Consider the following 57,671-nt stretch of genomic DNA (forward strand, 5'->3'; position numbering starts at 1 on the left):
AAGCGGGGAAATTCTCTTCAAAGTCGTCAGTTCCGAGATCGCTTTTCAGCGTGGCAACTGGCAATCCGGCTATGCCACCCTATTAGGCGTTGCGCAACAAACGCGCGACCCGCGCCTGGCACGCCGCGCTGCCGAAATGGCGCTGAGCGGCAAACAGGGCGGCGATGCGTTGGTCGCCATTCGCTTGTGGCATGAACTTGCCCCGGATTCGGAAGAGGCAACCCAGTACTATCTCGGCTTCATTATGCTGAGCAATAACCTGGCAGAAGCACAGCCGATTTTTGAGCAACGTATTCAACAAGCCCCACCACAAACGCGCGGACTGATGATGCTTCAGACGCAACGACTACTGAGCCGCGCCCAAGACAAAGCTGCTGCCATGACGATGCTCGAAGCGGTCGTCGCGCCCTATCTGACTATGTCGGAAGCGCATCTGGCGTTAGCCCAGGCGGCTTTTTCCAATGCCAACAGTCAACGCGCCACTGAAGAAGCGAATCTGGCCTTAAAGCTAAAACCTGACTCCGAGCTCGCCATCCTGACCGTTGCACAAGTCTCGCCAGATAAAGCATCGGCCCAAAAAGCGTTAACCGATTTTCTAAAAACACACCCGAAAGCGCGTGAAGTACGGATTGCCTATGCCCGTATTTTGGTAGAAGACAAAGCATACGATCAAGCCCGCAGCCAGTTTGAAATTTTGCTCAAGACCGACCAAAAGGATTTGACCACTCTGTTGGCGCTGGGCTTACTCAACGCACAAATCGGCGACACCAAAATGGCCGAAAAATATCTGATTAACTACGTCGATGAATTGGCCGCACACCCCGACGAAAATCGCGACAATACTCAAGCGCTACAGCTTCTGGCCCAAATAGCGGCCGAGCGCAATGATATCGACGGCGCACTCAAATGGCTGGCCAAAGTCGGTCCTGGCGAAGCCTATCTTGAAACCCAACTTCGCCGTGCGCTATTAATCTCCAAGCGCGGCAATATCGATGCGGCCAGACAGGTTCTCGCCCAGATCGAAACCAATGGTGAAGCCGAAGAAGTACAAGTTACGCAAGTCGATGCCCAATTCCTGCGCGAGGCAAACCGGAGTATCGAAGCCTTTAGAGTGCTGGAAGCCGCACTCAAACATTATCCAAACAATCCTGATTTGTTGTACGACTATGCGATGGTGGCCGAAACACTCAACAACATCCCGGTCATGGAATCATCTCTGCGCAAACTCATCGCTCTGGCGCCCAATAGCCAGCAAGCCTACAACGCGCTCGGTTACTCATTGGCCGACCGCAACGTCCGACTGCCAGAGGCGTTGGTGCTCATCACCAAAGCGCTAACGTTAGCCCCTCAGGATCCTTTCATTTTGGATAGCATGGGCTGGGTGCAATTTCGACTAGGCAATCTGACCGACGCAGAAACGCAACTGCGCGCAGCGTATAGCGTCTTGCCTGATGTTGAAATCGGCGTTCATCTGGGCGAAGTTTTGTGGATGAAGGGCAAAAAAGAAGAAGCACAAAAACTATGGCGTGAAGTGCGTGCAAAAGACCCCAAAAATGCCTCATTAAACAGCACGCTGGCACGCTTGCATGTGAGTCTGTGATGATGTCGCTGACATGGTTTGCGCGTGGATCACGCGTCGTTCAACGCGCCACGCTAACAGCAATGGGCGGCACAGTCATCACCGTCACTTTAGCCATCAGCGGCTGCTCAACCCTGAGTGCACCATCGACGCCGAATATCGCCGCAGTGAGTAGCCCACGCCAATATCATCAGTCGATTGACTTGAGCGGACGCTTATCGGTACGCTACGAACAGAACGGCAAAGAACAAGCCGTCCACGGTAGCTTCACCTGGTCCCAAACCAGCGATCATACGGTTGTCACGGTACTGTCTCCCCTAGGGCAAACCTTGGCGACCATTGATATCACGCCACAGCAATCAACTCTCCATCAAGCTGGTCAGCCATTGCGCACCGCAGCCGATGTCGATCTGCTCACAGCACAAGCGCTGGGGTGGCCGCTCCCGATTGCTGGCTTGCGCGACTGGCTGCAAGGTTTCGGCTCAGACGCCAGCGGTAAGCCGTTCAACGTCAGTCCGGCCAGCGATAACAGCACAACCAACGTGACGACAGCGGACCAATGGCGCATCCAATACGTCAGCTGGCAAACCGGCTCCCAAGACAGCTATCCAAAACGCATCGATCTCACGCGCAACACCGAACAAGCGGGTCAAGTCGCTATCCGTATCGTGGTCGATAGCGCACAGCCGCGCTGATCGTTTTTCTATTCATTCCACCATGACGCGAATCCTCAAGAACTGCCTCGCTCCCGCCAAATTGAATCTTTTTTTGCACGTCAACGGGCGGCGAGCGGATGGCTATCATTTATTACAAACCGTATTTCAGTTGCTCGACTACGGTGACATCCTGGACTTCGAAACCCGTGACGACGGCGTCATCCATCGGGTGTCAGACATTCCGGGCGTACCGCCAGAGATCGACCTGATCGTGCGTGCGGCCAAGCTACTCCAAGCCGCTGCGTATCAACAATCCGGAAAAAAAATCCCCGGTGCCAACATCACGATTAACAAAATATTGCCGATGGGCGGTGGCTTAGGCGGCGGATCGTCTGACGCGGCCACTACCTTAATGGCGCTAAACCGGCTATGGGATACGGGCTTTGATCGCACAGCATTAATGACCATCGGCTTGCAGTTAGGCGCAGACGTACCCTTTTTTATCTTTGGTCAAAATGCCTTCGCCGAAGGTATCGGCGAGGCGCTGCAAGCCGTTGAAACACCCGATTGCTGGTACGTCGTCATCGAACCTGGTGTTCAAATTCCGACATCGTTAATATTTTCATCAGAAGAATTGACACGCGAGACAAAATTAGTCAAAATAGCGGACTTTTCAGGGCATCAAGAATCTTGCTTCGGAAAGAATGATTTACAGATCGTCGCCACAACATTGTTTCCCGAAGTAGCCGTTGTCATTGATTGGTTACAAAGACACGGGGAAGCAAGAATGACCGGCTCCGGTGCATGCGTTTTCTCAGCGTTCGCGCAAGAGAAACAAGCAGATGAAGTACTGAAGTTAGTGCCTCAGCATTGGAAAGCATGGAAAGCTAAAGGAATTAGCTACCATCCTTTAAAAGATTTGCTATAATCTGCACCCAAATTCGTTGGTCATGAAGTTAAACAACGCACTGACATAGTGTATTGATCATGAGCAACAACAAGTTGCGTAGGGGAGTCGCCAAGTTGGTTAAGGCACTGGATTTTGATTCCAGCATTCGAAGGTTCGAGTCCTTCCTCCCCTGCCATTAGTTCTGAGTTATCCAGTGATAACACCAAATAAGTAACATCAAAGCAGTAAAAGACCAGCGTAATACGTGGCAGCAACTTTAGCCCGTAGCAACGCGAAAAACACGACGAAACAAAAAAATAAGCCGCCAAAGCCAGACTGTCCCAGTCAGGCATTGTCGGCTTTTCAACTTTCTAACGACTGTACTCAGGAATCTTCATGGCACTCGAAAACCTTATGGTTTTTACCGGTAACGCAAATCCGGAACTCGCTATTGGAGTCGCCAAACAGCTCGGCATTCCGCTTGGCAAAGCTAACGTCACCAAATTTTCCGATGGTGAAATAGCCGTTGAGATCAACGAGAATGTACGCGGAAAAGATGTTTTCGTTCTGCAATCAACTTGCGCGCCAACCAACGACAGCCTGATGGAAATCATGCTGATGGTCGATGCACTCAAACGTGCATCTGCTGGTCGTATTACTGCGGCAATTCCCTATTTTGGCTACGCAAGACAAGATCGCCGCCCACGCTCAGCGCGCGTTGCGATTTCTGCCAAAGTGGTTGCCAACATGCTGCAAGAAGCCGGCGTTGAACGTGTCTTGATCATGGATCTGCATGCAGACCAGATTCAGGGCTTTTTTGATATCCCGGTTGATAACATTTACGCGTCGCCCATTTTGCTAGGCGACCTGGTTAGCAAAAACTATGACGATCTGCTCGTTGTTTCTCCAGATGTCGGCGGCGTAGTACGCGCCCGTGCTCTGGCTAAACGGCTCAATTGCGATCTGGCCATTATCGACAAACGCCGCCCAAAAGCGAACGTGTCGGAAGTCATGAACATCATTGGTGAAGTTGAAGGCCGTAACTGCGTGATCATGGATGATATGGTCGATACCGCGGGCACGCTTACAAAAGCGGCAGAAGTATTGAAAGAACGTGGCGCCAAGAAGGTCGTCGCGTATTGTACGCACCCGGTATTATCCGGCCCGGCCCTTGAGCGCATTGCCAACTCGCCGTTAGACGAACTGGTGGTAGTTGACACCATTCCGCTGACTGCCGAAGCAAGGGCCTGCAGTAAAATCCGTCAGTTGTCATGTGCGGAGTTGCTAGCTGAAACCTTTAAACGCATCAGCAAGGGCGATTCAGTTATGTCGCTATTTGCTGAGTCGTAATAACAATAGGACTTACGCAAAACCGCCCCAGCGGCGTTATTCCTCCTGGCCTTACGTTCGTAATGGCATCAAAGGAATGCCTTGCTGGGACAATTTTGCGTAAGTCCTAAACAAGAATGTAGAAGCTCTGACTGCGGATTCCCCCTTCAGAGGCATACTTAAATCTCCTGGTCGCGGGAGATTTTTACCGCAAGACGCAAGTCCTGCAAATAATGGAGTTTCAAAATGAAAGTTATCGCATTTGTACGCAAAGAGCTGGGGACCGGAGCGAGCCGCCGCCAGCGCATTGCAGGCCAGACACCTGGTATCGTCTACGGTGGTTCGGACGCGCCAGTCAATCTGTCGCTGGATCACAACGCGCTTTACCACGCGCTGAAAAAAGAAGCGTTTCACTCATCGATTCTGGATCTGGAAATCGACGGCGTGTCACAAAAAGTTCTGTTGCGCGACTTCCAAGTCCACGCATACAAACAATTGGTTCTACACGCTGACTTCCAGCGCGTAGATGCAACCAAAGCAATCCACGTAAAAGTGCCATTGCACTTTATCAACGCAGATGTTTCACCAGCAGTCAAATTGTCGGCCGGTATCATCAGCCACGTTATGACTGACCTGGAAATTTCATGCCTGGCAAAAGATCTGCCTGAGTTCGTTGAAGTTGATTTGGCCACTCTCGAAGTTGGTCACTCAATCCATTTGACCGACCTGAAAATGCCTGACGGCGTAACAGCTGTCAGCCAGGAAAATCTGACTGTCGCAACCGCTGCGATCCCAGCTGGTAAAGTCGAAGCTGAAGCGCCTGCTGCAGCGACGCCTGCTAAGTAATGCAATAAACGGCCAGCCTCTTGTGTGGCCCATAAAAAACCCGCCCCTCGTGGCGGGTTTTTTATTGTTGCCCCAGCAAAGATCCACGATACTGACTCACCACACAGCCTTACTCGGAATCCCATGTCTATTCGCCTCATCGTCGGCCTCGGCAATCCCGGCCCGGAATACGAACAAACGCGCCATAACGCTGGTTTCTGGCTAGTCGATAATCTGGCGCAAGATTTGGGCTGCAGCCTCCAGCGCAAAGCTGACTTCAAGGCATTGATCGGGAAAGCCAGAATGAGCACGCAAGAAGTCTGGCTACTAGAGCCTCAAGTCTTCATGAATCGCTCTGGTCAATCAGTCGGCCCATTCGCCCACTTTTATAAAATCGCAGCCGATGAAATCCTCGTCGTGCATGATGAACTAGACCTCCTCCCCGGCATCGCCAGACTCAAAAAAGGTGGCTCATCCGGCGGCCACAACGGCTTAAAAGACATCACCGCCGCCCTCGGCACACAAGACTACTGGCGCCTACGCATCGGCATCGGCCATCCGCGCACGCTCAATTTACAACAGGGCGTGGCTGATTTTGTCTTGCATCGCCCACGCAAGGAAGAGCAGCCACTACTCGATGAGGCGATTGCAGAGAGCCTGAAAGTGATTCCACTGCTTTGTGAGGGGCAGTTTTCTGAAGCGACGATGCGTTTGCATACGGCCAAATAATTCTGGCAATAACTATCGAAGCACCACACATCCATTGCCAGTGCTTAATGCGCGTTTTGATTTAGAAACAGAACAACTGGCTGCTTCCGGTAAAATACCGGGTTAATTCTATCTCTTGCAAAGTAAATATCATGAGTCTCAAATGCGGTATCGTCGGCCTACCTAACGTTGGCAAATCCACCCTTTTCAATGCACTGACCAAAGCAGGCATTCCGGCAGAAAACTATCCCTTCTGCACGATAGAGCCGAACGTCGGTATGGTCGAAGTACCGGACCCGCGCTTGTCTGCGCTGGCGCTGATCGTCAAACCGGAGCGCGTTTTACCAGCCACGGTCGAGTTTGTTGACATCGCCGGCTTGGTCGCTGGCGCATCCAAGGGTGAAGGTCTGGGTAACCAATTTCTGGCCCACATCCGCGAAACCGACGCCATCGTCAACGTGGTGCGCTGCTTTGAAGATGACAACGTCATCCACGTTGCTGGCAAAGTCAGCCCTTTGGACGATATCGAAGTGATCCAGACTGAGCTCGCATTAGCCGACATGGGTACGGTTGAGAAAGCGATTCATCGCGAAAATAAAAAAGCCCGCTCGGGCGACAAAGATGCGGCGAAATTGGTCGCCATTCTGGAGCGTTTGATGCCGGAGCTAGACCAGGCCAAGCCAGTACGCGCTTGCGGCCTTGATGCCGAAGAAATGGCCTTAATCAAGCCACTCTGTCTAATTACTGCAAAACCAGCGATGTACGTTGCCAACGTTTCGGATACAGGCTTCACCAACAATCCGTTGCTAGATCAATTGACGGCCTATGCCGCATCGCAAAATGCACCGATGGTGCCGATCTGCGCATCGATTGAGTCTGAAATTTCGGATTTGGACGAAGCCGACAAGCACGAATTTCTAGCCGATATGGGGATGGAAGAGCCGGGTCTGGATCGCTTGATCCGTGCTGCGTTCAAATTACTCGGCTTACAAACGTATTTCACGGCTGGCGTGAAAGAAGTACGCGCCTGGACTATCCATGTGGGCGATACCGGGCCACAAGCAGCTGGCGTGATCCATACCGATTTTGAGCGCGGCTTTATTCGTGCCCAGACGATCGCTTATGAGGATTTCATTACTTTTAAGGGCGAGTCTGGGGCTAAAGAAGCGGGCAAAATGCGTGCTGAGGGTAAAGAGTATGTGGTGAAGGATGGCGACGTTTTGAACTTTTTGTTTAATGTCTGATCCGAAACTGTCATTTTACGGCGCGTCATAAAACTTCAAAATCCTCGTATCTACGGGGATTTTTTTTATGGAGGGCGAATCAATCGTTTGCGAGCAACTGCGTATTCAACTTTTTATCAATACTCTCCGGAACGCCAGGAAAACCTCACCATCGTTCCAGCGATATCAATCACATCCCCATCGAGCAACGGTCGCGCCCCGCCACTCAGGGGCGTGCCGTTGATACTCGTATAAGTACTACCCTCAACATGCGTGAGCTCATAGCCGTTTGGTCGGCGCGTAATAATGGCGACCTGAACTCCCGGGCGGCCTATCGTCGTCAGTACTTTAGTCAAGGGCATCGTTTTATCCGGGCTTGGACCATCGATGATCGTAATGATCGCGTCGGACTGTGGAGTTGAAAGCATGTTTGGACGACTATCCTTAATGTCCGGATCTGTATCAACAAGGTAGGTCAACTGGTACTCAGTCATCTGAATCACATCTTTATGCTGCAAAAAATGTTTAGAGATCGGATGCCCGTTAACCTGCGTACCGTTCGTGCTGTTGAGATCTTCCAGGAAAGAGTCGCTACTGATGGTAACGATGACCGCGTGTTGGCCGCTAACAGCCGGGTGATCGATCACCATATCATTGTGAAGCCGACGACCAATAGTAGTGCGCTCCTTATGTAGCACCATTTCTTGAACAACATTACCGTCTTTGGTCAGGATGATCTTCGCCATTCCTATCTTTCTTGGTGCCAAGGCTAAGGAAAAATACGAAACGCCACCGCGCCCCGTACAGTCATCATAATGATGCGCTTATCTCTACTGTTTTTATTAATATTGCAGAAACATTATCCTGACCGCCACTGGCATTTGCCGCTTGTATCAGCGCATCACAAGCACTCTCCATATCGCCGTTTTCCTGCGCGATAATGCCAGCGATCTGGTGCGCCGATAGCCGGTCTGACAAACCATCAGAGCACAGCAGAAAAATATCTCCCGCTTGCAATGTGTGCTCATGCACTTCCACTGTGAGTTGATGCTCGGCACCCACAGCACGGGTGATCACGTTGCGATTCATGGCAAGCGCAGCTTGCTCTGGCCGCAACCGCCCAGCCTCAATTTGCTCTTGTAGCCATGAATGATCGCGGGTCAATTGCACCATTTCCCCATCCCGTCGTATCACATACGCACGCGAGTCACCTACATGGGCTGTGCTCACGCAATCCTGATGAAACCACGCCAGCACCACAGTTGTGCCCATACCGCGATATTCCGGCTCCCGCCGCGCAGCCTCAATAATCGCACTATTCGCCTTTCGAACCGCCTGCATTAAGCATAATCGGCGCACAGCAGGCTGATCGTCGGGATGGTGATAAATATTATCGCGCTGATATTGCTCTATAGAATCCTGGATAGTCGCCACGGCGATACTACTGGCGACCTCGCCGGCATTGTAACCACCCATGCCATCGGCCAGAATCGCAAGCTGCAACGCTGTACTGACGGCGATAGCGTCTTCATTCTCAGCGCGCACCATGCCAACGTCAGTCTTGGCAGAAAATTCAAATCGGAGATGGCTGGACATTCAATGGCTATCAAAAGGAGGTTGTATGAGCGAATGCGGGTGTAAATGTATTTTCGTCGGTTAGTGCAGGGACAGCAAGATAAACACGTTCCGGAATATTTGACTAAAACTACCCAGTATCGCGTGGCTACTTATTTTAGAACGACAAAAAAGGAGCCGAAGCTCCTTTTTCATTACCGAAGTACCTCTGCAAACATCGCAGAATTACAGCATTGCCTTCAACAAACGCGCCATCTCAGACGGATTCTTAGTCGTTGTAATACCGCAAGCTTCCATGATGTCGAGTTTTGCTTGCGCAGTATCGGCACCACCAGAAATCAACGCACCGGCATGGCCCATGCGTTTGCCTGCAGGTGCTGTCACGCCAGCGATAAAGTTGACGACTGGCTTCTTCATGTTGTCTCTGATCCAGTAAGCCGCATTCGCCTCATCCGGGCCACCAATTTCGCCGATCATGATGACCGCATCGGTATCAGGATCGTCGTTAAACATGCGCATGATATCGATGTGCTTAAGACCATTGATTGGATCGCCGCCGATACCCACTGCCGACGATTGACCCAGACCCAGTGCGGTCAATTGACCGACTGCTTCGTATGTCAATGTGCCGGAGCGTGATACTACGCCGATACGACCTTTTCTGTGGATGTGGCCTGGCATGATACCGATTTTGATTTCGTCCGGCGTAATCAGACCCGGGCAATTTGGTCCTAGCAGCAATGTTTTGCTGCCAGATTTAGCCATGCGGTCTTTCAGTGCCAACATATCGCGCACAGGAATACCTTCGGTGATGCAGATCGCCAGATCCAACTCAGCTTCAACCGCTTCCCAGATCGCTGCTGCCGCGCCTGCTGGCGGAACATAAATCACCGAAACGTTGGCACCGGTCGCTGCTTTGGCTTCGGCAACATTGGCGAAAATCGGAATGCCCTCAAAGTCTTCACCCGCTCTTTTTGGATTCACACCGGCAACAAAAGCTTCTTTGCCATTAGCGTAATCACGACAGCCACGGGTGTGGAATTGACCGGTTTTACCGGTAATGCCTTGGGTGACAACTTTTGTATCTTTGTTAATCAGGATCGACATATTTGTTCCTTGCCCTATTTTTGAGCGCTATGAATAGTAAGTACGGAGCTAAGTACTCAGCCCGCACGCCGCATTCACAACGATTATTGACCGTTAGCCGCAGCAACAACTTTCTGCGCAGCTTCTTCCATACTGTCGGCAGCGATGATAGGCAGGCCCGATTCAGCCAGCAATTTCTTGCCGATTTCTTCGTTCGTACCCTTCATGCGCACAACCAGTGGCACCTGCAATGACACCGCTTTAGATGCAGCGATGACGCCTTCGGCGATCACGTCACAACGCATAATGCCGCCAAAAATGTTGACCAGAATGGCTTTCAATTCTGGATTTTTCAACATGATCTTGAATGCTTCTGTGACTTTTTCTGCTGTAGCGCCGCCGCCTACGTCGAGGAAGTTGGCCGGCTCGCCGCCGAACAATTTGATGGTGTCCATTGTCGCCATCGCCAGACCAGCACCGTTGACCAGACAACCGATATTGCCGTCAAGCGAGATGTAGGCCAGATCAAATTTCGATGCTTCGATTTCCGCTGGGTCTTCTTCGTCCAGATCACGGTACGCCACGATTTCCGGTTGACGGAACAAGGCGTTAGGGTCGAAATTGAATTTCGCGTCCAGAGCGATAATTTTGCCCGAACCGGTAACGATCAATGGATTGATTTCGGCCAAAGAGCAATCGGTATCCCAATACGCTTTGTAAAGACCTTGCAACTGAACCCGAGCGTCCGCAATAGAACCGGCTGGTACGCCGATTTTTGCTGAGATGCTATCCGCATCAGCGTCCGTCAAGCCGGTCGATGGATCGATCACGACTTGATGAATTTTTTCAGGATGGCTTTCTGCAACTTCTTCGATGTCCATCCCACCTTCGCTTGACGCCATCAGCACCACGCGCTGGCTAACCCGATCGGTCACCATACTGACGTATAGCTCTTGCTTGATATCAGCACCTTCTTCGATCAACAAACGACGCACTTTTTGACCTTCCGGGCCAGTTTGATGCGTGATCAGTTGCATACCGAGAATGTCGTTTGCATATTCGCGTACTTGTTCCAGCGATTTAGCAACTTTTACGCCACCGCCTTTACCGCGACCGCCTGCGTGAATTTGTGCCTTCACAACCCACACTGAACCGCCGAGGGTCTCAGCAGCTTTAACCGCCTCATCGACACTCAGACACGGAATACCGCGTGGTGTTGTTACTCCGAATTTGCGGAGAATTTCTTTGCCCTGATACTCATGGATTTTCATGCGAGCTTCCCTTCTGATGCTGATTTAAATTAACTTGCTGGTTGGATTAAATAAAATGCACTTAGAAATAAATTGCAAAAAATCATTAACTGCACGCACTAACTAGCGTCAGTTTTAGGCGGGACAACAGCCCACCTCGGGTAATACTGAACAACGACAGGCCCATCGCTACGCAAGGCATGGCAACTATCGAGCTGAAATGGCTTTTTATCTTTCGCAATCAACTCGGTCTGATCACTATAGTCTGGCGTCTTAGAAAATGCCTGAATCGCCGCAGTCGGCAATATTTGCGCCAGTTCAGTCAAATGCGTGCAACCTAAAGCGCCACCAATACGTTGCTTCACCATGGCGCGGAAACCCTTCAAAAGATTCAAGCCAATCAATGTATTGTAGGCAGGCGCTATCGTATTGCAATATCCCGGATAAGGTACGGACTCTGAATCCGCTGCGACTTCGACGATGTTGTACTGATGATCCAGCGTTAACCGCAACCATAGGCTGTGCAGGGGCTGGCCGGCTGGCAATATGCCACGGGCAAGCAGAAGATCATTGGATTTGATATCGGTAATATGCGCGTCTAATTCCCATAAGCCATCTTCACGTATGAACGCGTCGATTTGTATGGTGCGCGTATGTTTCAACGCCCGGCGAGAAGTTGAGGGTAATAGAGACATTTTGATGGTCTGGTTTGCGTGTCGTTACCACAGTTTCTATGGTAACTGCCGCTCCTGCGGCCTGCAAAAAACCACAAAAGTGTAGCACAGCTAGGGGGAATAGGTGAGTTTGTGTGCGTTGCAACAATGGTACGACCCAACTTGTCTTTTATTTATCCATTTCCATACAGTATGGCTCAGTACGCCACCCTTGAGTGTTCAACCAAAATCCGATCCGGTATCACCCCCATCAAAATCAATATCCTCATCGCGGGCACCGTTAATGACGGCCTGCACTGCACGATGAGAAAATCCCCTCTGTAGCAAAAATCGCATTTGCTTGACACGTTCGCTCGCGTCGGCTGGCTGATGATCGAATTTTTTATGCCAGACTTCACGGGCACGGGCTACTTCGCCATCGGCAAGCTGGGTCTTAATCGTGCTGATGGCATCGGGATCGATACCGTGACTTTTTAATTCCATCAAGATGCGACTATTGCCGAAGCGACTGGCGCGGCGATGAATGAGAGACTCCGAAAACCGCTCTTGGGATAAAAATGTTGATGCTTCCAGCCAATCGAGCACCGTCTCAATATCGTCCCCCTCTTGCGCATATCGGGACAACTTGCGTCTTAATTCGATCCGGCTATGCTCCCGCATCGATAAGTAGCGGAGGGCTCGCCCTTTAAGACTGATTGTTGGTTTTGCCATTGCAGCTATCCAGGATCATGGTAAAGATAATACTGATCTTATTTTCACCCGAAAATAAGAAATCGGACGGTGGGTTTGATCCCTTACCGTCCGATTTAGTCCCTATCAGGACTTACGCAAATTGCCCCAGCGGCGTTATCTTTCCTGGCATTACTTTCGTAATATCTTCGTCAGTCTGCCTTGCTGGGACCATTTTGCGTAAGTCCCTATATTAGGATCTGTTCTACTCTACTTTTGCTGCCGCGGCAGCTTCCTTGGCAGCTGCTTTTTCAGCAGCCTTGACAGCCTTCTCTGCTGCTTTATCAGTTTCTGCAGGAGCTGCGCCTTCCAGCAACGGCACACCTAATGAGGCACGCACTTTGTTTTCGATTTCACGCGCCAGTTCCGGACGCTCTTTCAGATAGTTACGGGCGTTGTCTTTACCTTGACCAATACGCTCGCCGTTGTAGCTATACCACGCACCCGATTTTTCGACGATTTTTGCGTCTGAACCAAGGTCCAGAATTTCGCCTTCACGTGAAGTGCCCGAGCCGTACAGAATATCGAAATGCGCTTCCTTAAACGGCGGCGCGATTTTATTCTTGACAACCTTGACACGTGTTTCATTGCCAATGACTTCATCGCCGGATTTGATGGAACCGGTACGACGGATATCCAAACGAACCGAAGCGTAAAATTTCAGTGCATTACCGCCGGTCGTGGTCTCAGGATTGCCGAACATGACACCGATTTTCATACGAATCTGGTTAATAAAAATCACCAGCGTATTGGTACGGTTGATGCTGCCAGTGAGTTTACGCAGCGCTTGCGACATCAGACGCGCTTGCAGACCCGGTAAGGAATCGCCCATGTCGCCTTCAATTTCAGCACGTGGCGTCAGCGCTGCAACGGAGTCAATCACAATCAGGTCAACACCGCCGGAGCGTACCAACGCATCGGTAATCTCAAGCGCCTGCTCACCGGTATCGGGTTGTGAAATCAGCAGATCGGCCAGATTAATACCAAGTTTTTGCGCATAGCCAACGTCAAGCGCGTGCTCAGCATCGATGAACGCACAAGTACCGCCCAGCTTTTGCATTTCAGCAATGGTTTGCAGCGTCAATGTGGTTTTTCCTGATGACTCAGGACCGTAGATTTCGACCACGCGACCACGTGGCAAGCCACCCACACCCAGTGCGATGTCCAGACCTAATGACCCGGTAGAGACGACCTGCACCTCTTCAATCACCGCGCCATCGTCCATACGCATGATGGAACCTTTGCCGAATTGCTTTTCGATTTGTGCCAACGCCGCAGCAAGTGCCTTGCTTTTATCGGGATTCGGGGCGGATTTCTTATCGTCCATGGATGTTCTTTCGGCAAAAGGAGGTGGGGGACTAAATGAATAGACGGTACTGTATAAAAAAACAGTGTTATTTGCAAGCGTTACCGGAATTAAGTTCAGAGTGTTGCTAATTCGGTTTGGCAAGCACGCATTGTAAACCTGTTTGAAGGCGAACTCGGGCGTAGCATTATCGGTGTATCACCACCAATAGCGCCCGTGCCTCGGCTTTGCCGATATTGCGGATGGCGTGATGCTTGTCTGCAGCGTAGCGCGCCGTGCCGCCAATTTTCAACTTTTTCTTAACGTCATCGACAACAACTTCGACACTGCCATGCAGCACGGTCAAATGTTCCATCGTCCCCGGATCATGCGGCGTGGACACCAACGCCCCCTCCGCCGCTAACGTCAATTCATACCATTCATATTTTCCGGCCAATTCCATCGGCCCCAAGATCCGCAGCACATAACCGGCGTGAATGCCGGGCAACGTCGGGGTTTCGTGCGGGTCCATGACATGAATGACCTCTTTGTCAGAGGTTTCCGTCGCCAGTAATTCTTCAATCCCGATGCCCAAAGCATTCGCCAGTCGCCAGGTCACGGCGATGGTTGGATTCGCTTTTTCGCGCTCAATTTGCGAGAGCATGGATTTCGACACGCCAGCCGCCCGGGATAAATCGTCCAGCGTCAGCCCGCGCTTCAGACGCAGTCTTTGTAGCGTCGCGCCTACTTCGGGTGGCGTGTTGTGAGGTATCGGTGCATTCATAAAAGTCGCTTGCTATGTTTAATGGCGGTCGGTAATATCCACTATATCGAATATTTGTTCGATATAGTGGATTTACATATTCATATTGAACAGCATCGTACCAGACCCCACCAAAACCCGTTCCGGCAGTAAAATTTTAGTACGTGCACGCTCACGACAAGGACCTGAAATGACCCCGACCAATGCGAAAGCCAGCTTCTACACTGGCCTCGACAACAATCTGAATGCCTTACGCGAGCAAGGTCTCTATAAACCAGAACGGGTCCTTAGTTCACGACAGGGAGCCGAAGTTATTTGCGACGATGGCAGAACGCTCATTAATCTTTGTGCAAACAATTATTTAGGCTTGTCCGGCGACGAAAAACTGGTGCAGGCGGCAATCGATGCTACCGAGCAATACGGCTATGGGCTGTCTTCCGTACGCTTTATTTGCGGCACCCAAACCGTTCATAAAGAACTGGAACAGGCCTTGTCAGCCTTTCTGGGAATGGAAGATACGATTCTGTACGCCGCCGCATTCGATGCCAACGGCGGCTTGTTCGAGCCTCTCTTCGATGAGCAAGACGCGATCATCTCCGACACACTCAATCACGCCTCCATCATCGACGGCATTCGCCTGTGCAAAGCCGCCCGCTTCCGCTATACCCACAACGACATGGATGATCTGGAAATCCAGTTGCAGGCCGCTGCCGACAAGCGCCACAAAGTCATCGTCACCGACGGCGTCTTTTCGATGGATGGCACGATAGCGCAACTCGATAAGATCTGCGATCTGGCCGACAAATACGGTGCACTCGTCATGATCGACGAATGCCATGCCTCCGGCTTCATGGGCCAAACCGGGCGCGGCACGCACGAGCATCATCACGTCATGGGCCGCATCGATATCATCACCGGTACTCTTGGCAAAGCATTGGGCGGGGCGATGGGTGGATTTACCGCTGCCAAGCGTGAAGTAATCGACACGCTACGCCAAAAATCGCGCCCGTATTTGTTCTCCAATTCGCTCGCCCCAGCGATTGCGGGCACGTCGCTCGCTGTGTTGAAAATGCTCTCCTCGTCCACTGAATTACGCGACCGTTTGCATGCTAATACCGCCCATTTCCGGCGCGAAATCACACAACTGGGCTTCACCATCAAATCCGGTACACATCCGATCGTGCCGGTCATGCTGTTCGACGCCCCCGTCGCGCAACAATTTGCGCAACGTTTATACGCACTAGGCGTACTGGTCACCGGCTTCTTTTATCCGGTTGTGCCAATGGGGCAAGCCCGCGTGCGGGTGCAAATGTCGGCGGCGCACAGCACGCAACAACTCGATCAGGCGCTCGCCGCCTTTGCCCAGGTCGGACGCGAACTCGGTCTCATCAAACACTAAGACGGTGAATATAATGGAAAAAATTCTGGTAATCGGCGCGAACGGACAAATTGGCAGTGAACTAGTCGATGCGCTCATGGAAAAACATGGCGTCGACAATGTCATCGCCGCCGATATCGGCCCCGCCAGTCTGTACGGCGCTACCTGCTACGCGCATCTGGATGTACTCGACAGCAATCGGCTGGCGCAAGTGGTCGATAGTCATAACATCACGCAGGTCTACCAACTGGCGGCGTTGTTGTCAGTGACTGGCGAGCAAGCCCCACTCAAAGCCTGGACCCTGAACATCAACGGCTTGTTAAATATTCTGGAACTGGCGCGTGAGCGCGGCTTGGCCAATAAGCCATTGCGCGTCTTCTGGCCATCGTCCATCGCCGCCTTCGGACCACACACACCCGCCATCGATACCCCGCAATTAGCCGTCATGGATCCGACCACTATTTACGGCATTAGTAAGCAAGCCGGCGAAAGACTGTGCGAATACTATTTCAACAAATTCGGCGTCGATGTCCGCAGCATTCGCTATCCCGGCATCATCAGTCACAAGTCCCCACCGGGCGGCGGCACGACTGACTACGCCATCGCCATTTTTCACGCCGCTAAGCAGGCCGGGCAATACACCTGCTTTCTCGGCCCAGAGACTACGTTGCCGATGATTTACATGCCCGACGCCATCCGCGCCACGATCGAACTGATGGCCGCACCCGCGGCCCAAGTGCGGATACGCTCAGCCTACAACGTCGGCGGCATGAGCTTTTCTCCGGCGCAGTTGGCGCACGCTATCACACAACGATTACCCGAGTTTGCGATCCGCTATCAACCGGACGAACGGCAAGACATCGCCGACAGTTGGCCGCAAAGCCTTGACGACACCCACGCCCGTGCTGACTGGGGCTGGCATGCAGAGATTGATCTGAATCAATTGGTGACGGATATGTTGACGAATATTCACGTTACTGCAAATAAAATGCCACATGCTGCTTGAGGCTGTATGACGAAAAAAGACGGCATGAATATGTATGCCGTCTTTTTTAATACCCGCGCCCATCTCAAGCAAGCGTCTTAAGAATCCCCGCAAGCTTGCCAATCAATTCATCAATATGCTGTTTTTCCAAAATCAACGGCGGCGATAACGCAATAATATCGCCGGTCGTCCGAATCAAAATCCCGTCATCAAACGCCTGCTTAAATGCCGTAAATGCACGCACGCCGGGCTTGCCGGGAATAGTTGCCAATTCAATCCCGGCAATCAAACCAATGCTGCGAATATCGACCACATGTGGCAAACCTTTGAGTGAATGCACCGCATCTTCCCAATAACCGGCGATGCTCTGAGCATGCTCCAGCACGCCATCGTTCTCGAAGATATCCAGCGATGCCAGACCAGCAGCGCACGCCAGCGGATGGCCGGAATAGGTGTAACCGTGCGCCAGTTCAATGCCGGGCGGACCGTCCATAAACGCGTCATAAATATGCTGCTTAACAAACACCGCCCCCATCGGCACCACGCCATTGGTGAGGCCCTTGGCGGTAGTCACCATATCCGGCTCGACACCAAAATAATCGAATGCAAACGGCGTCGTCAATCGACCAAAGCCGGTAATGACTTCATCAAAAATCAACAGAATCCCGTGCTTGGTGCAAATATCACGCAAACGCTGCAAATACCCTTTCGGCGGCACTAACACGCCGGTCGATCCAGCTACAGGCTCCACAATCACGGCGGCAATATTCGACGCATCATGCAAGGCAACAATCCGCTCCAAATCCTCTGCGAGAAAACCGCCCCACTCCGGCTCACCTTTGGTGTACGCATTTTTTTCAAGATTATGCGTATGTGGCAGATGATCCACACCGGTCAGTAACGACCCGAAAGTTTTACGGTTACCAGAAATACCGCCAACCGAAATACCACCAAAACCCACGCCGTGATAGCCCCGCTCACGTCCGATTAAGCGCGTGCGCGTACCATCGCCACGCGCCCGGTGGTACGCAATGGCCATCTTCAACGCGGTATCGACCGATTCAGAACCAGAATTGGTATAAAACACTTTGCTAAAGCGGTTATTAGTGTATTGCTTGAGGCGCTCTGCCAGCTCAAAAGCGGCAGGATGACCCATCTGAAATGTCGGCGCAAAATCGAGCTTGGCGACCATTTCCTGGACCGCTTTGACGATTTTCGGCTGCGCGTGACCCAGTGGCACGCACCACAACCCCGCCGTCCCATCCAGAATCTGGCGACCATCCACATCCTGGTAATACATACCAGCAGCCGAGGCCATTAGTCTTGGAGCAGATTTAAAATCGCGATTGGCGGTGAATGGCATCCAGAAAGCGGAAAGATCAGCGGGGCTAGTATTAGCGGTCATTGCGCGCACCTTTTGTTGAATTCATGAGCTATCAGTGAGAACGAATAGGGATTGAATGCATTATTACGAGACGTGATCAATATTGTTAGATACACTTTTTCTTTATATGAAAAACTGTATTGCTAATTAATCTTTATTTCGCCCCTGTAGCCCTGTAAAAAAACATCTTGGACCAAGCATGAAACAAGCACGCCCCAAATCCATTCAGTTAGCGTTAGATCGGGCCTCTCCGACCGGTTTAGTCGATCAAATTGCCACCGCTCTGACACAACTAATCGCTCAAGGCACGCTGCGTTCCGGCGAGCGCTTGTCATCGGTGCGCCAATTCGGCATCGACCAAGGCGTCGGCATCTCGACCGTTGTCGAAGCCTATGAACGACTCGTCGCCCGCGGCTTGCTGGTAGCACGCCGTGGCGCTGGCTTCTTTATCGCGTATCAATCTTCTCAAAGCGTGCCCACGCCCACTTTTAACCCACCAGAACCGGTCATCGATTCCGCCTGGCTACTGTCCGAGATGTTTGCCGATGAGCGCGTACCGATCAAGGCTGGATGCGGCTGGCTGCCAAATAAATGGCTGGATAACGACGGCCTGCATCAAGCCGAACGGCGCATCATCCGCGCCCCCGGCGCACAGCAAGTCGGCTATGGCCATCCCTATGGCTATGTCCCATTACGCCAGACGATTAGTCAATTTCTGGCGCATTGGTCACTTGACGTCCCCATCGACCACATCCTCACCACCCACGGCGCCACCCAAGCGCTGGACCTGATTATCCGAACCATGCTTAAGCGAGGCGATACGGTATTGGTCGACGATCCGGGTTATTGCAATCTGATTGCTATGTTGCGCATGGCCGACATCAACGTGATCGGCATCCCGCGCACGGCTGGCGGAATCGATGTCGACGCACTAGAAAGCTTAGCCAGAATCCATCAACCGACGCTGTATTTCACCACCAGCGTGCTCCACAATCCGACCGGCACCTCCTACACACCAGCCTGCGCGATGCGGGTATTACAAGCTGCAGAGCGGCATGGATTCTGGGTCGTTGAAGATGATATTTTCCGCGAACTCAGTCAACCTAATGACCCCATGCTGGCAGCGCTGGATGGTTTGCAGCGGGTAATTTATGTCGGGAGTTATTCAAAAACAGTTGCGCCGTCGCTAAGGCTTGGATTTATCGCCTGCCAGAGGGAATTGGCGCGGCAATTAGTGCATACCAAAATGGTCCTGACGCTGACCAACTCAGAAATTACCGAGCGACTAGTGCACAGCGTACTGACTGAGGGACGCCATCGTCACCACGTCGATCACCTTTCCACAGCATTATTAAATGCGCAAGCACGCGTTCATGCAAGGTTAATTGAAGCGGGTTTGACGCCGTTTGCAACGCCGCGTGGCGGGATGTTTTCCTGGGCCAGATTGGAGCTAAACGTTGACCGTCCCAACTTATCCGCACGGGACATTGCGGACTTGGCGCGACAAAAAGGGATCTGGCTGGCCCCCGGCGATTTCTTTCACCTGACGCCACCGGAACAGCCGTGGTTTCGCTTTAATGTTGCTTATTCGGATACGCCGGAGTTGGTGAGTTTTTTTCAGGGGTTATAAAAAACTTAATTCAAAGCCTTGATTGAAGAAAATAATAAAATTGCACCGACAAAAACAATAACGATACCGAATATTTTCGTCACCTTATTCAAGGTCGAAAATGAAAAAATAACACTGGCTCTTCGTGCCAACAATCCATATCCATAGATAATAAAAATATCGCAAAAAACCCATCCGAATATCAGCAACATTGCAGAATAATTAAAATGAATAGAGTGATCAATGAATTGCGAAAGAAATAAAACAAAAAATAAAATATCTTTTGGATTACTTATCCCAGTTAAAAATGCCTCCCAAAAAAATTTATTATTTGCACTCCCTTTAAGCGCATTATTCATTTCATATTTTTTACTATATTGCTTATTCCAATGCAAACAAGATAACACGCCCCTGCGATGGCAAGCACTGGCAGAAATGTCTTTGGAATGGCATTTTGCATTCCAAACAATGCCAATGTTATTAATATCAATGCAGCGCAGGCACTACCGATTGCATTTAAGACTGAAGCTCTTTTGCCATATTTTATTGCGTGAGATGCCATCAAAAGTACATTAGGACCCGGCGTTGTGATGATTGCTGTGATTGTTAATAGATAAGAAGAAAATAAAATAATATTCATAACTAATTTAAAATTTTAATTTGTTTATTCTCATTAAGTAATGACCCTTGGATGGCAAAAAACCGCCTGCAATCTCTCGCAGACGGTTTTTCTATTTCTTATACCAAGATGACTAAACACTAATCACCGTCCATCCCTCAAGCCACCTGCTCAATCCCCGCCAAAGTCCATCCACCCTGACCATTAACAGGCTTGGTCAGATTCCAGATTTCATTGAATGGCTCCGCCAGTGCCGTCGGATCGTCTTTGATCATGCCGGAGAATTTGACGCCGGCCATGTAGTCGCTGCCGATGGTTTCCAGACCGAGGAATTCTGCGTCGATGGTGATGACATCAGTATTGTTGGGCTTTACACCGCGTTCCTGCAATTGCATTTTTAACTCGGCAAACATTTCCGGGGTGGTGAAATCACGGATATCTTCAATATCCGCTTTATCCCATGATGCTTGCAGACGAATGAAATTGATTTTTGCATGACGCACAAAACCGGCAACATCGAAATCTGCCGGTACGTCAATGGCACTCGTTGTGCCAAAGCTGGATCCGACAGTACCGCCATTGCTATTGATTAGCGGGGCTGCATCAAATACGGTCTTTTGCGCTGGCTCAATGCGGGAGGCGATTTCTGGCGTGAAGCTGGCGTTCTGTGCGTTACCGGACAATCCTGATCCGGCAAATACCGACTTTAGGCCACCGTTATTGTTGTTGTCCATTTTTCTACGATACATGCGGTAGAGGAACATCCCCGCCGCCGCCAGCAATCCGACCATCAGCATGGTGCTGATCATGCTGGCCATCGCGCCACCGAGTCCCATGCTCGACAATAATGCGCCCAACCCTAAACCTAACAATGCGCCGCCCAGCATACCTTTCCAGGCGCTGGACTTTGCTGCTGCCGGCGCAGCAGCGGCAGCAGCAGCTGGCGGTGCGGCTTTGGCTGCGGCTTGATTTTGCGCAGGCGTGGCCTGTTGACGGTTCGTGCTTTGCGATTTTTTACCGAACGAACCGCCGCCGCCCATCCGTTTAGCTTCTACCGTTGAAACACCAATTGATAACGTCATCGCAACGACGATCAATGCCACAAACATTTTCTTCATGCTAACTCCTGAGATGTAAATCAATGTGGAGAAGGCCACATTTGCCTGAAAAATCCTGATTTGGGCCTGATCAGCAATGTGCAAATGGACGCAAAATGCGCGCAACAAATGACTGAGCAGGACTAAATAAAAAGAGGGGAAGAGAAAATTACCGGATACGCTCTGTTTAAGCGCAGTTATCCGGCTGCACGCTTATGCGCGAGGCGGGGGAGAAACTAAAGGGAGGAAAGGTGGTTCACGCACATTGTCATTACTGTGCACTACTAAAAGAGACCGCCGACCTGGGATGAAACGAAAACCATGCGCAGGCACGGTTTCGTCAGCAAGATCGGCATGCAAATTGAATTCGCCTGAATCGTCATCGCCAAACCAGTCATCGCTGACATGATCTTGAGACACTGTCAGATCGATAACGACTGCAACATCTGATTGCTGCTGTTGCGTCAATGCCGAGATAGTCAGACTATCGCGCGTTTGATCGACAAACCCGATTTGCGTGTCTATCCCGCCTGCAAAAACTTGCAAAGGCAGTAAAAACATCAAAAAGAGAACAAACAAACGGTGCATAAATGAGGTCAATGACGGATGTTAGAGGTGTAATGGCGTCAATTATACACAGAAGTGTTGCCAAACAGCACTCAACTCGCATTCGGCATGCGCTCTAACGCTACTGCTTTGCACGATGTCAATTTTACCTATGTTTAAGTGAACACTTGCCGCTCTGTATGAAACGCCATAGACTCCAGCTGATACCAAAGTACTAATTAAACTCGAAGAATTTAGGACTTACGCAAAATCGTCCCAGCAAGGCAGACCTTTGATGCCATTACGAATGTAAGGCTAGGAGGAATAACGCTGCTGGGATGGTTTTGCGTAAGTCCTAGAATTAAAACAATAGAGGACTTCGGTAGTATTGGCCCTGCGACCAATATCCATATTGAGACATAAGTAAGGCCGCATAATTGTTTAGACTAGGCGTCCCGACGCAGACAGTACGACTGTACGGCAAGGCGGGGTAAAGACGTATAAACGATTATGCGGACTTACTCACCAACCCATAATAGCGCCTGAAGTAATCCTATCCGGCGCTATATCCTGATGATCAATGTTCCAAAAGGCAAGCTTAGCCATGCGCATATTACTCGCTGAAGATGACAGTGTTTTAGCCGACGGACTGACCCGTTCATTGCGTCAATCCGGCTACGCTACCGATTGCGTACGCAATGGCGTCGAAGCTGATTCTGCATTATCAACCCAGGATTTTGATTTGTTGATTCTTGACTTGGGCCTTCCCAAAATGGCCGGTCTGGAAGTCTTGCGACGTCTGCGCGCCCGCAATTCACGCTTGCCGGTATTGATATTGACGGCAGCCGATTCGATTGAACAGCGCGTAAAAGGGCTCGATCTCGGGGCCGATGACTATATGGCAAAACCCTTTGCCCTGTCCGAGCTTGAAGCACGGGTACGGGCTTTGACGCGCAGAGGTGCGGGCGGTGGCCCGACCGTGATTAAACATGGCCCCCTGTCCTACGATCAGGTTGGCCGGATTGCGTATATCAGCGAGCAAATGCTGGATTTGTCGGCCCGCGAAATCGGCTTGCTCGAAGTGTTGCTGCAACGCACTGGCCGACTAGTCTCAAAAGAACAACTGGTTGATCACTTATGTGAATGGGGCGAGGAAGTCAGCAATAACGCCATTGAAGTGTATGTACACCGCTTGCGTAAAAAAATCGAAGTCGGCGGGGTTCGCATTGCGACGGTGCGCGGACTCGGTTATTGCCTTGAAAAAATCGCTGAAGCACCTCCTGCCCCGACACCGCTGACATCTCCGCTCGTCGCCCCCAACCTAAGCTGATTTGGCCTGACCATGCCAACACTATGACTGCGCAGGCACCAACCGAGCCGATCTCAGACCCAAATAGCCCTCACGCTCCCGAGTTCGATTTCAATACCGATCCATTGATGGGGGAAACGGACACCCATGAGCGCATCAAACGCTCCCTGTTTGGAGAAATTCTGGACTGGATGCTGGTGCCCTTGCTATTGCTGTGGCCGATGAGCATTGCGATCACTTATCTGGTCGCGAAATCGATTGCGAATCAGCCCTTTGATCGGGCGTTAGACGATAGTGTGACGGTTCTGTCGCAGCAAATCAGCCAGGCAAACGGCAAAGTTGTGACACGCTTGTCTGGTGCAGCGCGTGATTTTTTGCGGGCCGATGACGTTGATAATGTCTATTTTTTGATCACCGGCCCGAAAGGTGAATACGTCGACGGGGACCGAGAAATGCCAGCACTTACGCCGGATGAAGATCCCCCACAGACAGGCACGGTGCAATTTCACAATGGATCGATGCATGGCACCGACGTTCGAATTGCTTACACCTATGTCGATCTGCGCAACGATGTTGCTGGCATCAGCAGCAACCCGCAGGGCCCGATGGCACTGGTGCAAGTGGGCGAAACACTGGAAAAACGCGCTCAGCTCGCCAATGAAATCATCAAAGGCGTGATTCTGCCGCAGTTTTTGATCCTGCCGATTGCACTGGCGCTGATTTGGTTTGCGCTATCGCGCGGCTTGTCGCCGCTATCAGAGCTACAGGAACGGATACGCGCACGTCGGCCCGACGATTTAAGCCCCATCGATTCCGGTCAGGTGCCCGAAGAAATTTCGCCATTGGTACGTTCGCTCAACGATATGTTGGGACGGCTATCCCATACGATCGATACCCAGAAACGCTTTATCGCCGACGCCGCACATCAAATGAAGACGCCGCTGGCAGGGATGAGGATGCAGTCGGAACTGGCGCTGCGTCAAACAGACGGGCAAGATATTCGCCGTTCGCTGGAACAATTGGCCAAGAGTTCGGATTCGGCAACCCGCCTGGTCAATCAGTTGCTTTCGCTGGCGCGGGCAGAAAATCAAACACAGGAAAACAGCGCACTCATTCCGATTGAACTCTCTGACCTGGCCCGCAAGGTCGTCGGCGATTGGGTCCAAACGTCGTTTACACAGCGGATCGACCTCGGCTTTGAAGAGGCAAATCAACGTTTGATGGTCATCGGCAACCCGATCATGCTGCGCGAACTCATGTCCAATCTGATCGATAACGCCTTGCATTACACGCCGCCTGAAGGCCATGTCACGGTACGTATCCGCGCAGGCAATCCTGGTGATGGCGCACAGGAAGCGATTTTCGAAGTCGAAGATACCGGTCCCGGCATTGTCCCGGCCGAGCGTGAGCGTGTGTTTGAGCGCTTTTATCGGATCCTCGATAGCAATCGTAGCGGAAGCGGCTTAGGACTCGCCATCGTGCGCGAAATCGCGCAGCAACATGATGCCGAAATCAGCATTTTTTACAATCCCCACAGCCACGATCCAAAACTGCCCGGATGCTTGTTGCGCGTGACTTTCAAGCTCATTCCCATTCAACATTTTAGAAATGAGTATCGCTAAATGGACGCGCGCCAACATACTGCAGTAAATAACGCCAGGCACTGGCGCAGAACAAAAACGCTGACGTTTAGTTTGTTATTGATCTGGGCTTTGATGACATTTCTCGTCATTTTTTTTGCACGCGAATTATCCGGCGTGACCCTTTTTGGATGGCCGCTTTCGTTTTATATGGCAGCGCAGGGGTTGGGCGTGACTTACCTTGCCATCGTCGCCGTCTATACCTGGCAAATGGGCCGCATCGACCGCGAAGCAGCGATGACCGTAGCAGATCAGCAAGAACGCGCAGTCAATAAGCCCCTCAATAATATCCTCACGACGCCCCATGAAAAATAAATCATTCCTGGCGCGTTTGACGCGGTATTACGCTTGGTACACGGCAGGATTTATCGGCGTGCTGCTCATTTTGGCGATCCTCGAAAACGAAGGTTTTCCACGTGCCTGGATTGGCTATCTGTTTATGTTTGCAACCATCGCGCTGTACGCTGGCATCGGCGTCGTCAGCCGGACCTCGGACGTCTCGGAGTACTACGTCGCCGGACGCCGGGTGCCGGGGATCTTTAACGGCATGGCTACAGCTGCCGACTGGATCTCAGCGGCGACCTTCATTAGTCTTGCCGGCGGCTTGTATCTGCAGGGTTTCGATGGCCTGGCCTATATCATTGGCTGGACTGGCGGATATTGCCTGATCGCCTTGATGATCGCTCCGTATCTGCGCAAGTTTGGTCAATACACCATTCCAGACTTTCTGGCAGCACGCTATAGCGGCCACTTTGGCGGTCGCTATAGCAGTAATCCGGTACGTATTCTGGCCGTGATCGCCACCGTTTTGATTTCATTTACCTACGTGGTGGCGCAGATTTACGGCGTGGGCTTGATCACGTCACGGTTCACCGGGGTAGATTTTTCGGTCGGCATTTTTCTTGGTCTGGCGAGTATTCTGGTGTGTTCGTTTTTGGGCGGAATGCGGGCGATTACGTGGACGCAAGTAGCGCAATACATCATCATTTTGTTTGCCTATCTGATCCCGGTTATTTGGCTCTCAGCCAAACATACGCATAATCCGATCCCACAATTTGCGTACGGCTCGGTCATGACACAACTGAGCGACATCGAAAAAACCTTGAGCGACGACCCTAAAGAATTAGGAGTACGCCGTATGTTCAAGGAGCGTGCCGATGCCCTCGATGGACAACTCGATGCATTGCCGCAATCCTGGATGCAAGGCCGGGTCGATGCCCAACGCCAGTTAAAAATATTAAAACATCATAGCGATACGTCTTTGATCGACATTCGGGCTGCCAATCGCAAGATCGGCGACTATCCAAAATCCCCCGAAGAGGCAGCACAAAAATGGTCCGACGCCAAGGCGCTCAATCTAGCCCATGCCGATCCGCCGACCCCGCAAGCGACGCCTTTTCCGGGCAAGGATAAAGAGGCCTCCGACATCAAGCGCAACAATTTTTTGGCGGTCGTCTTTTGTCTGATGCTGGGCACGGCGGCGTTGCCGCATGTACTGATGCGTTACTACACCACGCCATCGGTGCAGGAAACACGCAAATCGGTGTTCTGGACACTATTTTTTATTCTACTAATTTATCTGACAGTGCCAGCCTTGGCGGTACTGGTGAAGTACGACATCTACACCTCGTTGGTTGGTACCGACTATGCGCATCTGCCGAACTGGGTCTCGTACTGGGCCAATATCGATAAAACCAATCCTTTAGTAAGTATCGTGGACCTCAATCACGACGGCATCGTGCAGCTATCCGAGATCACGCTGGACGGCGACATGATCGTGTTGGCGACGCCCGAAATTGCGGGGCTGCCGTATTTTATTTCTGGTCTGGTGGCCGCTGGCGGTCTGGCGGCCGCGCTCTCCACCGCCGATGGTTTGTTGCTGACGATCTCTAACGCGCTATCGCACGACGTGTATTACAAAATGATCGATCCGGTCGCCTCGACCCAGAAACGCGTGACTATTTCAAAATTGCTGTTGCTGGTGGTGGCATTGTTGGCGGCCTATACCGCGTCGTTAAAGCCGGGCGATATTTTGTCGATGGTCGGCGCAGCATTTTCACTGGCGGGGTCGGCACTTTTCCCGGCGCTGATCCTCGGCGTGTTCTGGAAACGCGCCAATCAACACGGCGCCATAACGGGCATCATTATCGGCTTTGGCACGTGCGTGTATTACATGCTGCATACGCTACCCGCCCTCGGTGGGACGACAGCTGGTCAATGGTTTCATATCGCACCCATTTCAGCCGGTGTTTTTGGGGTGCCTGCGGGGTTGTTAGCAATGGTTGTGGTGAGTTGGCTGACGCCGCCGCCGGATGCGCGCACGATGGCGCTGGTGGACTACATTCGCGCGCCCTGATTATGCAATTTCCGCATGGAAACTGGCATAGGAATTGCTTAATAGATATTACGATTTTCAATGCAATTCAGTGGCATTAAACGTCATATCGGTTGTTGCTTTAAGCCCAATCTGGAGTAAAGTTATCACCGCTACGATGTTGCTGTCGTTGCATTAAAGGTCGCCCAAAGACGGTCCATGCGGCCTCACTATCAATGGTCTGACTTACATTGATTCTCGTCATGGTCGTGTTAAAACCGTATTTTGCATGAAAGGAAAAATGCAATGGATGCGCACAACACAAATGACCCAGTCGTCCCGCAAACGACGTTTTCCCATGTCCGTGAAGGCGATACTGTCTTTGAAGCTGGCGGCCTCCGGGATTTTTTCCAGTATCGCGATCTTGGCATCAGTGCCGCCACCGGCGGTCAGGTAATTGCCCAATTGGTCCGTGCGAATATGGCACCTGAAGCTGGCACAGGCTGGCATCGACATGAGGCGAATTTTCATATCGTCTACATGCTCAAAGGGTGGGCGCGCTTTATGTACGGGGATCAGGTAACACTGGTTAATACCGGGGACTGCGTGCATCAACGCCCCGGATTGGTGCATTTTTTATTCGACTACTCCCCCGACATGGAATATCTGGAAATTGTTGGCCCCGCTGATTTCACCACCATTGGTATGCCCGCGCCGTGCGAAGTACCCAAACCTACGCCGTGGTTCTCTCACTTGACTGAGTCACCTATCGGTCGCGAATAAGTAATGGTTAAGGTCGCGAACATCCGATCGAGATCGATTTAAAGCGGGCGTGAGGTGGTCCCTCATGCCCGGATTAAATAGTACGAGACTGAATAACATAGGAATCGATTCTATTAGCCAGCACATGGACTAATCCGCTCTCGACATTTATTCAACACATTAAAGTAAAGCAAAGTCATGGCAAAATTTTTCGATGAAATGTACTCCGACGGCAGTACTGCTGCCCGTCCCCATTATGGTGAATTTTGTAGCTGGCTAGGTCAGCAATCAGCTGACACTATTGCGCGAAAAAGAGTAGAAGCGGATGTTATTTTCCGTCGCGTTGGCATTACTTTTGCGGTCTATGGCAACGATGCAGGTACTGAACGACTGATCCCGTTTGATATTATTCCGCGCATCATCCATGCGGCTGAATGGTCGATACTTGAGGCTGGATTGATCCAGCGGGTCAAGGCCCTCAACATGTTTATTCATGATATTTATCACGATCAGAACATCATCAAAGCGGGCGTCATTCCGGCAGAACAAATTTTCCGCAACGCGCAATATCGCCCTGAAATGCAGGGGATTTCGGTCGCGTCAGATATTTATGCGCACATAGCCGGCGTCGATATTGTGCGCGCCGGTGAAGGCGATTTTTACGTGTTGGAAGACAATCTGCGGGTGCCGTCCGGCGTGTCGTACATGCTGGAAGACCGCAAAATGATGATGCGTCTTTTCCCTGAACTATTTACACGTCACAAAATTGCACCGGTCGATCATTACCCCGACATGCTGCTCGACAATTTGCGCTCGGTCGCACCAGTTGGAGTCACCGATCCGACGGTCGTGGTCATGACGCCGGGCATGTATAACTCCGCTTACTTTGAGCATGCCTTTCTGGCCCAGCAAATGGGCGTTGAGTTAGTCGAAGGCAAGGATTTGTTTGTCAACGATAAAGCGGTCTATATGCGCACCACGCGCGGCCCGAAACGGGTCGATGTGATTTATCGCCGCATCGATGACGATTATCTCGATCCGCTGGCGTTCCGCCCGGATTCGACCCTCGGTGTGCCCGGCTTGTTGTCGGTCTATCGCGCAGGCGGCGTCACCTTAGCCAATGCAATCGGCACTGGCGTGGCGGACGACAAATCGATTTATCCGTACGTCCCCGACATGATTAAGTTTTACATGGCGGAAAAACCGATACTCAACAATGTGCCGACCTTTCAATGTCGTAAAAAAGACGATCTTGGCTACACCTTAGCCAACCTGAAAGATCTGGTCGTCAAGGAAGTGCACGGTGCTGGCGGTTATGGGATGTTAGTTGGGCCCGCTTCTTCCAAGCAAGAAATCGAAGATTTTCGTGCTCGCATCATCGCCAATCCAGAAGGCTATATCGCCCAGCCAACGTTAGCGTTATCGGCCTGCCCTACCTACGTCGAATCTGGCATTGCGCCACGCCATATCGATCTGCGCCCGTTTGTCCTCTCAGGCAAAACCGTCTCAATGGTGCGTGGCGGCCTGACCCGCGTAGCACTCAAAGAAGGTTCGCTCGTCGTCAATTCATCCCAAGGCGGCGGCACAAAAGACACCTGGATACTGGAGAAATAACATGTTAAGCCGCACCGCCGATCACTTATTCTGGATGGCCCGCTACACTGAACGGGCTGAAAATATCGCACGCATGCTAGACGTGCATCTGCAAACGGGCTTACTGCCTCAGAATGCCGAAGACATTGCCCAAGGTTGGCGCGCCATTCTTGGCATTTCCGAATTACAGGAAGCCTATGACAAGCGGCACGAAACATTGACGCAAAAAGATGTCATCGATTTCATGGTGCGCGACCCGAGTAATTCATCCTCCATCGCCGCCTGCCTGACCCAAGCGCGCGAAAACGCACGCGCCGTGCGTGGTGCGCTCACCACGGAAGCGTGGGAAATCCAGAACGCCACCTGGCTGAAGATGCAAAGTTATCTGAAAACCGACGCGCTAGTTCAAAATCCTGCTGAATTTTTTGAATGGGTCAAACATCGTTCGCATCTGTCACGCGGCGTCACCATTGGCACGATGCTCAAGGACGAAGCGTTTCACTTTATTCGTCTCGGGACTTTTCTGGAACGGGCCGATAACACCGCTCGAATCATTGATGTCAAGTTTCATGGCTCCAAAGAAAATCAGCATAATCAGCACAAACAGAGCCAGTCTCAAAGCGAGGGCGAACATGCCGAAGTCACGACCGAGCCGCAACTCGATTTTTACTATTGGGCGGCCATTTTGCGCTCCGTCTCGGCCTTTGAAATTTATCGCAAAGTCTATCGCGACGTCATTTCACCAGCCCGTGTTGCCGACCTGTTGATTCTGCGCGCCGATATGCCGCGTTCGTTGTCCGCTTGCCTGGAAGAGGTCGTCAATAATCTGAAGCACGTACGCAACAATGCTTCAGCAGATACTGAACGCTTCGCGGGTAAACTCCACGCCGAGTTGCAATTTGGGAATATCGATGAAATTCTCGAAGCCGGTCTGCATGATTATTTGACCGTGTTTTTTGAGCGTATCTTCGAGCTGGGCAATCGTATCAGCCGCAACTTTCTGGTTCCATTAACTGCCTGACCTAACAGCCATGCTGCTGACAATCCGACACGAAACGGTGTATCGCTACACCGAGGCGCTGACCTATACGATTCAGCAATTGCGGCTAACGCCACGCGCTGAATCGCAGCAACACACGCTGGACTGGCAGATCAGCAGTTCTGGCGTGCGCCATCCGTTTACGGATGCGTTTGGCAATCTCAGTCACATGCTGACCATTACCGGCCAACATAACGAGGTCCGCATCGTGGCCGAGGGCAGCGTCGTGGTCACGCCCTTGTTTCTCGGGCGGCTGTCGCAGGCAGGGGAATTTTCACCCATCGTGTTCACTGTGGCGACCCAACTGACGCAAACGAGCATGGCGATCATCGATTTTGCCCATCGCTATCTGCGACGCAGCGCACATAGTGACGACCTGCTCACGCTGGCGCAGGCGATTTGCAATGCTGTCGCGTATCAAAGTGGTGCAACCCATGTCACTAGCAGTGCAGACGACGCGCTACGATTGGGCCAGGGCGTTTGTCAGGATCATGCGCATTTATTTTTAGCTTGCTGCCATGTGATTGGCATTCCGGCGCGCTATGTGTCGGGCTACATCGATCCCGGTAACAGCGATCATGCAGAAAGTCATGCCTGGGTTGATGTCTGGATTACGCAGCCCGATTTTTCCGGTTGGGTAAGCGTGGATGTCACCCATGCGCGCTTTGCTAACGATGGTTATTGTCGACTGGCAATTGGTCGCGATTATGATTCTGCGGCGCCAGTGCGCGGTGTGCGGCGCGGTGGCGGTGAAGAAACTCTGAGCGTGCAGGTGAATGTATCTACCAAGTCAGAATAATTACAGATATTGAATAGACAACTACTATTCGGTCACAATCCTGTAATATTCTTCTTTCTCTTTTTTCCTACCATCATGACTTATTGCGTCGCCATGCGTCTCAAGACCGGGCTGGTTTTTTTGTCCGACTCACGCACCAACGCCGGCGTTGATCACGTCAGCACTTTCCGTAAGATGAGCGTATTTGAAAATCCGGGCGAGCGTCTGCTGGTCATGATGAGCGCCGGCAACTTATCGATATCGCAGTCGATTAAACAAATCATCTCCGAACACACTAACGCCGACGGTAAAAGTATCTGGAACGTCACGTCCATGTACGAGGCGGCGCAAATTGTGGGTGATGCGATTCGCTCGGTGTACGAGCGCGATGCGAGTGCATTGCAAAAGTTCGGTATCGATTTCAACGTCGGGATTATTTTTGGCGGCCAGATCAAAGACGAGCGCTGTCGCTTGTTTCAGATTTACTCGGCCGGCAATTTCATTGAAGCCCATGACCAGAACCCCTACTTTCAGATTGGCGAGGCGAAATACGGCAAGCCGATTATTGATCGCGTGCTGGCTGGCTCGGAGATCACGCTGGATCAGGCGGCAAAATGTGCGCTGATCTCGATGGACTCAACCTTGCGCTCCAATTTGTCGGTAGGCTTGCCGCTTGATCTGCTGGTCTATGAAAGCGGCACGCTGGCGTTGACGCGCTTTGTGACCATCGACGCAAAAAATGAATATTTCAAGTCCATTAGCACCAGCTGGTCTAGCCATTTGCGACGGGTATTTGATGAAACAGAAGATCCGGTCTGGCAACCGGTACCAAAATCAACGTCGCATGCATTGACCGTCAATATCGATCGCAATCAGACCATGACGGTCGTGACGCCGCCGAAGGATATCAAATGGGAAAGTGGTCCGGCTGCATTGCAAACGCTGGCGCAGAGTCAACATGGCGGACAAAACTAGATTTTTCGCTGAGAAAATTACTCCGCTATAAAAAAAGCTCCCGGATGTTTTCGGGAGCTTTTTTACTGCGATCTTACAAAATTAATTTATAGAACAATGGTCTGCGCTTCACCTTGGGCGCGCGTGCGGATTTCACCGATGGTAAACACCGTCTCGCCAGCGGCTTGCAATTGCGCAAATGCAGCTTCTGCATTTTCTTTTGCCACGATCACGGCCATGCCGATACCGCAGTTAAAGACCCGATGCATTTCGTCATCGGCGACACCGCCATGCTCTTGCAGCCATGTGAACAATGGCGGCATAGTCCAGCCGTCGCGATGCAATACGGCAGTTAAATTATCTTGCAGCACGCGCGGAATATTTTCTACTAAACCGCCGCCGGTAATGTGCACCATGCCTTTGACTTCCATAGACTCCATCAAGGCCAGCAATGGCTTGACATAAATCCGGGTCGGGGCCATCAGCACGTCGGCCAGACTACGGCCATGGAAATCGGCGTTCAGATCAGGATTGGCGACTGAAATAATCTTGCGCACTAAGGAATAACCGTTGGAATGCGCGCCGGACGATGCCAGGCCGAGAATGACGTCGCCCGGCGTGATTTTAGTGCCGTCGATCAGTTTGGATTTCTCTACCGCGCCTACTGCAAAGCCTGCCAGATCGTATTCGCCATCCGGGTACATGCTTGGCATTTCGGCGGTTTCGCCACCGATTAAGGCGCAACCGGCTTGCTCGCAGCCAAAGGCGATGCCCTTGATCACGTCGGTGGCGCTGGCCACGTCGAGCTTGCCGCAGGCGAAATAGTCGAGGAAAAATAGTGGCTCAGCGCCTTGCACCAGAATGTCATTGACGCTCATGGCAACCAGATCGATACCGACGGTGTCGTGACGGTTGAGCATAAAAGCCAGTTTGAGCTTGGTGCCGACGCCATCGGTACCGGACACCAGGACCGGTTCTTTGAATTTCTTGCTGATTTCGAACAGCGCACCGAAACCGCCGATGCCGCCCATGACGCCTTCACGCATGGTGCGCTTGGCAAATGGCTTGATAGCCTCGACTAAAGCGTCGCCGGCGTCCATATCAACGCCAGCGTCGCGATAGGAAAGAGAAACATTCGATGTTGAAGTCATGATGAGATTGGCACTAGAGGCGGTAAAATAGAGGAGTTCGTCCGCACATAACAAAATATCAACAAATAAACATTCTATTAGTACGTTTATTTAGTATTGCTACCGCGGCAAAGACGCTATTTTATCAAACCGATCCGACTATCCCTCACTTACATGCCATTTTCTTTTACTGACGAACAAAAACAAACAATGTTGTGGTTAGGCGTTGCGGGCTTGCTCATCGCATTGTTCGTGGCGCTAGGGCCGATCATGACGCCATTTGTGGCTTCCGCAATTCTGGCCTACGCACTCAACCCAGGCGTTGACTGGCTGGCGAAGCGGCGGATCGGCAAATATCCATTTCCGCGAGCGTTGGCGGTACTGATCGTGATGCTGCTACTCGTATTGGCGGTTCTGGCGATGATCCTGATTGTGATTCCTGTGTTGCGCAATGAAATACCGTTGCTGCAAAATCAAATACCGATATTTTTGACGAAGCTCGACGAGGTGATCGGACCGCATTTGAAAGATTTCGGCATCCATTACCGCCTCGATGGCGCTGGTATCAAGGATATGTTGACGCAACAATTTTCGACCGGCGGGGATGAAATCTGGACTTCCGTACTAGCTTCTATCAAAGTCGGCGGCACAGCCGTGATTGGCTGGCTGGCAACCTTGTTACTGGTTCCAATCGTTTTATTTTATCTGTTGCAGGACTGGCACAGATTTCTGGCTAAATTAGGCAACATGGTGCCGCGTCGCTGGCAGGCAAAAACAGCGGGCATGGCGCAAGAAGTCGATGAGTTGCTGGCACAATATTTACGTGGTCAATTGTTGGTGATGCTAGTACTGGCGGCTTTTTACTCAAGCGGGCTAGCCATTGCCGGATTTGACGTCGCATTGCCTGTCGGCATCATTACAGGCCTGCTAGTGTTCATTCCGTACGTTGGGTTCGGACTCGGGCTGGTGCTGGCGTTGATAGCTGCGATGTTACAGTTTAGAAGTTTTCAGGGCTTGATTGCGGTAGCGATTGTGTATGGCATCGGGCAAGTGCTCGAAAGTTTTTTCCTCACACCACGCCTGGTAGGCGAACGCATCGGCTTGCATCCCCTAGTGGTCATTTTTGCCTTGATGGCGTTTGGCCAGTTGTTCGGCTTTGTCGGTATCTTGCTGGCATTACCGGCCTCGGCAATTATCTCGGTGATGGTCAAACATTTGCGCATGCACTATCTCAGCAGCAGTTTTTATAACCAGTAATGCGCACCACCCTGCCACCCCATAAAATGCCATTACAGCAACTAAGTAGGAAAACCTAGCATGCGGCAGTTACTGCTCGACATTACTACCGATGATGCCCAGACTCTGGACACTTTCGTGATTGGCAACAATCACGAAGTGTTGCATTTTTTGCAGCAATTGACAGTACCGTCGACCACCGCCGTGACCGCACCGGGGGATCGGTTCGTCTACTTGTGGGGCCAATCCGGCGCAGGAAAAAGCCATTTGCTGCAAGCCTTTGCCCGTACCACTAACGCACACCTGATTGCTGCCGCTGATTTAAATGCGCATCACGCGATCGAATACAACGAAGCCTACAGCGCCGGGTTGTTTCATTTCTCGCCCGAGGACACCGGCTATCTGATCGACGACTGCGACAAACTATGTGCGGAAGATCAGATTCTGGCGTTTGGCTTGTTCAACCAGATTCGCGAGCATGGCGGCTGGCTCATCACCAGCGGCGGCCAACCGCCGGCAGAATTGACCAACACCGTACGCGAAGATTTACGTACCCGACTAGGCTGGGGCTTAATCTATCAATTGCACGGGCTGAGTGATGAAGAAAAAATCTCCACACTAACCCAAGCCGCACAAGCGCGCGGCCTTACACTATCGAGTGGCGTGCTACCCTATCTGATTACCCATTTTCGGCGCGATATGCGCTCGTTAATGGCAAAGCTGGATGAACTTGACCGCTATTCGCTGGAAACCAAACGCCCTATCACGCTGCCGTTATTACGCAGCCTGCTACAACTAGAACAACTCGAATCGGAAGAAAAATCACTATGAACCTGGCGCTATTTGACCTTGACCATACTCTGCTGCCTATCGACTCGGATTTCGAGTGGGGGCAATTTCTCATCCGTATCGGTGCCGTTGATGCGGACGCGTTTAAAAAAAGCAACGCGGAGTGGTTTGCCCAATATCAGGCAGGCACGCTCGATCCGGTGAAATATCTGGAGTTCACCTTCGGCACGCTGTCGGCATTTCCCCGCAAGCAACTCGATGCCTGGCATGCACAATTCATGAAAGAAGTCATCGTGCCGCGCATTACGCCGCAGGCGCTCGATTTGTTGCAACAGCACCATGACGCAGGCGACTTGGTAGCGATCGTGACGGCTACCAACAGTTTCGTCACCGAACCGATTGCCAAAGCATTGGGCGTCGACTTCCTCATCGCAGCCGATCCAGAAACCACCGACGACGGCGAAATCACCGGCAATCTGCTCGATACGCCAACCTACGGTCCCGGCAAAGTCATTCACACGCATGCCTGGCTGGCGACGATGGATATGACGCTCGACAGCTTTCCACGGACTTTTTTCTACAGCGATTCGCACAACGATCTGCCGCTAATGAAGTTGGTCACCGATCCGATTGCCACCAATCCGAACGCCCAGTTGAAAGCGCATGCTGATGAACACGGCTGGTCGATTCTGAATTTATTCGACAAATAACACTTTAAAACAACGGCACTCGGCCACTTAAAAAAATCAAGACACAATGATCAAACAGCTGATTCGCTCCATCCTCGGACCCAAAAAAAAGATGGACGACCACACCAAACCGGTGGTGCTGGCCCCCAAGCAGCACGGTATTGACCCGCAACTGGTCTCACCGAACGCGATACGCGTCACCAGTACGTTGCAAGAAGCCGGTTTCAAGGCCTTCATCGTCGGCGGCGCGGTGCGCGATCTTTTATTGGGCGTGAAACCGAAAGACTTCGACGTTGCCACCAACGCCACCCCGGAACAGGTCAAACGCTTGTTTCGGCGCGCATTCCTGATCGGTAAGCGCTTTCAGATCGTGCACGTCATGTTCGGTCAGGAATTGATTGAGGTGACCACCTTCCGCGGTCCCTCATCCACCGGCGCACTCAAAGATGAACATGGTCGCGTACTACGTGACAACACCTTCGGCGAACAGCACGAAGACGCGATCCGACGCGATTTCACTATCAACGCCATGTATTACGACCCAAGCAGCCAAAGCGTGCTCGATTATCACGGGGGGATTGCCGATATTCGCGCCAAAACCTTACGCATCATCGGCGTACCTGAGGCCCGCTATCGGGAAGATCCGGTCCGCATGCTGCGCATCGTCCGCTTTGCCGCCAAGCTCAATTTCACCATCGAGCCAGCAACCCGTGCACCGATTCCGGTCATGGCGACGCTTATCAATAACGTGCCGACTGCGCGTGTATTCGATGAAATGCTCAAGCTACTGATGAGCGGCCATGCGCTGGCGTGTCTCCAACAACTACGTACAGAGGGGCTACATCACGGCTTGCTGCCGCTGCTTGATGTCGTGCTGGAACAGCCTATGGGCGAGAAATTCGTCACTTTAGCCTTAGCCAATACGGATCTGCGCGTACGGCAAGGCAAGCCTGTGTCGCCAGGCTTTCTGTTTGCATCATTGCTCTGGCATCAAGTACTGGAAAAGTGGACCGCCTATCAAGCCGCTGGCGAATTCCCTATCCCCGCCTTGCATCTGGCCGCCGATGACGTGCTGGACGCGCAAACCGACAAACTGGCGCTGCAACGCAAGATCGCAACAGACATGCGCGACATCTGGGCCATGCAACCGCGCTTCGAGCGTCGTGTTGGTAAATCACCTTACAAATTGCTGGAGCATTTGCGATTGCGTGCCGGTTATGACTTCCTGTTATTGCGTTGCGCCTCGGGTGAACTCGATAGCGAACTCGGAGAATGGTGGACTGCCTTCATGGAAGCCGATAGCCCAGCTCGCGAAGTTCTGCTGACCCAAAAGCCAAAGTTGACCAACGAAGGCCCGCCACCAAAAAAACGTGCGCGCCGTCGTAGTCCGCGCAGTCAGCAAGGTAGCGGAGGCAGTAACAACGGTACGCAGGACGGTGCATAACGTGAAAGCCCTTCCGGAATCCGTCGTTGCCTACATCGGCATCGGCGGCAATCTCGGCGATGCCCAGGCCCAGGTACTGAGCGCTATTGCGCAGCTTGGGACATTGCCGCAGACCGTGCTGAGCGCGCAATCGAGTCTGTTTCGCACCGCTCCGATCGATTCTGGCGGTGACGATTACATCAACGCTGTGGTGCGGCTCGATACCCAATTTGGTCCTCACGCTTTGCTTGAGGAGCTACAAAATATCGAGCAACATTTCGGCCGCGAACGCCCCTACCGGAATGCTCCACGCACGCTGGACCTGGATTTGTTGCTATATGGCACACAAATTATTGCCGATGCGACATTAACTGTACCGCATCCACGCATGCTGCAACGTGCGTTCGTATTGATTCCCTTATTGCAAATCGATCCTTTTATGTCAATTCCCGGGTACGGTGCGGCGCACCAATTTATTCCCCAGGTTGCCGATCAGGTCATCGCTAAAATCTAGCTCCCGCGTCAATCGTTGTTTTCTCTGATTGAGCGACTTCAAACCCCGCGCCCGAAAGCGTTTACACTCATACTTCAACGAAAATATTGCATACGAACCATCCGCGTAACACTCCTGCTCAAGCCACACACCCTCTCCTCCCCCGAATATGAATCTACAAAATTACAAATATGTTGTGGTTGAAGGCCCTATCGGTGCCGGTAAAACGACCTTAACCAAAAAAATAGCGGCGCACATAGGCGCACAAGTGCTGCTCGAACAACCGGAAAGCAATCCTTTTCTGGAAAAGTTTTATTACGACCCAGCCCGTTACGCCCTGGCAACGCAAATGTTCTTCCTGCTCCAGCGTATCAATCAGTTACGCGATCTGGGGCAGAGTAATTTGTTCAACGAGAGCGTTGAAAATGCCGGGGCGGTTGTCTCCGATTTTTTACTCGACAAAGACCCCATTTTTGCCAACTTGACGCTGGTCGATGACGAGCTAAAAATGTATCAACAACTCTACAATCAATTGCGACCGCAAACCCCAACGCCGGACTTGGTTATTTATCTGCAAGCCGAGCCTGATAAGTTGATTGAGCGCATCAAAAAACGCGGCATTCCGATGGAGTCCGGCATCACTCCCGACTATCTGAAACGATTATGCGAGAGCTATAGCCGCTTCTTTTACGATTACGAAGCCGCGCCATTGCTGATCGTCAATAACGAACACATGGACCTGTCAGGCAGTGACGCCGACTTTGAATTGCTGTTAGCACGGATCGATAGCATGCGCGGCAAGCGTGAATTTTTTAATCGCGGAGAATAATATGGCAGCCTATTTACAAGACGACGCAGCCGAAACATCGCAAAAACGGACGGCTCCGGTGACCATTCCAGTCTTGCAAAAGATGCATGACAAAGGTGAAAAGATCACCATGTTGACGTGCTACGACGCCAGTTTTGCCGCATTATTGGATCGCTGTGGGGTCGATACCATCCTCATCGGAGATTCACTCGGCATGGTGTGTCAGGGGCATTCTTCAACGTTGCCAGTATCGGTCGAGGATATTGTGTATCACACTGCCAGCGTCGCGCGCGTCAACCCTACCGCGCTGGTGCTTGCCGATTTGCCCTTTGGTGGTTATGGCACGCCTGAGAGCGCATTCGCACATGCCGTATTGGTGATTCAGGCAGGTGCGCAGATGATCAAAATTGAAGGCGGAGCGTGGCTGGTACCAACCGTGCGTTTTCTCACTGAACGCGCGATTCCCGTATGCGCCCATCTCGGCCTGACACCACAATCGGTGCACCAGATGGGGGGCTACAAAGTACAGGGAAAAACCACTGCGGCGGCGGAACAACTCAAAGCCGATGCACTAGCATTGCAAGCTGCTGGCGCCAGCATGCTGGTGCTGGAGGCGATTCCGGCAGCGTTAGGTCAGGAAATAACGGCATTGTTGAGCATCCCCACCATCGGCATCGGTGCCGGTCCTGATTGCTCAGGTCAGGTGTTAGTACTGCATGATTTGCTGGGTGTATTTCCGGGCCACAAAGCCCGCTTCGTGAAGAATTTCATGGAAGGTCAAACGAGTATTGATGCGGCTGTGCAGACCTATATCGCAGCGGTCAAGGACAAGTCGTTTCCGGCTCCAGAACATTGTTTCTGAAAGCTGGCTTAGACGGATCAGAGAGATAAAAAAATCGCCAACCCGGTTGATCCGATTGGCGATTTTTTCATAGCTTCTTCGTACGCGCTCCTACAGAAGATCACTCATCGTAACGCTTCAAACTACACGCCATCCCTTTAGCCAGATCGTCCGGTCCGCTGACCGTCACGCCCAAATCACGTAACAAGCCATCCTGCAAACCATACACCCAGCTATGGATAGTCAAATCCTGCCCACGCTCCCAGGCATCCTGAACGATCGTCGTCTGACAAACATTAGCAACCTGCTCCATGGAATTGAGTTCGCATAACCGATCGTGCCGCAATTGCTCTGACAATCCCTCTCCCAAATAGCGCTCATGCTTTTGATGTACGTCCTGTACATGCCGCAACCAGTTGTCGGCCAGACCAACGCGGCGTTTGGTCAACGCAGCATGCACGCCTGAGCAGCCGTAATGTCCCACAACAAACACATGCTTGACCTTCAGCACATCAACCGCAAATTGCAGTACTGACAAACAATTCAAATCGCTATGGGCGACTACGTTGGCAATATTGCGGTGGACGAATAACTCGCCCGGCAGGAGGCCGAGCAATTCATTTGCCGGTACCCGGCTATCGGAACAACCAATCCAGAAATAATCAGGCGATTGCTGGCCTGCTAACGTTTTAAAAAACACCGGATCGCGGGCAGTCATCGCAGCGGCCCATTTGCGGTTGCTCTCGAAAAGTTGTTCCTGGGTCAGGGCGTCTTTATGCTTTATCATCGTTTTCCGTTCAGAATAAGTGCTCAATTTACATGGTAGTTTTACAACCTACGCAAATCAACTTGAACGTCATTTTATCGAAACTGGGGGACGATATTGAGTTTTTTCAATATCCGTATCAAGATGGAAAAAATCCGACACAAATTCGAGACAAACCGTCTAAAAACAATCAGACCTGATTCAGCCCGCCTCTCCTAGCAAACGTAATTTTAGTTTGCTGTCAGCAGGGTTATCGCCTATCCAGATTTTTAGTAAAGCATTATAAAAAACTACATCTGGGAACACTTCTCCAATTCTTTTTCCATTCAATTGCATCACTGTGCCGGTGCCGGGAATCCAGTCAGTGAACAAAACGTCGCCTTTTTTAAGCTCCGGTATCGCTGCAAATAATTCGCCGAATTTTATTAATTGATTAATAATTTTCGCTTTCTCTGTTTTATCTGAATTTTTCTGTATGCCTGACATAAAAGCCTGCCCAAAATCCTCACTACTCACGTCGCGTAGCATCACCAACGTTATGCGCCGCGGTCCGGTAGCATTCATGACATCGTTTGGCGTTGTCTTTTTCTCCGTCAGATACAGCGCTGCGGTGTAGACCTTAAAAATAGCCTTGTAACGAATGCCGGCACCATTCAATAGCAATTCGTTATTGGCAACATTCGCGGTTTCATTAATCTGCACCCCTGCCAGCTCAAATGCGGATGCTTGTTGCGTCAACAACAGTGCCGACAACATACAAACAAGGCCACACCCGCGTTTTACATAAGCAACTACAGTCATGTCTTCTCCAATGGATGGTTGTAGTAATTTCGCCGAACAAAATAGAACGGTCGTTTTATTGAGCGATTAGAATAGGCCCGACCAACAAATAATGCAATGCTGAATGTGAGGCATACGCATGAAGCATGCTGGAAGACACAAAAAAGAAAATGATCGTTTGATCAGCGGCTTTTTTACGCAAGATTTCCAAGACTTAATAATTACTCAAAGAACTCTTTAACCTTATCTTTCCAAGACTTACTCTGAGGATTATGTTTCGCCCCACCTTCCGTTGTCAGCAGATCGAAGTCGCGTAACAGTTCTTTCTGGCGATCGCTGAGCTTGACAGGCGTTTCAATGACAACATGGCAAAATAAATCGCCGGCATAACCTGAGCGAACGCCTTTAATACCCTTGCTGCGCAAGCGGAAGGTTTTGCCTGACTGCGTACCCTCTGGAATCGTGAACGAAACCTTACCGTTGAGCGTTGGCACTTCAATTTCGCCACCCAAAGCGGCCTTGGCAAATGAGATCGGCATTTCGCAATGTAAATCATCGCCATCACGTTGAAATACACCGTGTTCTTTGATGTGAATCTCAACATACAAATCACCCGGAGGCCCGCCGTTCGTACCCGGCTCACCGTTACCGGATGAGCGAATGCGCATACCGTCATCGATTCCTTCTGGAATCTTGACTTCAAGGGTCTTGTTGCGCTTGATCCGACCAGCTCCCGCGCACGACGTGCATGGCTCGGCAATCACTTTACCGCTGCCGTGACATTTCGGACAAGTTTGTTGAATGCTGAAAAATCCTTGCTGCATCCTGACCTGACCGTGACCGCCGCAGGTCGGACAAGTCACCGGCTGCGTTCCCGGCTTGGCACCGCTGCCGTGGCAAGGTTCGCAAGCATCCCACGAAGGCACCCGAATAGTGGTGTCGAAACCGTGCGCCGCCTGCTCCAGCGTAATTTCCAGGTTGTAGCGCAAATCCGCACCGCGATATACCTGAGGGCCGCCACCGCGACCACCACGTTGCTGGCCTCCGCCGCCACCAAAGATGTCACCGAAGATATCGCCAAAAGCATCGGCAAAGCCGCCGCCATTACCACCGCCTCCGCCGCCCATATTCGGATCGACACCGGCATGACCGTAGCGGTCATAGGCCTCGCGCTTTTGCGGATCCGATAGCATCTCGTAGGCTTCTTTGCCTTCCTTGAATTTATCTTCAGCACCTTTGCTATCCGGATTACGGTCCGGATGGTGTTTCATCGCGAGCTTGCGGTACGACTTCTTGATTTCTTCATCAGAAGCGTTTTTCGCAACTCCCAGAATTTCGTAAAAATCACGTTTCGCCATGTTTTGGCACCCTCTTTGTCTAAGCGAAAACGCCGAACAGAGCTTAAAGCTTTGTCCGGCGCGTCATTGCGGTGCGTTGGAATACTTTCTAATGCACCGCCGGACGTATGTTTACTTGTCTTTTACTTCTTTAAAGTCAGCATCAACAACGTCATCGTCTTTCGGCTTGCTTTCCGCCGCGCCTGCAGCAGCGCCTTCAGTACCGCCAGCGGCAGCTTGCTTGGCTTGCATATCGGCATACATTTTCTCGCCGAGTTTTTGTGCTGCTGTGCTCAGGGCTGCTGATTTGTTGTCGATATCCGCTTTGTCGCTGCCCTTCAATGCTTCTTCCAGTGCTTTGATCGCAGCTTCAATGCTTTCTTTCTCTGCCGCTTCGAGCTTATCGCCGTACTCAACCAACGATTTGCGGGTCGAATGGACTAAGGCATCGCCTTGATTATGCGTTTCAGCCAATTCTTTCAAACGCTTGTCATCTTCAGCATTCAATTCAGCATCGCGCACCATTTTTTGAATTTCTTCTTCGGTCAAACCGGAGTTGGCCTTGATGGTGATCTTGTTTTCCTTACCGGTGGCTTTGTCTTTCGCGCCGACGTGCAAAATACCGTTGGCGTCAATATCAAAAGTCACTTCAATCTGCGGCGTACCCCGGGATGCTGGCGGGATACCTTCCAGATTGAATTCGCCCAGACCTTTGTTACCGGCGGCCATTTCGCGCTCGCCCTGGAACACTTTAATGGTCACAGCTGGCTGATTGTCATCAGCAGTCGAGAACACTTGGCTGAACTTGGTAGGGATGGTCGTATTTTTCTTGATCATCTTGGTCATCACGCCGCCCATGGTCTCGATACCGAGTGAGAGAGGTGTGACATCCAACAGCAACAAGTCTTTACGGTCGCCGGAAAGAACCGAACCCTGAATCGCAGCACCGACAGCAACCGCTTCATCTGGATTAACATCTTTACGGGCTTCTTTACCGAAGAATTCTTTAACTTTTTCCTGCACCTTAGGCATACGGGTCATACCGCCGACCAGAATAATGTCGTTGATGTCAGATACTTTGACGCCAGCGTCCTGGATCGCAATGCGGCAAGGCGCGATCGTGCGTTCGATCAATTCTTCTACCAACGATTCCAGCTTGGCGCGGGTCATCTTCATGTTCAGATGGACTGGCGCGCCGTTGACCATGGCGATGTATGGCTCGTTGATTTCTGTTTGTTGTGACGACGACAACTCAATCTTGGCGCGTTCTGCAGAAGCTTTGATACGCTGCAATGCAATCGCATCTTTGCGCAGATCAAGGCCGTTGACCTTCTTGAACTCTTCCAGGATGTAATCGATCATGCGTTGATCGAAATCTTCACCGCCGAGGAAAGTATCCCCGTTGGTCGACAAGACTTCAAATTGCATTTCACCGTCTACGTCTGCGATTTCAATAATTGAGATATCGAAAGTACCGCCGCCCAAGTCATACACAGCAATCTTGCGATCGCCTTTTTCGGCCTTATCCAGGCCGAAAGCCAAGGCTGCCGCAGTTGGCTCGTTGATGATGCGCTTGACGTCCAGACCCGCGATACGGCCAGCATCTTTTGTTGCTTGACGTTGTGCATCGTTGAAGTAGGCAGGAACAGTGATGACCGCCTCAGTCACTTCTTCACCGAGGTAGTCTTCCGCGGTTTTTTTCATTTTGCGCAGGACTTCTGCAGCAACTTGTTGCGGGGCCAGTTTTTGGTCGCGCACAGCAATCCATGCATCGCCGTTATCAGCTTTAGTGATCTCGTAAGGCATCAGGCCGATGTCTTTTTGGACTTCTTTTTCGTCGAATTTACGACCGATCAGACGCTTGGTTGCGTATAGCGTGTTTTTTGGATTAGTGACTGCCTGGCGTTTTGCCGGCGCGCCGACCAGAATTTCGCCATCTTCCTGATAGGCGATCACTGATGGCGTAGTGCGCACGCCTTCTGAGTTCTCGATAACTTTAGGCTTCCCGCCTTCCATGATAGAAACGCAAGAATTGGTGGTACCTAAATCGATGCCGATAATTTTACCCATGACGCTGTCCTTTACTTAATTTGTTAAATTTTGATATGTTCAATATTGGGAGAAAGACGACTGTTTCAAGCCTTTCAGGCGAAACAAGTGCTTAATTTTTATACTTATTTGCTTTGCGCCACAGTCACCAGCGCCGGACGCAGTAAACGGTCCGAAATGGTGTAGCCTTTTTGCAACACGCTTACCACCGTGTTGGCTTCCTGCTCGGCAGGTACCATCGAAATCGCTTGATGCTTCATTGGGTCGAGCCGGTCGCCAACCTCAGGCGCGATTTCTAGCAGACGATTCTTGTCGAACGCCGCGGTTAGCTGTTTTAGAGTCATTTCTACGCCTTCTTTTAACGACTCAATCGAAGGCGTCTCAAGTTTGAGCGCGATTTCCAGACTATCTTTCACCGGCACCATTGCTTCAGCAAAATTTTCAATGGCAAATTTGCTGGCACGGGCGATATCTTCTTGCGCACGGCGACGGATGTTCTCCGACTCTGCCCGGGCGCGCAACAATGCATCTTGCATCTCGGCGATTTTGGTTTGCGCTTCGGCCAATGCGATTTCCAGCGCCGATTCAGGCGTTACAGCAGCTTGCTCTTGCGCAATGGTTTGTTCGTTCTCAGCTTGTGCGGTCTGCTTTTCCATGTCTTCCATTCAGAAATCTCCTGCAATTAGTGACTTAAAAATACGATTTAATGCGGGTTGATACGCATTAAGTCCGGGTTGAATCCCCATTATTGGGGGTTTACAACGAACTTAATCCAACCATGCCTAGCCAAATGGGGCTTTCCCCTACCTTTTCAAGGGTTTATATCTGGCCGAATCGCGCTTGCTAAGCCTCAGCACCGATCCGCATCGCTTCATTTTTTTGCACCGCCGACTGCCGTTTCTGTTCGGCAAGTTCACTCACCGATAAACGCGTTGGCCAGCCTATCAATTGCTCCTCCGTCAACATTGCCAAGGCATTTATCCAGGCGGGAGATTGATTCAGACAAGGAATCAGATAAAACTCCTTACCGCCTGCTTTCAAGAAATCAGCCTTCGCTTCAATGCCGATTTCTTCCAAGGTTTCAAGACAATCGCTGGTAAAACCCGGACATATCACATCAACCCGCGCCACGCCTTGCTTGGCTAACTTTTCCAACGTCGGCGCGGTGTACGGTTGTAGCCATTCCGCTTTACCGAAGCGTGATTGGAAGGTCACCATATATTGGTCTTGCGTCAAGTCCAACGCCTGCGCCAACAATCTTGCCGTTTTATAACATTCACAATGGTACGGATCACCCAACAACAAGGTGCGCTTTGGCACGCCATGAAAACTCATCACCAGCTTATCTGGCGTGCCATTCGTCTCCCAATGCGCCAGGACTGACTCTTTCAAAGCTTGTATATAGGCGTCGTGGTCGTGGTAATGCTTGATCAGTCGCAATTCAGGAATATTGCGTACTTGCGCGTAATGCGTAAATACAGCGTCAAAGATAGAGGCCGTGGTCGGCGCTGAATACTGTGGATACGCAGGCAAAATCAGTACGCGATCGCAACCATCGACCTTGAGCTTATCCAGCACTGATGAAAGCGAAGGATTGCCGTAACGCATTGCGTACTCAACTTCAACTTTATGGCCGCGCTGACCGAGATAACCGCGTAGCAGAGTTGCCTGCTTTTCAGTGTGGACTTTGAGAGGCGAGCCCTCATTGGTCCAGATGGAGGCATATTTTTGCGCCGACTTGCCCGAGCGAAACGGCAAAATGATGCAATGCAGAATCAACCACCAGATTGCCCTGGGGATTTCGACCACGCGCGTGTCGGATAAAAATTCCTTCAGATAGCGCCGCACGGCGCTGGTCGTTGGTGCATCCGGCGTACCTAAATTGACCAACACCACCGCTGTTTTGAGCGTGGTGCCATGCGTGAAAGGCGGTTCTTTGCGAAAAGTCATGCGGGATTCCCTAAGTATGTGCTGCGACGCCAATTGGCGCACGCAGCTTTGGCGGCAGCGTAGAAGACGCTGAGCTCTGATCGGACCATCTGAAATGGCGCGAAGTGGCGCTATGAGGCTAATAATTCACGCGCATGCTTGCGCGTCGTTGCTGTAATTTCCAGCCCGCCTATCATCCGGGCAATTTCTTCGACCCGGCTCTTGGTATCAAGGCCATCGATTGCCGAAACAGTTTTGTTTGCGGCGCTTTGCTTACTGACTTGAAAATGCTGATTGGCCTGACTGGCCACCTGCGCCAGATGCGTCACGCACAATACCTGACGGGCTTGGCCCAGACGCTTGAGCAAACGACCCACGACCTCTGCCACGCCGCCACCAATGCCGCTGTCAACCTCATCAAAAATCAACGTCGGTGTTGCGGTTGCGCTCGAAGTAATGACCGAAATAGCCAACGCAATGCGTGCCAGTTCGCCGCCGGAAGCCACTTTTGCCAAGGGCCGTGGTGCCACGCCAGCATGACCTGCGACCAAAAATTCAACTTGTTCGACGCCATACACGGCTGGCTCACACGGGTTTAAGGCGACCTCAAAACGTCCACCACTCATACTCAACTCTTGCATCGCGGCGGTCACCGTGGCGGTCAAATCCTTGGCGGCTTTCAGGCGGGCCTTTGATAATTTCTGGGCTAATCCAAGATAAACGGTCTTGCGTTTTTCTTCCTGCGCGCGCAGCGCATCAAGATCGCTGGCGTCAGCCAACTGCTGCAATTGGGCTGAGAGGCTGACCAGTTCATCGGGAATGGCTTCGGGCGACAGTCGAAATTTACGTGACGCGGTGTGGATCGCTTCCAGCCTGCGGTCAACTTGTTGGAGCCGTGCCGGGTCGAGCTCAACCCGGCTCAAATAATCATTAAGGGCGTAGACGGCCTCTTGCAATTGAATCCGCGCCGGTTCCAGTGCCTCCAGCACCGGCCTCAAATCGTTGTCGACATCGACTAATTTGCTAATTTTGATATTCAATCCAGCCAATTGGGACAGCATCGGTATGTCGGATTCTGAAATGACGGTCAAGGCTTCTTGCGCACCTTCAATCAGACTCGCGGCGTGCGACAAACGGCTATGTTCGTTGGTGATGTCATCCCACTCACCGGGCTTGACGGCGAGTTTCTCCAGTTCATTGACTTGCCACTCAAGGCGCTCGCGCTCTAGTAATACGTTTTTGGCGTTGGTTTCAAACTCCTGACGCTGCCGAGCCAATGCGCGCCAGGTTTTATACGCTGCGGCAACGGCTTGTAAATCGTCTTGTAAGCCTGCTTGCCCGTCTAATAACACACGCTGGGAATCGGCTTTGAGCAGCGATTGATGGGCATGCTGACCATGAATATCGACCAGCATTTCGCCAAGCTCGCGCAATTGTCCTGCTGTCGCGGTAATGCCGTTGATCCAGGCCTTGGAGCGTCCGGCATTGTCGATGACGCGCCGCAGCAGCACGCCGCCTTCTTCGCTCTCAAAGGCATGCGCTGCCAGCCATGCTCTGACCGCTTCGCTGGTGTCAATCGGGCTGCCTTCGCTATACCGCGAGACCGAAAATGCGGCGCTGATGTCGGCCTTCGCCGCACCTTCCCGCACAACGCTGGCGTCGCCGCGCCCGCCCAACGTGAGCGCCAACGCATCAATCAGGATGGATTTTCCAGCGCCGGTCTCACCGGTAAACACAGTAAAGCCCGAGGCCAGATCAAGCTCAATGGCGTCGACGATGACAAAGTCGCGAATAGAAAGGGTACGCAGCATGGAATCAGGTCAGATCAGTATGAAAGACAAAAATCGGATTATCGGACTTTAAGCGGAGCCATTGCGATCACCGCAAATGTCCATCGGCTGAAGGGTATTCGTTCCAGTGTAACTTTTGCCGCAGCGTCTCGTAATAACTCCAGCCAGCCGGATGCAAAAAGGTGATGGTGTGGTCGGAGCGCTGAATCAGAATACGGTCACCCTGTTGCAGACTGGCTAACGATTGCATATCAAAATTGACACTGATGTCACGACCGTTGACGATTTCAATCACGATTTCGCTGCTATCGGGAATGACAATAGGGCGGTTAGACAGCGCATGCGGTGCGATCGGGACCAAGACGATCCCGCCCAACGATGGATGCAGCAATGGACCGCCGGCAGACAGCGCGTAAGCCGTGGAGCCGGTCGGCGTGGAGACAATTAAGCCGTCTGAGCGCTGGTTGTACATAAAGCGGCCGTCAACATCGACTCTGAGCTCGGCCATGCCGGTCGTAGCTCCTCGTGAGACAACGATGTCATTAAACGCGAGGGCGCTAAAAATCTCCGCTTCGTCGCGCTTGACTACCCCGTGCAGTAAGGTACGACGCTCCGATTCGTAATTACCGTCCAACATTTCCCCCAAGACCGGCAGCATCCGCTCCAGAGAAATATCGGTCATAAACCCGAGTCTGCCCTGATTGATACCAATTAATGGGACATCAAAGGGTGCCAATTGGCGTGCAATGCCGAGCATCGTGCCATCGCCGCCGAGCACAATCGCGGCATCAGCTTGCTGGCCAATCTGCGCAGGCGTCATTGCCTCAAACCCGGTCAGCGCAATGTTTTGTGCGGTTTCTGCCTCAAACACAACGTTATGCCCGCGTATCTGCAAAAACGCGGCAATTTCGTTGAGCGACTCGGCAATACCGGCGGCAAAGTATTTGCCAACAATCGCAATGGTTTTGGGCAAGCTGGGAAGATTCTGCTGATGAGATAATTTTATAGGCCACATGCTGGGGATTAGACCATAATTTGGGTCTGCTGATTCTGTTGATTTCTGATTGTGTCCAGACTGCATTACGGCTTTCTTATTCCACAGCACATATGCCCATCATGACAAATACCGCTCCCCCTATCAAAGCCGTTCTGTTTGATCTCGATGACACGCTGTGGCCGATTATGCCGGTGCTGATTCGCGCCGAACAATTGCTGTTCGAATGGCTATCGCAGCATGCGCCTGGGGTAACGCGGGCATTTACGATTGAGAGCCTGCGCCAGCGACGCCAAACGTTAAGCGCTACCGATCCCTTATTCAAGATCAATTTATCAGCCTTGCGCCACGCCGGATTGACGGAAGCCTTCCAGAGTGTCGGTGAGGATACCGGCAAGATCGATGCCGCAATGGCACTGTTTGCCAAGGCCCGTCATGAGGTCACTTTATACGACGATGTTAAACCGGCACTCACCCGACTGCGCCATCATCTTTTGCTGGGCTCAGTCTCGAATGGCTTTGCCGATCTGGATAAAATCGGTTTAGCGCAACACTTCCGTATTTCCCTCGCGGCCCATAGTTTCGGCTGCGCCAAGCCTGATCCGGCGATCTTTCATGCCGCTTGCGATGCACTTAACGTTGCGCCGGAAGAGACGGTATATGTTGGCGACGATCCACTACTAGACGTCGTCGGGGCGCGGCAAGCAGGACTACGCAGCGTCTGGATCAATCGTTTTGGGCGGACGCTGCCAACCGGGATCAGTGCGGATGCCGAATGCACCGACTTGGTCCAACTCGAAGCATGGCTGCAGACACAAGAAAACCACCCATAACGTCAACAACTGAATCACCGCAAGCGTAACAGTGTATAAATATAACCATTAAAAACTGACAAGCTATGTCAATTCTCACCAAATACTTTCGCCATGCATCTTGATACCCGCGCTCAGACTCTTCTTAAAGCCCTCGTCGAACGTTATATTCTCGACGGCCAGCCGGTTGGCTCGCGTGCGCTCTCAAAAATATCGGGGCTAGAACTATCACCGGCCACCATCCGCAACATCATGGCCGATCTGGAAGAAATGGGCTTTGTTGCCAGCCCTCACACTTCCGCCGGACGCGTGCCTACTCCGCGTGGTTATCGGGTATTTGTCGATACGCTGCTGACGGTGCAGCCGATTGATGAAAGCGCGCTCGAATCCAGGATGCAAACGCGCCTGCAATCGAACTCCCCGCAAAAGATCATCGCCAACGCCGCGCAAGTTTTATCGTCGCTATCGCAATTTGCCGGTGTCGTGCTCACGCCACGGCGTGAATCGGTATTTCAACAAATTGAATTTTTGAGGCTTTCTGAAAAGCGTATCTTGCTGGTGATCGTCGGCCAAAGCGGCGATGTCCAGAATCGGCTATTGCTGACCGACGTTGATTACACCCCATCGCAACTAATACAGGCGGCTAATTACATCAATCAACATTACGGTGGACACAGCATTGATGATGTACGCCTACGCTTGCAGACCGAAGTGCGCCAATTGCGTGATGATATGACCCGCCTGATGCAGGCTGCGGTGGAGGCTGGCAGCGACGCGATGACGGATGATGCCGACGATGTCGTGATTTCGGGCGAACGCAATCTGTTGAGCGTGACCGACTTGTCGTCGAGCATGGCCTCGTTGCGCAAGCTATTCGACATGTTTGAGCAAAAAACCAATTTGATGCGCTTGCTCGATATCTCCGGCAAAGCCACGGGCGTACAAATTTTTATCGGCGGCGAATCACAATTAGTTCCGATGGAAGAAATGAGCGTCGTGACAGCGCCATATGAGGTCAACGGCAAGATCGTCGGCACGCTTGGCGTGATCGGACCGACTCGGATGGCGTATCAGCGCGTCATTCCCATTGTGGATATCACGGCTAAGCTACTCTCGAATGCATTAAGCCAGAACTAGTCTGGCTTAATGTGATTGCGGTTTGGGTATTAAGTACGATTAGATACGACGATTATTTTTTAGCGCATTTCCGGCAATGACCGTATAACGCCAAGGCATGATCGGCAATCTCAAAACCATGCTCCGCAGCAACTGCTTTCTGGCGATTTTCAATCTCTTCATCGTAAAACTCCTCCACCAGGCCACACACCAGACAAACCAAATGATCGTGGTGTGAGCCTTCGTTGAGCTCAAAGACCGCTTTTCCGGTTTCGAAATGATTGCGCTGCAATAAACCGGCTTGCTCAAATTGCGTCAAGACACGATAAACTGTTGCCAGACCGACATCGAGATTTTCAGACAGAAGAATTTTATAGACGTCTTCAGCGCTCAGATGACGGACTTCACTATTTTGGAAAATTTCCAGAATTTTGAGGCGGGGCAAAGTAGCTTTAAGGCCGCTTGCTTTTAGTTCGGATGGATTGTTGGGCATGTTTACGTCGCAAATGGATGATCTGCTTTATCATATAGCGTTTTAGCAGTATTGCTCAATCAATTGAGATCCTTATGCGAATGTTGCTCTCCTGTATGACCCCTAAGTCTTCCCTGACCATAGCTGCTGTATCCATCGCATTGCTGGCTGGCTGCGCATCAAAAAATCCCCTTATCGACAGCCCGGTTACCCCGACCGACACCAATGCAGCCGCAACTGGCACGACCACGGCAAACGCGGGTGTCCAAACTGTTAAGAATCGGCGCTTTTTCGGTATTTTTTCGCCTTATCGCACCAATATTCAGCAAGGCAATTTTGTTTCGAAAGAAATGATCTCCCAAGTCAAAGAAGGCATGACAACCGATCAGGTGTCATTTGCACTCGGCACGCCGCTATTGACGGATATGTTTCACGCGAATCGCTGGGATTATGTGTTCCGCCTGCAAAAGGGCAATGGCGAAGTCACCTCAAGCCGCGTCACCGTATACTTTAAAGATAGCCTTGTGAGCCGTGTTGAAGGCGGTAGCGACCTGCCGACCGAGGCCGAATATCTGGCCCGTATTTCAGGCGGTAACAAAGAAGCCAAAAAAGCTACTGAAAATACCGGGATCGCCAAAGATGTGCCGCTGCCTCCTCCTACATCGCCCGTCAAATAACGTATCAGAATAGTCAATCCACGATGAATCAAATGAAAATTGCCGTTGCCGGCGCATCCGGGCGCATGGGTCACATGCTGATCGAAGCCATTCAACAGGCTGAAGATGCCGTGCTGGCAGGAGCGCTGGATGTGGCTACAGCCCCGGGTCTTGGTGCCGACGCAGCAGCGTTTCTGGGCAAACCGGCTGGTGTCCCCATCGAATCCGATCTCGCGGCAGGCTTAACCAATGCTGACTATCTGATTGACTTCACGCGTCCTGAAGGCACGCTCAAGCATTTGGCGTATTGCGCAGAGCATGGCATCAAGATGATTATCGGCACCACCGGCTTTGACGAAGCTGGCAAGGCCGCCATTGCCGCTGCAGCGCAAAAGACCGCCATCCTGTTTGCGCCCAATATGAGCGTCGGCGTCAATGTCACCATGAAATTACTGGAACTGGCCGCGAAGAGTTTTTCGCACGGCTACGACATTGAAATCATCGAAGCGCATCACCGCCATAAAATCGATGCCCCATCCGGGACGGCCTTGAAAATGGGTGAGGTTATTGCCGATGCGCTGGGCCGCAAACTCGATGACGTTGCAGTCTATTCCCGCGAAGGCGTGACCGGCGAGCGCGATCCCTCCTCTATCGGTTTTGCCACCATTCGTGGCGGCGATATCGTAGGCGATCATACGGTGCTGTTTGCCGGCGATGGCGAGCGCGTCGAAATCACACACAAGTCTTCCAGCCGGGTTACTTATGCGCACGGCAGTTTGCGTGCTGCACGCTTCTTGAGCGACAAGGCGACCGGGCTGTATGACATGCAGGATGTGCTTGGCCTGCGTTAAATTATTGCTAGATACTTACGACCCAGCGGTCGCTGTGCCGCTCTATCACTATTCGGATCAACAACATGGATGACAATCTTGGGTTCGCCCACTACTGGGCGCAAGGCGACGCTGTTTCTCACTCTGTGGCGTACCTATTATTACTAATGTCGGTCGTTAGCTGGTTTTACATTCTCTCCAAAGCCTTAAGCTCATGGCGCATCCGCCGCAGTGCATCAGCGCTGGATGGTTTCTGGCAAGCGCCAACACTTAGCGATGCGATTGCCATCATCAAACCTGTTGATACCGAAAACGTCTACGCGCCATTAGCAGAGCAAGCCGCCGATGCTGCGGCCATCAGAACACCAGCGACGGGCAATTCAGCCGCCTCGCTCAATGCGGCAACCGACCTCGGCGAATTAGTCACACGCACCTTACGCCGTGAAATCAATCGTGTTTCATCACGACTGGAAAGCGGATTGACGTTGCTGGCCTCGGTCGGCTCAACCGCGCCGTTCGTGGGTTTGTTTGGCACTGTATGGGGCATTTATCATGCCTTGATGGCCGTCTCGGCGTCCGGCACGGTCCAGATTGATAAAGTTGCCGGGCCGGTTGGTGAAGCGCTGATCATGACCGCGCTTGGTTTGGTCGTCGCCATCCCTGCGGTATTGGCGTACAACGCGTTCACCCGCGTCAATCGGGTCACGCTGGCAGAGCTAGACGCCTTTGCCCACGACTTGCATGCCTATCTGACGACCGGTAGCCGGGTCGGAAATAATTCAAGCACCAACAACTACAGCGATTAATTCAGGACCACAACATGGCATTCGGCGGATTCAACGACAATAAACACTCGGCCCCCATGGCGGACATCAACATCACGCCTATGGTCGACGTGATGTTGGTGCTGCTGGTGATCTTCATCATCACCGCGCCGCTCTTCACGCACGCCGTCAAAGTCGATCTGCCTACCGCCCAATCCGCTCCAGCACCTGAAAAGCCCGAGACAATTGCGCTGTCCATAGACCGTGCCGGAAAAATGTTCTGGAATGATGCGCCTGTTGCAGAAAGCGAACTCCCCGCCCGGCTAATCGCCGCCGCCCGACACCAGCCGCAGCCCGAGTTGCAATTGCGCGCCGATAAAGATACCCGTTATCAAGTATTGGCAGAGGTAATGTCGCTGGCGCAAAATAATGGTCTGACAAAGATTGGTTTCGTGACCGATCCTAAAAATACTCCAGCAACGAAGTAATACCCGCTCTACCGCTAGTCTGCATTTGCCCCCACGCAAGTCCCCGTCGTACACCGGCACCCGAACCAGTATAATCATCGGTTCCGGGTGAAGTTACCCAACGCACCCAACGCCTTCCCACATTCACTGTTAGCCTCATCCACGCCATGCAAGAAAAATACAGCCCGACCGACGTTGAAAAATCGACCCAAGACTATTGGCGCGCTATCGATGCCTACAAAGCCGTCGAACATGCGAAAGACCAGAACGGTCAAGACAAGAAAAAATTTTACGCCTGTTCGATGCTGCCCTACCCATCGGGAAAATTGCACATGGGCCATGTCCGCAATTACACGATTAATGACGTGATGTATCGCTACTTGCGGATGAACAACTACAACGTTCTGATGCCGATGGGCTGGGATGCGTTTGGCATGCCAGCAGAAAACGCGGCGATGGCGAACAACGTGCCACCGGCGCAGTGGACTTACAGCAATATCGAACACATGAAATCGCAGATGCAATCGATGGGCCTTGCCATCGACTGGTCGCGCGAAATGACCGCCTGCAAGCCTGAGTATTACAAATGGAACCAATGGATGTTCCTGAAAATGCTCGAAAAAGGCATCATTTACAAAAAAACCGGGACCGTGAATTGGGACCCGCTAGACAAGACCGTATTGGCTAACGAACAAGTCATCGATGGTCGCGGCTGGCGTTCCGGCGCGCTGATTGAAAAGCGTGAAATCCCGATGTATTACGCCAAAATCACCGATTACGCCGAAGAATTACTCGATCACGTCGAGACCAAATTACCCGGCTGGCCAGAGCGCGTGCGCCTGATGCAAGCCAACTGGATCGGCAAATCAACCGGCGTACGCTTTGCCTTTCCGCACAAAATCACCGAAGACGGCCAGTTGATTCAGGACGGCAAGTTATGGGTATTTACTACCCGCGTCGATACGATCAAAGGCGTGACCTTTTGCGTCGTCGCCCCTGAACACGCGCTCGCCACCTTCGCCGCCAAAACCAATCCTGAACTGACTGAGTTCATCGCCGAATGCAAAAAAGGCGGCGTAGCCGAAGCTGACATGGCAGTCATGGAAAAGAAAGGTATGCCGACCGGCCTCTACGTTTCACATCCATTAACCGGTCAACAAGTTGAAGTCTGGGTCGGTAATTACGTCTTAATCACCTACGGCGACGGCGCTGTGATGGGTGTACCGGCACATGATGAGCGCGATTTTGCCTTTGCGCAAAAATACGTACTCCCGATTCGTCCCGTGATTGCGGTAGAAGGCAAAACTTACTCGACCGAAAGCTGGCACGACTGGTATTCCGATAAAGAAAACGGTCGTTGTGTCGATTCCGGCAAATATGACGGTATGAAGTTTGAACAAGCCGTTGACGCCATCGCCGCCGACCTCGCTGCACACGGTTTAGGCGAGAAGAAAATCACCTACCGCCTGCGCGATTGGGGTATTTCGCGCCAACGCTATTGGGGCACACCCATTCCGATCATCCATTGCGACGATTGCGGCGATGTCCCTGTTCCAGAAAAAGACTTGCCCGTCCTGTTGCCGGAAGATTGCGTACCCGACGGTAGCGGCAATCCGCTTAACAAGCATGAAAAGTTTTTGCACGTAGACTGCCCAAGCTGCGGCAAACCCGCACGGCGCGAAACCGACACGATGGATACCTTTGTCGATTCATCCTGGTATTACATGAAGTACACATCGCCCGGTACCGACACGATGGTCGATGCCCGTAACGATTACTGGATGCCGATGGATCAATACATCGGCGGTATCGAGCACGCCGTATTGCATCTGCTGTACGCCCGCTTCTGGACCAAGGTGATGCGCGATTTCGGACTGGTGAAGTTTGATGAACCGTTCACCAATTTGCTCACGCAAGGCATGGTGCTCAACGAAACCTACTATCGCGAAGAAGCCAACGGCAAGAAAAACTGGCACAACCCGGAAGATGTGGTGCTGACTTTTGATGATAAAGGTCGCCCACTGTCGGCCATCCTGAAATCGGATGGTCAGCCGGTCGCCATTGGCGGCACTGAAAAGATGTCGAAATCGAAAAATAACGGTATCGACCCACAAGCCCAAATCGATCAATACGGCGCTGATACTGCGCGTCTGTTCACGATGTTTGCGTCGCCGCCGGAGCAAACGCTGGAATGGTCAAACGCTGGCGTCGAAGGCGCGAACCGCTTCTTGCGCCGGGTCTGGAGTTTTAGCTACGCGCAAGCAGCAAACATACGCCCGGACAAAAATACGCCATTGACCGATCTGCCAGCCACGCTCAAAACCTTGCGCCGTGAAGTGCACAAAATTTTGCAGCAAGCCGACCATGATCTGAAACGGATTCAATACAACACTGTCGTCTCGGCCTGCATGAAAATGCTCAACACCTTAGAAGCAGCCAAGCTTGACACCTCCGCGCTGAGTAATGCAGTGCTAACAGAATGTCTCTCGATTTTCTTACGCGTACTCAACCCCGTCGCGCCGCATATTACGCACACGCTGTGGCAAGAGCTTGGCTTCGCTAAGGTGCATGGCGACATCCTCGACGCAAGCTGGCCGCAGGTTGACGCCACAGCGCTGGAGCAAAGCGAAATCGAAATGATGATTCAGGTCAACGGTAAACTGCGCGGTAGCATTATCGTCGCCAAAGACACTGACAAAGCCACGGTTGAAGCGCTCGCGCTGGCCCATGAAAATGTGCAAAAGTATCTCGATGGCGCGCCAAAGAAAGTCATCGTTGTGCCGGGAAAACTCATCAATATCGTGGCTTAATCCAAACCACTAACTGTTCCGGGCTAACCCACGTATCAACGGGTTAGCCCGAACATCGCACTCCGTCCCGCATCTTTGAAACAAGGAATCTCTGTATGACGCGTATTTCCAA

The 57,671-nt window shown here is 51.8% G+C and carries 55 protein-coding genes, 1 tRNA gene and 1 pseudogene (1 of these 57 running past the window's edge); 35 read left to right on the forward strand and 22 right to left on the reverse strand.

Annotated features, from left to right (window positions below):
• The 8 genes from ACVBEF_RS04700 to ychF form a co-directional block, all read left to right on the forward strand.
• On the forward strand, nucleotides 1-1,600 hold a 1,600-nt coding region (locus tag ACVBEF_RS04700; protein ID WP_447122791.1), incomplete at its 5' end, for a tetratricopeptide repeat protein.
• Nucleotides 1,600-2,274: a lipoprotein insertase outer membrane protein LolB gene (gene lolB, locus ACVBEF_RS04705; protein ID WP_447122792.1), complete on the forward strand. Its 675-nt coding sequence runs from the start codon at nucleotides 1,600-1,602 to the stop codon at nucleotides 2,272-2,274. The genes ACVBEF_RS04700 and lolB, both read left to right, overlap by 1 nt.
• A 22-nt stretch (nucleotides 2,275-2,296) precedes the next feature.
• Nucleotides 2,297-3,163: a 4-(cytidine 5'-diphospho)-2-C-methyl-D-erythritol kinase gene (ispE, locus tag ACVBEF_RS04710; RefSeq protein ID WP_447122793.1), complete on the forward strand. Its 867-nt coding sequence runs from the start codon at nucleotides 2,297-2,299 to the stop codon at nucleotides 3,161-3,163.
• Between the two features lie 80 nt (nucleotides 3,164-3,243).
• A tRNA-Gln gene (locus ACVBEF_RS04715) sits at nucleotides 3,244-3,320 on the forward strand.
• A gap of 200 nt (nucleotides 3,321-3,520) precedes the next feature.
• Nucleotides 3,521-4,474: a ribose-phosphate pyrophosphokinase gene (locus ACVBEF_RS04720; protein ID WP_447122794.1), complete on the forward strand. Its 954-nt coding sequence runs from the start codon at nucleotides 3,521-3,523 to the stop codon at nucleotides 4,472-4,474.
• Nucleotides 4,475-4,699: 225 nt separating this feature from the next.
• Entirely contained in the window at nucleotides 4,700-5,299 is a 600-nt protein-coding gene (locus ACVBEF_RS04725) for a 50S ribosomal protein L25/general stress protein Ctc (protein WP_447122795.1), read from the forward strand.
• 123 nt (nucleotides 5,300-5,422) lie between these two features.
• Complete coding sequence (gene pth / locus ACVBEF_RS04730; RefSeq protein WP_447122796.1) at nucleotides 5,423-6,007, forward strand: aminoacyl-tRNA hydrolase; 585 nt, start codon at nucleotides 5,423-5,425, stop codon at nucleotides 6,005-6,007.
• 131 nt (nucleotides 6,008-6,138) lie between these two features.
• Nucleotides 6,139-7,230 (forward strand): redox-regulated ATPase YchF, encoded by a 1,092-nt coding sequence (gene ychF / locus ACVBEF_RS04735; protein ID WP_447122797.1) that lies wholly within the window; start codon nucleotides 6,139-6,141, stop codon nucleotides 7,228-7,230.
• A gap of 116 nt (nucleotides 7,231-7,346) precedes the next feature.
• Here ychF and ACVBEF_RS04740 read toward each other — a convergent pair whose 3' ends face one another.
• The 8 genes from ACVBEF_RS04740 to ACVBEF_RS04775 form a co-directional block, all read right to left on the reverse strand.
• Nucleotides 7,347-7,955, reverse strand: coding sequence for an FHA domain-containing protein (locus tag ACVBEF_RS04740; RefSeq protein ID WP_447122798.1), 609 nt, complete (start codon nucleotides 7,953-7,955; stop codon nucleotides 7,347-7,349).
• Between the two features lie 64 nt (nucleotides 7,956-8,019).
• Nucleotides 8,020-8,805, reverse strand: coding sequence for a Stp1/IreP family PP2C-type Ser/Thr phosphatase (locus ACVBEF_RS04745; protein WP_447122799.1), 786 nt, complete (start codon nucleotides 8,803-8,805; stop codon nucleotides 8,020-8,022).
• Nucleotides 8,806-9,009: 204 nt separating this feature from the next.
• Complete coding sequence (sucD, locus tag ACVBEF_RS04750) at nucleotides 9,010-9,891, reverse strand: succinate--CoA ligase subunit alpha (RefSeq protein ID WP_447122800.1); 882 nt, start codon at nucleotides 9,889-9,891, stop codon at nucleotides 9,010-9,012.
• An 83-nt stretch (nucleotides 9,892-9,974) separates the two neighbouring features.
• The gene (gene sucC / locus ACVBEF_RS04755) at nucleotides 9,975-11,159 is read right to left on the reverse strand and encodes an ADP-forming succinate--CoA ligase subunit beta (RefSeq protein ID WP_447122859.1); all 1,185 of its coding nucleotides are present in this window, start codon (nucleotides 11,157-11,159) and stop codon (nucleotides 9,975-9,977) included.
• Nucleotides 11,160-11,239: 80 nt separating this feature from the next.
• Nucleotides 11,240-11,815 (reverse strand): DUF2889 domain-containing protein, encoded by a 576-nt coding sequence (locus tag ACVBEF_RS04760; protein ID WP_447122801.1) that lies wholly within the window; start codon nucleotides 11,813-11,815, stop codon nucleotides 11,240-11,242.
• Between the two features lie 198 nt (nucleotides 11,816-12,013).
• Nucleotides 12,014-12,505, reverse strand: coding sequence for a recombination regulator RecX (gene recX, locus ACVBEF_RS04765; protein ID WP_447122802.1), 492 nt, complete (start codon nucleotides 12,503-12,505; stop codon nucleotides 12,014-12,016).
• A 223-nt stretch (nucleotides 12,506-12,728) separates the two neighbouring features.
• Entirely contained in the window at nucleotides 12,729-13,850 is a 1,122-nt protein-coding gene (gene recA, locus ACVBEF_RS04770; RefSeq protein WP_447122803.1) for a recombinase RecA, read from the reverse strand.
• Between the two features lie 166 nt (nucleotides 13,851-14,016).
• Nucleotides 14,017-14,592, reverse strand: a complete 576-nt coding sequence (locus ACVBEF_RS04775; RefSeq protein WP_447122804.1) for a helix-turn-helix domain-containing protein — start codon at nucleotides 14,590-14,592, stop codon at nucleotides 14,017-14,019.
• 169 nt (nucleotides 14,593-14,761) lie between these two features.
• On the opposite strand from ACVBEF_RS04775, the gene kbl reads away from it, so the two are divergent.
• Nucleotides 14,762-15,970 (forward strand): glycine C-acetyltransferase, encoded by a 1,209-nt coding sequence (gene kbl, locus ACVBEF_RS04780; protein ID WP_447122805.1) that lies wholly within the window; start codon nucleotides 14,762-14,764, stop codon nucleotides 15,968-15,970.
• Nucleotides 15,971-15,983: 13 nt separating this feature from the next.
• Nucleotides 15,984-16,955: an NAD-dependent epimerase/dehydratase family protein gene (locus tag ACVBEF_RS04785; RefSeq protein ID WP_447122806.1), complete on the forward strand. Its 972-nt coding sequence runs from the start codon at nucleotides 15,984-15,986 to the stop codon at nucleotides 16,953-16,955.
• 64 nt (nucleotides 16,956-17,019) lie between these two features.
• On the opposite strand, the gene ACVBEF_RS04790 is transcribed toward ACVBEF_RS04785, so the two are convergent.
• Entirely contained in the window at nucleotides 17,020-18,339 is a 1,320-nt protein-coding gene (locus ACVBEF_RS04790) for an aminotransferase class III-fold pyridoxal phosphate-dependent enzyme (protein WP_447122807.1), read from the reverse strand.
• Between the two features lie 178 nt (nucleotides 18,340-18,517).
• On the opposite strand from ACVBEF_RS04790, the gene ACVBEF_RS04795 reads away from it, so the two are divergent.
• Nucleotides 18,518-19,948, forward strand: coding sequence for an aminotransferase-like domain-containing protein (locus ACVBEF_RS04795; RefSeq protein WP_447122808.1), 1,431 nt, complete (start codon nucleotides 18,518-18,520; stop codon nucleotides 19,946-19,948).
• Between the two features lie 5 nt (nucleotides 19,949-19,953).
• Here ACVBEF_RS04795 and ACVBEF_RS04800 read toward each other — a convergent pair.
• The 3 genes and pseudogenes from ACVBEF_RS04800 to ACVBEF_RS04810 all read right to left on the reverse strand — a co-directional run bounded on the left by ACVBEF_RS04800 (nucleotide 19,954) and on the right by ACVBEF_RS04810 (nucleotide 22,243).
• Nucleotides 19,954-20,567: pseudogene (locus ACVBEF_RS04800) on the reverse strand (LysE family translocator).
• Between the two features lie 137 nt (nucleotides 20,568-20,704).
• Nucleotides 20,705-21,664, reverse strand: coding sequence for a Tim44 domain-containing protein (locus ACVBEF_RS04805; protein WP_447122809.1), 960 nt, complete (start codon nucleotides 21,662-21,664; stop codon nucleotides 20,705-20,707).
• Nucleotides 21,665-21,856: 192 nt separating this feature from the next.
• Entirely contained in the window at nucleotides 21,857-22,243 is a 387-nt protein-coding gene (locus ACVBEF_RS04810) for a hypothetical protein (RefSeq protein ID WP_447122810.1), read from the reverse strand.
• A gap of 550 nt (nucleotides 22,244-22,793) precedes the next feature.
• Here ACVBEF_RS04810 and ACVBEF_RS04815 point away from each other — a divergent pair.
• The 9 genes from ACVBEF_RS04815 (at nucleotide 22,794) to ACVBEF_RS04855 (ending at nucleotide 32,599) form a co-directional block, all read left to right on the forward strand.
• Complete coding sequence (locus ACVBEF_RS04815) at nucleotides 22,794-23,519, forward strand: response regulator (protein ID WP_447122811.1); 726 nt, start codon at nucleotides 22,794-22,796, stop codon at nucleotides 23,517-23,519.
• 23 nt (nucleotides 23,520-23,542) lie between these two features.
• Entirely contained in the window at nucleotides 23,543-25,120 is a 1,578-nt protein-coding gene (locus ACVBEF_RS04820; protein WP_447122812.1) for a sensor histidine kinase N-terminal domain-containing protein, read from the forward strand.
• Nucleotides 25,121-25,453 (forward strand): DUF4212 domain-containing protein, encoded by a 333-nt coding sequence (locus tag ACVBEF_RS04825; RefSeq protein WP_447122813.1) that lies wholly within the window; start codon nucleotides 25,121-25,123, stop codon nucleotides 25,451-25,453.
• Nucleotides 25,443-27,494 (forward strand): sodium:solute symporter family protein, encoded by a 2,052-nt coding sequence (locus ACVBEF_RS04830; protein ID WP_447122814.1) that lies wholly within the window; start codon nucleotides 25,443-25,445, stop codon nucleotides 27,492-27,494. The genes ACVBEF_RS04825 and ACVBEF_RS04830 overlap by 11 nt, the downstream gene beginning before the upstream one ends.
• A gap of 264 nt (nucleotides 27,495-27,758) precedes the next feature.
• On the forward strand, nucleotides 27,759-28,235 hold the full coding sequence (locus ACVBEF_RS04835) for a cupin domain-containing protein (RefSeq protein ID WP_447122815.1): 477 nt from the start codon (nucleotides 27,759-27,761) through the stop codon (nucleotides 28,233-28,235).
• 177 nt (nucleotides 28,236-28,412) lie between these two features.
• Nucleotides 28,413-29,828 carry a circularly permuted type 2 ATP-grasp protein gene (locus ACVBEF_RS04840; RefSeq protein ID WP_447122816.1) on the forward strand — a complete coding sequence of 472 codons (1,416 nt, stop codon included), beginning with the start codon at nucleotides 28,413-28,415 and terminating at the stop codon, nucleotides 29,826-29,828.
• A 1-nt stretch (nucleotide 29,829) separates the two neighbouring features.
• Nucleotides 29,830-30,828 carry an alpha-E domain-containing protein gene (locus ACVBEF_RS04845; protein WP_447122817.1) on the forward strand — a complete coding sequence of 333 codons (999 nt, stop codon included), beginning with the start codon at nucleotides 29,830-29,832 and terminating at the stop codon, nucleotides 30,826-30,828.
• Between the two features lie 10 nt (nucleotides 30,829-30,838).
• Nucleotides 30,839-31,645, forward strand: a complete 807-nt coding sequence (locus tag ACVBEF_RS04850) for a transglutaminase family protein (protein WP_447122818.1) — start codon at nucleotides 30,839-30,841, stop codon at nucleotides 31,643-31,645.
• 75 nt (nucleotides 31,646-31,720) lie between these two features.
• Complete coding sequence (locus ACVBEF_RS04855) at nucleotides 31,721-32,599, forward strand: peptidase (RefSeq protein ID WP_447122819.1); 879 nt, start codon at nucleotides 31,721-31,723, stop codon at nucleotides 32,597-32,599.
• An 86-nt stretch (nucleotides 32,600-32,685) separates the two neighbouring features.
• Here ACVBEF_RS04855 and purM read toward each other — a convergent pair whose 3' ends face one another.
• Nucleotides 32,686-33,729: a phosphoribosylformylglycinamidine cyclo-ligase gene (purM, locus tag ACVBEF_RS04860; protein ID WP_447122820.1), complete on the reverse strand. Its 1,044-nt coding sequence runs from the start codon at nucleotides 33,727-33,729 to the stop codon at nucleotides 32,686-32,688.
• A gap of 153 nt (nucleotides 33,730-33,882) precedes the next feature.
• Between purM and ACVBEF_RS04865 the strand changes: the two genes are divergently transcribed.
• The 7 genes from ACVBEF_RS04865 (at nucleotide 33,883) to panB (ending at nucleotide 40,008) form a co-directional block, all read left to right on the forward strand.
• Nucleotides 33,883-34,965: an AI-2E family transporter gene (locus ACVBEF_RS04865; RefSeq protein WP_447122821.1), complete on the forward strand. Its 1,083-nt coding sequence runs from the start codon at nucleotides 33,883-33,885 to the stop codon at nucleotides 34,963-34,965.
• Between the two features lie 60 nt (nucleotides 34,966-35,025).
• Nucleotides 35,026-35,775 (forward strand): DnaA regulatory inactivator Hda, encoded by a 750-nt coding sequence (hda, locus tag ACVBEF_RS04870; protein ID WP_447122822.1) that lies wholly within the window; start codon nucleotides 35,026-35,028, stop codon nucleotides 35,773-35,775.
• Nucleotides 35,772-36,443, forward strand: coding sequence for a histidinol-phosphatase (locus tag ACVBEF_RS04875; protein WP_447122823.1), 672 nt, complete (start codon nucleotides 35,772-35,774; stop codon nucleotides 36,441-36,443). Before hda ends, ACVBEF_RS04875 begins: the two co-directional genes overlap by 4 nt.
• 46 nt (nucleotides 36,444-36,489) lie before the next feature.
• Nucleotides 36,490-37,866 carry a polynucleotide adenylyltransferase PcnB gene (gene pcnB / locus ACVBEF_RS04880; protein WP_447122824.1) on the forward strand — a complete coding sequence of 459 codons (1,377 nt, stop codon included), beginning with the start codon at nucleotides 36,490-36,492 and terminating at the stop codon, nucleotides 37,864-37,866.
• A 1-nt stretch (nucleotide 37,867) separates the two neighbouring features.
• Entirely contained in the window at nucleotides 37,868-38,359 is a 492-nt protein-coding gene (gene folK / locus ACVBEF_RS04885; RefSeq protein WP_447122825.1) for a 2-amino-4-hydroxy-6-hydroxymethyldihydropteridine diphosphokinase, read from the forward strand.
• 148 nt (nucleotides 38,360-38,507) lie between these two features.
• Nucleotides 38,508-39,167 (forward strand): deoxynucleoside kinase, encoded by a 660-nt coding sequence (locus tag ACVBEF_RS04890; RefSeq protein WP_447122826.1) that lies wholly within the window; start codon nucleotides 38,508-38,510, stop codon nucleotides 39,165-39,167.
• A gap of 1 nt (nucleotide 39,168) precedes the next feature.
• Nucleotides 39,169-40,008 carry a 3-methyl-2-oxobutanoate hydroxymethyltransferase gene (gene panB / locus ACVBEF_RS04895; protein ID WP_447122827.1) on the forward strand — a complete coding sequence of 280 codons (840 nt, stop codon included), beginning with the start codon at nucleotides 39,169-39,171 and terminating at the stop codon, nucleotides 40,006-40,008.
• Between the two features lie 100 nt (nucleotides 40,009-40,108).
• On the opposite strand, the gene can is transcribed toward panB, so the two are convergent.
• The 8 genes from can to ACVBEF_RS04935 form a co-directional block, all read right to left on the reverse strand.
• A complete protein-coding gene (can, locus tag ACVBEF_RS04900; RefSeq protein ID WP_447122828.1) occupies nucleotides 40,109-40,774 on the reverse strand; it encodes a carbonate dehydratase in 666 nt (221 codons plus the stop codon).
• A 180-nt stretch (nucleotides 40,775-40,954) separates the two neighbouring features.
• Nucleotides 40,955-41,554, reverse strand: a complete 600-nt coding sequence (locus tag ACVBEF_RS04905) for a chalcone isomerase family protein (RefSeq protein WP_447122829.1) — start codon at nucleotides 41,552-41,554, stop codon at nucleotides 40,955-40,957.
• Nucleotides 41,555-41,754: 200 nt separating this feature from the next.
• Nucleotides 41,755-42,891, reverse strand: a complete 1,137-nt coding sequence (gene dnaJ, locus ACVBEF_RS04910; protein ID WP_447122830.1) for a molecular chaperone DnaJ — start codon at nucleotides 42,889-42,891, stop codon at nucleotides 41,755-41,757.
• Between the two features lie 111 nt (nucleotides 42,892-43,002).
• Nucleotides 43,003-44,940, reverse strand: a complete 1,938-nt coding sequence (dnaK, locus tag ACVBEF_RS04915; protein ID WP_447122831.1) for a molecular chaperone DnaK — start codon at nucleotides 44,938-44,940, stop codon at nucleotides 43,003-43,005.
• A 104-nt stretch (nucleotides 44,941-45,044) separates the two neighbouring features.
• Entirely contained in the window at nucleotides 45,045-45,584 is a 540-nt protein-coding gene (gene grpE / locus ACVBEF_RS04920) for a nucleotide exchange factor GrpE (protein ID WP_447122832.1), read from the reverse strand.
• Between the two features lie 178 nt (nucleotides 45,585-45,762).
• Nucleotides 45,763-46,869, reverse strand: coding sequence for a ferrochelatase (hemH, locus tag ACVBEF_RS04925; protein WP_447122833.1), 1,107 nt, complete (start codon nucleotides 46,867-46,869; stop codon nucleotides 45,763-45,765).
• Between the two features lie 110 nt (nucleotides 46,870-46,979).
• Nucleotides 46,980-48,659 carry a DNA repair protein RecN gene (gene recN, locus ACVBEF_RS04930; protein ID WP_447122834.1) on the reverse strand — a complete coding sequence of 560 codons (1,680 nt, stop codon included), beginning with the start codon at nucleotides 48,657-48,659 and terminating at the stop codon, nucleotides 46,980-46,982.
• Between the two features lie 67 nt (nucleotides 48,660-48,726).
• Entirely contained in the window at nucleotides 48,727-49,653 is a 927-nt protein-coding gene (locus tag ACVBEF_RS04935) for an NAD kinase (RefSeq protein WP_447122835.1), read from the reverse strand.
• A 101-nt stretch (nucleotides 49,654-49,754) separates the two neighbouring features.
• Here ACVBEF_RS04935 and ACVBEF_RS04940 point away from each other — a divergent pair, with 101 nt between their 5' ends.
• Both ACVBEF_RS04940 and hrcA read left to right on the forward strand, forming a co-directional pair.
• Nucleotides 49,755-50,465, forward strand: a complete 711-nt coding sequence (locus ACVBEF_RS04940) for an HAD family hydrolase (RefSeq protein ID WP_447122836.1) — start codon at nucleotides 49,755-49,757, stop codon at nucleotides 50,463-50,465.
• A 93-nt stretch (nucleotides 50,466-50,558) separates the two neighbouring features.
• On the forward strand, nucleotides 50,559-51,581 hold the full coding sequence (gene hrcA / locus ACVBEF_RS04945) for a heat-inducible transcriptional repressor HrcA (RefSeq protein WP_447122837.1): 1,023 nt from the start codon (nucleotides 50,559-50,561) through the stop codon (nucleotides 51,579-51,581).
• Between the two features lie 52 nt (nucleotides 51,582-51,633).
• On the opposite strand, the gene fur is transcribed toward hrcA, so the two are convergent.
• Nucleotides 51,634-52,053: a ferric iron uptake transcriptional regulator gene (fur, locus tag ACVBEF_RS04950; protein ID WP_447122838.1), complete on the reverse strand. Its 420-nt coding sequence runs from the start codon at nucleotides 52,051-52,053 to the stop codon at nucleotides 51,634-51,636.
• 95 nt (nucleotides 52,054-52,148) lie between these two features.
• Between fur and ACVBEF_RS04955 the strand changes: the two genes are divergently transcribed.
• The 6 genes from ACVBEF_RS04955 to ACVBEF_RS04980 all read left to right on the forward strand — a co-directional run.
• On the forward strand, nucleotides 52,149-52,709 hold the full coding sequence (locus ACVBEF_RS04955; protein ID WP_447122839.1) for an outer membrane protein assembly factor BamE: 561 nt from the start codon (nucleotides 52,149-52,151) through the stop codon (nucleotides 52,707-52,709).
• Nucleotides 52,710-52,732: 23 nt separating this feature from the next.
• On the forward strand, nucleotides 52,733-53,539 hold the full coding sequence (dapB, locus tag ACVBEF_RS04960) for a 4-hydroxy-tetrahydrodipicolinate reductase (protein WP_447122840.1): 807 nt from the start codon (nucleotides 52,733-52,735) through the stop codon (nucleotides 53,537-53,539).
• Between the two features lie 65 nt (nucleotides 53,540-53,604).
• Entirely contained in the window at nucleotides 53,605-54,324 is a 720-nt protein-coding gene (locus ACVBEF_RS04965) for a MotA/TolQ/ExbB proton channel family protein (RefSeq protein WP_447122841.1), read from the forward strand.
• A 14-nt stretch (nucleotides 54,325-54,338) separates the two neighbouring features.
• Entirely contained in the window at nucleotides 54,339-54,770 is a 432-nt protein-coding gene (locus tag ACVBEF_RS04970; protein ID WP_447122842.1) for an ExbD/TolR family protein, read from the forward strand.
• A 146-nt stretch (nucleotides 54,771-54,916) separates the two neighbouring features.
• Entirely contained in the window at nucleotides 54,917-57,559 is a 2,643-nt protein-coding gene (gene leuS / locus ACVBEF_RS04975) for a leucine--tRNA ligase (RefSeq protein ID WP_447122843.1), read from the forward strand.
• 95 nt (nucleotides 57,560-57,654) lie between these two features.
• Nucleotides 57,655-57,671: the start of an LPS-assembly lipoprotein LptE gene (locus ACVBEF_RS04980; protein WP_447122844.1), read on the forward strand. Its footprint extends 583 nt past the window's final position; only the first 17 of its 600 coding nucleotides appear in the window; its start codon is at nucleotides 57,655-57,657; its stop codon lies off the right edge, out of view.

The organism is Glaciimonas sp. GG7 (assembly GCF_052976905.1).

Coding starts and splice junctions, on each gene's coding strand:
- ACVBEF_RS04720 (WP_447122794.1), top strand. CDS start 3,521: ATGGCACTCGAAAACCTTATGGTTTTTACCGGTAACGCAAATCCGGAA.
- ACVBEF_RS04970 (WP_447122842.1), top strand. CDS start 54,339: ATGGCATTCGGCGGATTCAACGACAATAAACACTCGGCCCCCATGGCG.
- recN (WP_447122834.1), bottom strand. CDS start 48,659: ATGCTGCGTACCCTTTCTATTCGCGACTTTGTCATCGTCGACGCCATT.
- ychF (WP_447122797.1), top strand. CDS start 6,139: ATGAGTCTCAAATGCGGTATCGTCGGCCTACCTAACGTTGGCAAATCC.
- ACVBEF_RS04845 (WP_447122817.1), top strand. CDS start 29,830: ATGTTAAGCCGCACCGCCGATCACTTATTCTGGATGGCCCGCTACACT.
- recA (WP_447122803.1), bottom strand. CDS start 13,850: ATGGACGATAAGAAATCCGCCCCGAATCCCGATAAAAGCAAGGCACTT.
- hda (WP_447122822.1), top strand. CDS start 35,026: ATGCGGCAGTTACTGCTCGACATTACTACCGATGATGCCCAGACTCTG.
- pth (WP_447122796.1), top strand. CDS start 5,423: ATGTCTATTCGCCTCATCGTCGGCCTCGGCAATCCCGGCCCGGAATAC.
- ACVBEF_RS04935 (WP_447122835.1), bottom strand. CDS start 49,653: ATGTGGCCTATAAAATTATCTCATCAGCAGAATCTTCCCAGCTTGCCC.
- purM (WP_447122820.1), bottom strand. CDS start 33,729: ATGACTTCAACATCGAATGTTTCTCTTTCCTATCGCGACGCTGGCGTT.
- ACVBEF_RS04875 (WP_447122823.1), top strand. CDS start 35,772: ATGAACCTGGCGCTATTTGACCTTGACCATACTCTGCTGCCTATCGAC.
- ACVBEF_RS04760 (WP_447122801.1), bottom strand. CDS start 11,815: ATGTCTCTATTACCCTCAACTTCTCGCCGGGCGTTGAAACATACGCGC.
- pcnB (WP_447122824.1), top strand. CDS start 36,490: ATGATCAAACAGCTGATTCGCTCCATCCTCGGACCCAAAAAAAAGATG.
- can (WP_447122828.1), bottom strand. CDS start 40,774: ATGATAAAGCATAAAGACGCCCTGACCCAGGAACAACTTTTCGAGAGC.
- ACVBEF_RS04865 (WP_447122821.1), top strand. CDS start 33,883: ATGCCATTTTCTTTTACTGACGAACAAAAACAAACAATGTTGTGGTTA.
- ACVBEF_RS04965 (WP_447122841.1), top strand. CDS start 53,605: ATGGATGACAATCTTGGGTTCGCCCACTACTGGGCGCAAGGCGACGCT.
- ACVBEF_RS04955 (WP_447122839.1), top strand. CDS start 52,149: ATGACCCCTAAGTCTTCCCTGACCATAGCTGCTGTATCCATCGCATTG.
- hrcA (WP_447122837.1), top strand. CDS start 50,559: ATGCATCTTGATACCCGCGCTCAGACTCTTCTTAAAGCCCTCGTCGAA.
- hemH (WP_447122833.1), bottom strand. CDS start 46,869: ATGACTTTTCGCAAAGAACCGCCTTTCACGCATGGCACCACGCTCAAA.
- ACVBEF_RS04820 (WP_447122812.1), top strand. CDS start 23,543: ATGACTGCGCAGGCACCAACCGAGCCGATCTCAGACCCAAATAGCCCT.
- dnaJ (WP_447122830.1), bottom strand. CDS start 42,891: ATGGCGAAACGTGATTTTTACGAAATTCTGGGAGTTGCGAAAAACGCT.
- ACVBEF_RS04855 (WP_447122819.1), top strand. CDS start 31,721: ATGACTTATTGCGTCGCCATGCGTCTCAAGACCGGGCTGGTTTTTTTG.
- ACVBEF_RS04840 (WP_447122816.1), top strand. CDS start 28,413: ATGGCAAAATTTTTCGATGAAATGTACTCCGACGGCAGTACTGCTGCC.
- ACVBEF_RS04830 (WP_447122814.1), top strand. CDS start 25,443: ATGAAAAATAAATCATTCCTGGCGCGTTTGACGCGGTATTACGCTTGG.
- ACVBEF_RS04790 (WP_447122807.1), bottom strand. CDS start 18,339: ATGACCGCTAATACTAGCCCCGCTGATCTTTCCGCTTTCTGGATGCCA.
- ACVBEF_RS04745 (WP_447122799.1), bottom strand. CDS start 8,805: ATGTCCAGCCATCTCCGATTTGAATTTTCTGCCAAGACTGACGTTGGC.
- ACVBEF_RS04725 (WP_447122795.1), top strand. CDS start 4,700: ATGAAAGTTATCGCATTTGTACGCAAAGAGCTGGGGACCGGAGCGAGC.
- kbl (WP_447122805.1), top strand. CDS start 14,762: ATGACCCCGACCAATGCGAAAGCCAGCTTCTACACTGGCCTCGACAAC.
- sucD (WP_447122800.1), bottom strand. CDS start 9,891: ATGTCGATCCTGATTAACAAAGATACAAAAGTTGTCACCCAAGGCATT.
- panB (WP_447122827.1), top strand. CDS start 39,169: ATGGCAGCCTATTTACAAGACGACGCAGCCGAAACATCGCAAAAACGG.
- dnaK (WP_447122831.1), bottom strand. CDS start 44,940: ATGGGTAAAATTATCGGCATCGATTTAGGTACCACCAATTCTTGCGTT.
- ACVBEF_RS04815 (WP_447122811.1), top strand. CDS start 22,794: ATGCGCATATTACTCGCTGAAGATGACAGTGTTTTAGCCGACGGACTG.
- ACVBEF_RS04775 (WP_447122804.1), bottom strand. CDS start 14,592: ATGAATGCACCGATACCTCACAACACGCCACCCGAAGTAGGCGCGACG.
- ACVBEF_RS04850 (WP_447122818.1), top strand. CDS start 30,839: ATGCTGCTGACAATCCGACACGAAACGGTGTATCGCTACACCGAGGCG.
- fur (WP_447122838.1), bottom strand. CDS start 52,053: ATGCCCAACAATCCATCCGAACTAAAAGCAAGCGGCCTTAAAGCTACT.
- ACVBEF_RS04785 (WP_447122806.1), top strand. CDS start 15,984: ATGGAAAAAATTCTGGTAATCGGCGCGAACGGACAAATTGGCAGTGAA.
- ispE (WP_447122793.1), top strand. CDS start 2,297: ATGACGCGAATCCTCAAGAACTGCCTCGCTCCCGCCAAATTGAATCTT.
- lolB (WP_447122792.1), top strand. CDS start 1,600: ATGATGTCGCTGACATGGTTTGCGCGTGGATCACGCGTCGTTCAACGC.
- ACVBEF_RS04805 (WP_447122809.1), bottom strand. CDS start 21,664: ATGAAGAAAATGTTTGTGGCATTGATCGTCGTTGCGATGACGTTATCA.
- ACVBEF_RS04740 (WP_447122798.1), bottom strand. CDS start 7,955: ATGGCGAAGATCATCCTGACCAAAGACGGTAATGTTGTTCAAGAAATG.
- ACVBEF_RS04905 (WP_447122829.1), bottom strand. CDS start 41,554: ATGACTGTAGTTGCTTATGTAAAACGCGGGTGTGGCCTTGTTTGTATG.
- ACVBEF_RS04890 (WP_447122826.1), top strand. CDS start 38,508: ATGAATCTACAAAATTACAAATATGTTGTGGTTGAAGGCCCTATCGGT.
- ACVBEF_RS04940 (WP_447122836.1), top strand. CDS start 49,755: ATGACAAATACCGCTCCCCCTATCAAAGCCGTTCTGTTTGATCTCGAT.
- grpE (WP_447122832.1), bottom strand. CDS start 45,584: ATGGAAGACATGGAAAAGCAGACCGCACAAGCTGAGAACGAACAAACC.
- ACVBEF_RS04835 (WP_447122815.1), top strand. CDS start 27,759: ATGGATGCGCACAACACAAATGACCCAGTCGTCCCGCAAACGACGTTT.
- ACVBEF_RS04795 (WP_447122808.1), top strand. CDS start 18,518: ATGAAACAAGCACGCCCCAAATCCATTCAGTTAGCGTTAGATCGGGCC.
- ACVBEF_RS04825 (WP_447122813.1), top strand. CDS start 25,121: ATGGACGCGCGCCAACATACTGCAGTAAATAACGCCAGGCACTGGCGC.
- recX (WP_447122802.1), bottom strand. CDS start 12,505: ATGGCAAAACCAACAATCAGTCTTAAAGGGCGAGCCCTCCGCTACTTA.
- dapB (WP_447122840.1), top strand. CDS start 52,733: ATGAATCAAATGAAAATTGCCGTTGCCGGCGCATCCGGGCGCATGGGT.
- leuS (WP_447122843.1), top strand. CDS start 54,917: ATGCAAGAAAAATACAGCCCGACCGACGTTGAAAAATCGACCCAAGAC.